The 55,010-nt window shown below is 67.2% G+C and carries 55 protein-coding genes (1 of these 55 running past the window's edge); 37 read left to right on the plus strand and 18 right to left on the minus strand.

The features are described from left to right. The first annotated feature begins 170 nt into the window (after window positions 1-170). Complete coding sequence (locus ACQ3DC_RS05380; RefSeq protein WP_430751745.1) at window positions 171-833, plus strand: SRPBCC family protein; 663 nt, start codon at window positions 171-173, stop codon at window positions 831-833. A gap of 179 nt (window positions 834-1,012) precedes the next feature. After that, on the plus strand, window positions 1,013-1,954 hold the full coding sequence (locus ACQ3DC_RS05385) for an SRPBCC family protein (protein WP_323057469.1): 942 nt from the start codon (window positions 1,013-1,015) through the stop codon (window positions 1,952-1,954). A gap of 83 nt (window positions 1,955-2,037) precedes the next feature. On the opposite strand, the gene ACQ3DC_RS05390 is transcribed toward ACQ3DC_RS05385, so the two are convergent. Together ACQ3DC_RS05390 and ACQ3DC_RS05395 are read right to left on the minus strand one after the other, a co-directional pair. After that, window positions 2,038-4,035 carry a rhamnogalacturonan lyase gene (locus ACQ3DC_RS05390; RefSeq protein WP_323057470.1) on the minus strand — a complete coding sequence of 666 codons (1,998 nt, stop codon included), beginning with the start codon at window positions 4,033-4,035 and terminating at the stop codon, window positions 2,038-2,040. A 208-nt stretch (window positions 4,036-4,243) separates the two neighbouring features. Beyond that, entirely contained in the window at window positions 4,244-4,747 is a 504-nt protein-coding gene (locus ACQ3DC_RS05395) for an Lrp/AsnC family transcriptional regulator (RefSeq protein WP_323057471.1), read from the minus strand. A gap of 92 nt (window positions 4,748-4,839) precedes the next feature. On the opposite strand from ACQ3DC_RS05395, the gene hisC reads away from it, so the two are divergent. From hisC to ACQ3DC_RS05410, 3 genes are all read left to right on the plus strand, one after another. After that, window positions 4,840-5,934 (plus strand): histidinol-phosphate transaminase, encoded by a 1,095-nt coding sequence (gene hisC / locus ACQ3DC_RS05400; RefSeq protein WP_323057472.1) that lies wholly within the window; start codon window positions 4,840-4,842, stop codon window positions 5,932-5,934. After that, on the plus strand, window positions 5,931-6,614 hold the full coding sequence (locus ACQ3DC_RS05405) for a YitT family protein (protein ID WP_416235552.1): 684 nt from the start codon (window positions 5,931-5,933) through the stop codon (window positions 6,612-6,614). Before hisC ends, ACQ3DC_RS05405 begins: the two co-directional genes overlap by 4 nt. A 70-nt stretch (window positions 6,615-6,684) precedes the next feature. After that, window positions 6,685-7,323, plus strand: a complete 639-nt coding sequence (locus ACQ3DC_RS05410; RefSeq protein ID WP_323057473.1) for an NADPH-dependent F420 reductase — start codon at window positions 6,685-6,687, stop codon at window positions 7,321-7,323. A gap of 84 nt (window positions 7,324-7,407) precedes the next feature. Here ACQ3DC_RS05410 and ACQ3DC_RS05415 read toward each other — a convergent pair whose 3' ends face one another. After that, window positions 7,408-8,352 carry a hypothetical protein gene (locus tag ACQ3DC_RS05415; protein WP_323057474.1) on the minus strand — a complete coding sequence of 315 codons (945 nt, stop codon included), beginning with the start codon at window positions 8,350-8,352 and terminating at the stop codon, window positions 7,408-7,410. 154 nt (window positions 8,353-8,506) lie between these two features. Here ACQ3DC_RS05415 and ACQ3DC_RS05420 point away from each other — a divergent pair, with 154 nt between their 5' ends. After that, the gene (locus tag ACQ3DC_RS05420; protein ID WP_157240708.1) at window positions 8,507-8,845 is read left to right on the plus strand and encodes a hypothetical protein; all 339 of its coding nucleotides are present in this window, start codon (window positions 8,507-8,509) and stop codon (window positions 8,843-8,845) included. Between the two features lie 49 nt (window positions 8,846-8,894). Here the strand turns inward: ACQ3DC_RS05420 and ACQ3DC_RS05425 are convergent, their stop codons facing one another. Continuing rightward, complete coding sequence (locus ACQ3DC_RS05425; RefSeq protein WP_323057475.1) at window positions 8,895-9,830, minus strand: threonine/serine dehydratase; 936 nt, start codon at window positions 9,828-9,830, stop codon at window positions 8,895-8,897. Between the two features lie 8 nt (window positions 9,831-9,838). Beyond that, complete coding sequence (locus tag ACQ3DC_RS05430; RefSeq protein WP_157240704.1) at window positions 9,839-10,108, minus strand: hypothetical protein; 270 nt, start codon at window positions 10,106-10,108, stop codon at window positions 9,839-9,841. Between the two features lie 185 nt (window positions 10,109-10,293). Here ACQ3DC_RS05430 and ACQ3DC_RS05435 point away from each other — a divergent pair, with 185 nt between their 5' ends. Continuing rightward, a complete protein-coding gene (locus ACQ3DC_RS05435) occupies window positions 10,294-10,902 on the plus strand; it encodes a thymidylate kinase (protein WP_323057476.1) in 609 nt (202 codons plus the stop codon). A 93-nt stretch (window positions 10,903-10,995) separates the two neighbouring features. On the opposite strand, the gene ACQ3DC_RS05440 is transcribed toward ACQ3DC_RS05435, so the two are convergent. Then, window positions 10,996-11,853 (minus strand): hypothetical protein, encoded by an 858-nt coding sequence (locus tag ACQ3DC_RS05440; RefSeq protein WP_323057477.1) that lies wholly within the window; start codon window positions 11,851-11,853, stop codon window positions 10,996-10,998. A 194-nt stretch (window positions 11,854-12,047) separates the two neighbouring features. Between ACQ3DC_RS05440 and ACQ3DC_RS05445 the strand changes: the two genes are divergently transcribed. Then, window positions 12,048-12,806, plus strand: coding sequence for a GntR family transcriptional regulator (locus ACQ3DC_RS05445; protein WP_323057478.1), 759 nt, complete (start codon window positions 12,048-12,050; stop codon window positions 12,804-12,806). A gap of 39 nt (window positions 12,807-12,845) precedes the next feature. Here ACQ3DC_RS05445 and ACQ3DC_RS05450 read toward each other — a convergent pair whose 3' ends face one another. Both ACQ3DC_RS05450 and ACQ3DC_RS05455 read right to left on the minus strand, forming a co-directional pair. Then, window positions 12,846-13,301, minus strand: a complete 456-nt coding sequence (locus ACQ3DC_RS05450; protein WP_157240701.1) for a PTS sugar transporter subunit IIA — start codon at window positions 13,299-13,301, stop codon at window positions 12,846-12,848. Beyond that, window positions 13,301-13,531: a glucose PTS transporter subunit EIIB gene (locus ACQ3DC_RS05455; protein ID WP_157240699.1), complete on the minus strand. Its 231-nt coding sequence runs from the start codon at window positions 13,529-13,531 to the stop codon at window positions 13,301-13,303. Before ACQ3DC_RS05455 ends, ACQ3DC_RS05450 begins: the two co-directional genes overlap by 1 nt. A gap of 228 nt (window positions 13,532-13,759) precedes the next feature. Between ACQ3DC_RS05455 and ACQ3DC_RS05460 the strand changes: the two genes are divergently transcribed. From ACQ3DC_RS05460 to ACQ3DC_RS05480, 5 genes are read left to right on the plus strand one after another with little or no spacing between them, the layout of a single operon-like run. Then, a complete protein-coding gene (locus tag ACQ3DC_RS05460) occupies window positions 13,760-15,010 on the plus strand; it encodes a PTS transporter subunit EIIC (RefSeq protein ID WP_157240697.1) in 1,251 nt (416 codons plus the stop codon). Window positions 15,011-15,057: 47 nt separating this feature from the next. Further along, window positions 15,058-15,837: a glucosamine-6-phosphate deaminase gene (nagB, locus tag ACQ3DC_RS05465; protein WP_321214578.1), complete on the plus strand. Its 780-nt coding sequence runs from the start codon at window positions 15,058-15,060 to the stop codon at window positions 15,835-15,837. A 2-nt stretch (window positions 15,838-15,839) separates the two neighbouring features. After that, on the plus strand, window positions 15,840-16,592 hold the full coding sequence (locus tag ACQ3DC_RS05470) for a copper homeostasis protein CutC (RefSeq protein WP_321214579.1): 753 nt from the start codon (window positions 15,840-15,842) through the stop codon (window positions 16,590-16,592). Continuing rightward, window positions 16,592-17,794 carry an N-acetylglucosamine-6-phosphate deacetylase gene (locus ACQ3DC_RS05475; protein WP_323057479.1) on the plus strand — a complete coding sequence of 401 codons (1,203 nt, stop codon included), beginning with the start codon at window positions 16,592-16,594 and terminating at the stop codon, window positions 17,792-17,794. Before ACQ3DC_RS05470 ends, ACQ3DC_RS05475 begins: the two co-directional genes overlap by 1 nt. 54 nt (window positions 17,795-17,848) lie before the next feature. Further along, window positions 17,849-19,558 (plus strand): DUF222 domain-containing protein, encoded by a 1,710-nt coding sequence (locus ACQ3DC_RS05480; protein ID WP_430751746.1) that lies wholly within the window; start codon window positions 17,849-17,851, stop codon window positions 19,556-19,558. A gap of 134 nt (window positions 19,559-19,692) precedes the next feature. Here the strand turns inward: ACQ3DC_RS05480 and ACQ3DC_RS05485 are convergent, their stop codons facing one another. From ACQ3DC_RS05485 to ACQ3DC_RS05495, 3 genes are all read right to left on the minus strand, one after another. Further along, window positions 19,693-20,622 carry a Rieske 2Fe-2S domain-containing protein gene (locus ACQ3DC_RS05485; RefSeq protein WP_323057481.1) on the minus strand — a complete coding sequence of 310 codons (930 nt, stop codon included), beginning with the start codon at window positions 20,620-20,622 and terminating at the stop codon, window positions 19,693-19,695. A gap of 93 nt (window positions 20,623-20,715) precedes the next feature. Further along, window positions 20,716-21,015 carry a putative quinol monooxygenase gene (locus ACQ3DC_RS05490; RefSeq protein ID WP_157240688.1) on the minus strand — a complete coding sequence of 100 codons (300 nt, stop codon included), beginning with the start codon at window positions 21,013-21,015 and terminating at the stop codon, window positions 20,716-20,718. Between the two features lie 38 nt (window positions 21,016-21,053). After that, on the minus strand, window positions 21,054-22,511 hold the full coding sequence (locus ACQ3DC_RS05495) for a cation:dicarboxylate symporter family transporter (RefSeq protein WP_323057482.1): 1,458 nt from the start codon (window positions 22,509-22,511) through the stop codon (window positions 21,054-21,056). A gap of 240 nt (window positions 22,512-22,751) precedes the next feature. Here ACQ3DC_RS05495 and ACQ3DC_RS05500 point away from each other — a divergent pair, with 240 nt between their 5' ends. Continuing rightward, complete coding sequence (locus ACQ3DC_RS05500) at window positions 22,752-23,057, plus strand: hypothetical protein (protein WP_323057483.1); 306 nt, start codon at window positions 22,752-22,754, stop codon at window positions 23,055-23,057. Beyond that, window positions 23,054-24,751 carry an amidase gene (locus tag ACQ3DC_RS05505; RefSeq protein ID WP_323057484.1) on the plus strand — a complete coding sequence of 566 codons (1,698 nt, stop codon included), beginning with the start codon at window positions 23,054-23,056 and terminating at the stop codon, window positions 24,749-24,751. Before ACQ3DC_RS05500 ends, ACQ3DC_RS05505 begins: the two co-directional genes overlap by 4 nt. A gap of 58 nt (window positions 24,752-24,809) precedes the next feature. On the opposite strand, the gene ACQ3DC_RS05510 is transcribed toward ACQ3DC_RS05505, so the two are convergent. Beyond that, on the minus strand, window positions 24,810-25,841 hold the full coding sequence (locus tag ACQ3DC_RS05510; RefSeq protein WP_323057485.1) for an Lrp/AsnC family transcriptional regulator: 1,032 nt from the start codon (window positions 25,839-25,841) through the stop codon (window positions 24,810-24,812). A gap of 138 nt (window positions 25,842-25,979) precedes the next feature. On the opposite strand from ACQ3DC_RS05510, the gene ACQ3DC_RS05515 reads away from it, so the two are divergent. Both ACQ3DC_RS05515 and ACQ3DC_RS05520 read left to right on the plus strand, forming a co-directional pair. Then, window positions 25,980-27,212 (plus strand): M20 metallopeptidase family protein, encoded by a 1,233-nt coding sequence (locus ACQ3DC_RS05515; protein ID WP_323057486.1) that lies wholly within the window; start codon window positions 25,980-25,982, stop codon window positions 27,210-27,212. 60 nt (window positions 27,213-27,272) lie between these two features. Further along, window positions 27,273-28,562: an MFS transporter gene (locus ACQ3DC_RS05520; protein WP_157240682.1), complete on the plus strand. Its 1,290-nt coding sequence runs from the start codon at window positions 27,273-27,275 to the stop codon at window positions 28,560-28,562. Window positions 28,563-28,641: 79 nt separating this feature from the next. Here ACQ3DC_RS05520 and ACQ3DC_RS05525 read toward each other — a convergent pair whose 3' ends face one another. Then, a complete protein-coding gene (locus tag ACQ3DC_RS05525; protein WP_323057487.1) occupies window positions 28,642-29,040 on the minus strand; it encodes a cupin domain-containing protein in 399 nt (132 codons plus the stop codon). A 345-nt stretch (window positions 29,041-29,385) separates the two neighbouring features. On the opposite strand from ACQ3DC_RS05525, the gene ACQ3DC_RS05530 reads away from it, so the two are divergent. The 7 genes from ACQ3DC_RS05530 (at window position 29,386) to bcp (ending at window position 36,900) form a co-directional block, all read left to right on the plus strand. Next, window positions 29,386-30,186 carry a hydroxypyruvate isomerase family protein gene (locus tag ACQ3DC_RS05530; protein ID WP_157240678.1) on the plus strand — a complete coding sequence of 267 codons (801 nt, stop codon included), beginning with the start codon at window positions 29,386-29,388 and terminating at the stop codon, window positions 30,184-30,186. An 85-nt stretch (window positions 30,187-30,271) separates the two neighbouring features. After that, window positions 30,272-31,201: a 2-hydroxy-3-oxopropionate reductase gene (locus ACQ3DC_RS05535; protein WP_430751822.1), complete on the plus strand. Its 930-nt coding sequence runs from the start codon at window positions 30,272-30,274 to the stop codon at window positions 31,199-31,201. Window positions 31,202-31,321: 120 nt separating this feature from the next. Next, window positions 31,322-33,112 carry a glyoxylate carboligase gene (gene gcl / locus ACQ3DC_RS05540; RefSeq protein WP_430751747.1) on the plus strand — a complete coding sequence of 597 codons (1,791 nt, stop codon included), beginning with the start codon at window positions 31,322-31,324 and terminating at the stop codon, window positions 33,110-33,112. A gap of 22 nt (window positions 33,113-33,134) precedes the next feature. Then, entirely contained in the window at window positions 33,135-34,334 is a 1,200-nt protein-coding gene (locus ACQ3DC_RS05545; protein WP_430751748.1) for a glycerate kinase, read from the plus strand. Next, on the plus strand, window positions 34,327-35,670 hold the full coding sequence (gene allB / locus ACQ3DC_RS05550; RefSeq protein ID WP_157240670.1) for an allantoinase AllB: 1,344 nt from the start codon (window positions 34,327-34,329) through the stop codon (window positions 35,668-35,670). The genes ACQ3DC_RS05545 and allB overlap by 8 nt, the downstream gene beginning before the upstream one ends. Before the next feature lie 8 nt (window positions 35,671-35,678). Next, complete coding sequence (locus ACQ3DC_RS05555; protein WP_157240668.1) at window positions 35,679-36,341, plus strand: winged helix-turn-helix domain-containing protein; 663 nt, start codon at window positions 35,679-35,681, stop codon at window positions 36,339-36,341. 79 nt (window positions 36,342-36,420) lie between these two features. Next, a complete protein-coding gene (gene bcp / locus ACQ3DC_RS05560; protein ID WP_157240666.1) occupies window positions 36,421-36,900 on the plus strand; it encodes a thioredoxin-dependent thiol peroxidase in 480 nt (159 codons plus the stop codon). Window positions 36,901-37,065: 165 nt separating this feature from the next. Here the strand turns inward: bcp and ACQ3DC_RS05565 are convergent, their stop codons facing one another. Together ACQ3DC_RS05565 and ACQ3DC_RS05570 are read right to left on the minus strand one after the other, a co-directional pair. Continuing rightward, a complete protein-coding gene (locus ACQ3DC_RS05565; protein ID WP_430751749.1) occupies window positions 37,066-38,562 on the minus strand; it encodes an MFS transporter in 1,497 nt (498 codons plus the stop codon). A 57-nt stretch (window positions 38,563-38,619) separates the two neighbouring features. After that, complete coding sequence (locus ACQ3DC_RS05570) at window positions 38,620-38,823, minus strand: hypothetical protein (protein WP_157240662.1); 204 nt, start codon at window positions 38,821-38,823, stop codon at window positions 38,620-38,622. 146 nt (window positions 38,824-38,969) lie between these two features. Between ACQ3DC_RS05570 and ACQ3DC_RS05575 the strand changes: the two genes are divergently transcribed. Further along, window positions 38,970-39,548, plus strand: coding sequence for a GNAT family N-acetyltransferase (locus ACQ3DC_RS05575; RefSeq protein WP_430751750.1), 579 nt, complete (start codon window positions 38,970-38,972; stop codon window positions 39,546-39,548). A gap of 191 nt (window positions 39,549-39,739) precedes the next feature. Here the strand turns inward: ACQ3DC_RS05575 and ACQ3DC_RS05580 are convergent, their stop codons facing one another. Beyond that, entirely contained in the window at window positions 39,740-40,066 is a 327-nt protein-coding gene (locus tag ACQ3DC_RS05580; protein WP_231754849.1) for a hypothetical protein, read from the minus strand. A gap of 324 nt (window positions 40,067-40,390) precedes the next feature. On the opposite strand from ACQ3DC_RS05580, the gene uraD reads away from it, so the two are divergent. The 11 genes from uraD to ACQ3DC_RS05635 all read left to right on the plus strand — a co-directional run bounded on the left by uraD (window position 40,391) and on the right by ACQ3DC_RS05635 (window position 51,554). Then, window positions 40,391-40,888 carry a 2-oxo-4-hydroxy-4-carboxy-5-ureidoimidazoline decarboxylase gene (uraD, locus tag ACQ3DC_RS05585; RefSeq protein WP_430751751.1) on the plus strand — a complete coding sequence of 166 codons (498 nt, stop codon included), beginning with the start codon at window positions 40,391-40,393 and terminating at the stop codon, window positions 40,886-40,888. Then, window positions 40,885-41,223 (plus strand): hydroxyisourate hydrolase, encoded by a 339-nt coding sequence (gene uraH / locus ACQ3DC_RS05590; RefSeq protein WP_321214594.1) that lies wholly within the window; start codon window positions 40,885-40,887, stop codon window positions 41,221-41,223. The genes uraD and uraH overlap by 4 nt, the downstream gene beginning before the upstream one ends. 27 nt (window positions 41,224-41,250) lie before the next feature. Next, window positions 41,251-41,565, plus strand: coding sequence for a hypothetical protein (locus ACQ3DC_RS05595; RefSeq protein WP_157240655.1), 315 nt, complete (start codon window positions 41,251-41,253; stop codon window positions 41,563-41,565). 74 nt (window positions 41,566-41,639) lie between these two features. Then, window positions 41,640-43,319 carry an amidophosphoribosyltransferase gene (purF, locus tag ACQ3DC_RS05600; protein WP_321214596.1) on the plus strand — a complete coding sequence of 560 codons (1,680 nt, stop codon included), beginning with the start codon at window positions 41,640-41,642 and terminating at the stop codon, window positions 43,317-43,319. Beyond that, window positions 43,316-44,476 carry a phosphoribosylformylglycinamidine cyclo-ligase gene (gene purM, locus ACQ3DC_RS05605; protein WP_157240653.1) on the plus strand — a complete coding sequence of 387 codons (1,161 nt, stop codon included), beginning with the start codon at window positions 43,316-43,318 and terminating at the stop codon, window positions 44,474-44,476. Before purF ends, purM begins: the two co-directional genes overlap by 4 nt. Window positions 44,477-44,890: 414 nt before the next feature. Beyond that, window positions 44,891-45,196, plus strand: coding sequence for a hypothetical protein (locus tag ACQ3DC_RS05610; protein ID WP_430751752.1), 306 nt, complete (start codon window positions 44,891-44,893; stop codon window positions 45,194-45,196). Window positions 45,197-45,407: 211 nt separating this feature from the next. Further along, on the plus strand, window positions 45,408-46,139 hold the full coding sequence (locus tag ACQ3DC_RS05615) for an ATP-binding cassette domain-containing protein (RefSeq protein ID WP_430751753.1): 732 nt from the start codon (window positions 45,408-45,410) through the stop codon (window positions 46,137-46,139). Beyond that, a complete protein-coding gene (locus tag ACQ3DC_RS05620; protein WP_430751754.1) occupies window positions 46,136-46,939 on the plus strand; it encodes an ABC transporter ATP-binding protein in 804 nt (267 codons plus the stop codon). Before ACQ3DC_RS05615 ends, ACQ3DC_RS05620 begins: the two co-directional genes overlap by 4 nt. A gap of 17 nt (window positions 46,940-46,956) precedes the next feature. Further along, entirely contained in the window at window positions 46,957-48,222 is a 1,266-nt protein-coding gene (locus ACQ3DC_RS05625) for an MFS transporter (RefSeq protein ID WP_430751755.1), read from the plus strand. A gap of 63 nt (window positions 48,223-48,285) precedes the next feature. Then, window positions 48,286-49,815, plus strand: coding sequence for an ABC transporter substrate-binding protein (locus ACQ3DC_RS05630; protein ID WP_430751756.1), 1,530 nt, complete (start codon window positions 48,286-48,288; stop codon window positions 49,813-49,815). Window positions 49,816-49,823: 8 nt separating this feature from the next. Further along, window positions 49,824-51,554: an ABC transporter permease subunit gene (locus ACQ3DC_RS05635; protein WP_430751757.1), complete on the plus strand. Its 1,731-nt coding sequence runs from the start codon at window positions 49,824-49,826 to the stop codon at window positions 51,552-51,554. A 167-nt stretch (window positions 51,555-51,721) separates the two neighbouring features. Here ACQ3DC_RS05635 and ACQ3DC_RS05640 read toward each other — a convergent pair whose 3' ends face one another. Beyond that, window positions 51,722-51,955: a DUF3073 domain-containing protein gene (locus tag ACQ3DC_RS05640; protein ID WP_009359485.1), complete on the minus strand. Its 234-nt coding sequence runs from the start codon at window positions 51,953-51,955 to the stop codon at window positions 51,722-51,724. Window positions 51,956-52,229: 274 nt separating this feature from the next. Between ACQ3DC_RS05640 and ACQ3DC_RS05645 the strand changes: the two genes are divergently transcribed. Next, the gene (locus ACQ3DC_RS05645) at window positions 52,230-52,895 is read left to right on the plus strand and encodes a septum formation family protein (RefSeq protein WP_430751758.1); all 666 of its coding nucleotides are present in this window, start codon (window positions 52,230-52,232) and stop codon (window positions 52,893-52,895) included. Between the two features lie 47 nt (window positions 52,896-52,942). Here the strand turns inward: ACQ3DC_RS05645 and clpB are convergent, their stop codons facing one another. Then, window positions 52,943-55,010: the 3' portion of an ATP-dependent chaperone ClpB gene (clpB, locus tag ACQ3DC_RS05650; RefSeq protein ID WP_430751759.1), read on the minus strand. Its footprint extends 578 nt past the window's final position; the window shows 2,068 of its 2,646 coding nt (coding positions 579-2,646); the start codon falls outside the window, past its right edge; its stop codon occupies window positions 52,943-52,945.

The raw sequence follows: 55,010 nt of genomic DNA on the forward strand, positions 1-55,010 counted from the left end.
CCCACCCACCTTGTTAGCCCAATGTTTGTTTTTTAACAAAAAAACCCACACTGGCCGCTACCTAGTTGGGGGTCTGGGAGGGGTGGTGGGGAGCCTGCAGGCGGAGCAGACTTATAGCTACTGATGACCTCAGTTACTTCATGGAATTCGGTTCAGTCGAAGGAGACGTGATGAGCACGAAAGTGGAGAAACGGATTGTGGTCGATGTACCGGTCAGCACCGCCTACAACCAGTGGACCCAGTTCGAGGAGTTTCCCCGCTTCATGGGTGGCGTGGACAGCGTGACCCGCCTCGGCAATGACCGACTCAAGTGGGTGGCCCACATCGGCGGGGTACGGCGGCACTGGGAAGCCAAGATCCTTGAGCAACTTCCCGGCCGGCGGGTGGCCTGGGCTGCGACTGAAGGCGTCACCAACTCCGGCGCCGTCGATTTCAGGGACGCCGGCAATAACCGGACCGAGCTCAGGCTGACCCTGGAGTACAAGCCGGCCGGGGTAGTGGAAAGGGTGGGTAGCCTGCTGCATGTGGTGGGCCGCCAGGCGGAACACGACCTGAAGGATTTCAAGGAATACATCGAACACCGGGACCGTGCCGCCCAGACCGGAACCACCGCGCCGGCCGGAACGACCACGCAGGCCGATGCCAAGGCGGCGGCCGAGCAGCCGCCCTACAACCGCTTCGCCCACCCGTTCGACCAGACCGGCGGCCTGGTGGACCTTGAGGGCGAGTCGGATGAGACGGCCGAGGGTGAAAGCCACAGTTCCGCTGAACGCCGGGCCCGCCGCAGCGGGGGTAACCTCCCGCCGATCGATGGGAGCATGGGCCAGCACTGAACCCGTCCCTTCCCAACTAAGTAGCGCCAAGTGTCGTTTTGGAGCCTCAAAACGACACTTAGCGCTACCTAGTTGGGGGAGTTGCTCTGGAAACCGGGCCACCCAAAAGGTATGTTGGTAAGCATGCTGATGATTTTTACCGACTTGTCAGCTTCCGGTGACACAGCGAAGGAGACGTTATGAGCACGAAGGTGGAAAAACGCATTCTGGTGAACGTACCGGTAAGCACTGCTTACAACCAGTGGACCCAGTTCGAGGAGTTCCCGCACTTCATGGGCGGCGTCAAGAGCGTGAAGCAGCTCAGTGACGACCGGCTCGAGTGGGTGGCCGAGATCGCCGGCATCCGCCGGCAGTGGGAAGCCAGGATCCTGGAGCAGGTCCCGGACCGCAAGGTGGCCTGGGCAGCTACCGACGGTGCCACGAACGCCGGGGCAGTCGAGTTCGAGGACGTCGGCGGCGGCCAGACCTCCCTGCAGCTGACGCTCGAATATGAGCCCGAAGGAATCATCGAAAAGGTGGGCGACAAGCTCAACGTTGTGGACCGCCAGGCCGAGGCGGACCTCAAGCGGTTCAAGGAATTCATCGAGGATGAGGGCTACGCCAGCGGAGCCTGGCGCGGCCGTGTGAGCTCCGGGGCGCCAGTCGGCACGCCCGGCGTGGAAGACGCCGCGGGATCGCTGGGCGATTCCGGCAAGGCCGGAGTGTCCGGCAAGGTGGCCGCGGGCGTGGGCGTCGCAGCGGCAGCGGGCGCAGCAGCCGCAATGGCCGGTTCAAAGAAGGACACGGCCGAGGGTGCGGACGTAACGGTCACCCCGGTGGACTCCGGGGAGCCTGTCACGGTCACGCCGATTCCAACGGACACAACAACCACGGAGGCGCCAACCGCTGCCGGCACGGTTTCGGGCACGACGGCGGCCGCAGGCTCCACCGGTTCGGTCGCCGACCTGGGCGATGACAGGATCGGCCACGCCTTCGACCAGACCAACGGCCTCGTGGACACCACCGGGGAGTCGGACGAGACGGTTGAGGGCGAGAACCTGAGCGCGGGCGAACGGCGCGGGGATGAGCGCCGGCCCGACGGCGGCCTGCCGCCCGTTGGCGGCAACCTCGGCCAGCACTAACACGGTGTAGCCGCAGCGCAACAGTGAGCGCCGCCCGCCTCCTTCCGGAGGCGGGCGGCGTTTTGCCCTGCCGGTGCCGGGTACTACTTCTCCGTGCCCGCGTACATCACGGCGGGCGCTGCCGGAGCCTCCATACCCTCGCCGATGAAGAAGCTCGGGTGCGGCGGCTGGTTGTAGCCGACCGTCTCGCGGGCCACCCCGGTCCGGTACATCGGATCGTGCATCAGGGTGCGGAGCCGGACCCCGGTGGGCGAGGTGGTGGTGTAGATCCGCAGCTCAGTGCTGTCCGACGACGGGAAGGCCAGTTCCTCGCGCCAGTCACCCAGGAGGTCCGCCTGGAGCGACGGGTTGCCCTTCGTGTGGTTGTTGGTCCGGGCGCCGGTGGCCGTGAGCAGCCTGTCGCTGGACCCGGCCTCCCAGTTCCACTTCGAAATGGTGGGCACGCCCATGCCGGCAGTGGCGTCGAAGTCGTGGTCCACGATCTCGCGGAGGAGGTCCCCGTCCCACCAGGCCATGAAGTTGGCTGCCGGGATCTTCTCGGCGATCAGTTCGCCCTTCGCTGACATGAGCTGGCCGCGCGGCGAGTTCCAGGACGCATCGCCGCCAACGGCCCAGCTTTCCGAGCCGGGGAACCGGGGGTCGATGTCGCCGGTGGCGCCGCGGCCGGTGTCCTTGACGGCGGGAATGCTCCAGAGCACTTCACCGGTGCCCGCGTCGCGGAAGGTGGCGCCGCGGTTACCGCTGGCTGACATGCTCTCGTGCACGGCGAACGTTTCCAACCCCGGCCGCGAGGGGTCAAGGTCCCCCGTGTGGATGGCGTCGCCATGGCCCAGTCTGGAGTTGTAAAGGGGCGTGCCGTCGTCGTCAATGGTCATGGAGCCGAAGACGAATTCGTCCTTGCCATCCTGGTCCACGTCAGCCACGGAGAGGTTGTGGTTACCCTGGCCCCCGTACTGGGCTCCGGCAATGTCCGAGTCGAAGGTCCAGCGCTTGACCAGCTTGCCGTCCACGAGGTCGTAGGTGACCAGGACCGTGCGCGTGTAGTAGCCGCGGCTGAACATCAGGGACGGCTTTTCGCCGTCGAGGTAGGCGACGCCGGCCAGGAAGCGGTCCACGCGGTTGCCGTAGCCGTCGCCCCAGGCGGAGACGCTGCCGCGCGGCGGATCGTAGGCAACGGTGTCCATGATGGTGCCGGTGGCGCCGTTGAACACGGTGAGGAATTCCGGCCCGGACAGGACATAGCCGGCGCTGTTCCGGTGGTCCGCTGCGGGGTCCCCGATCACGGTTCCGGCCGCGTCCGTGGTGCCGTCCGCAGTCTTGAAGGCCACTTCGCCTTTGCCGTCGCCGTCGAAGTCGTAGGCCAGCATCTGGGTGTAGTGGGCGCCGGCACGGATGTTGCGTCCCAGGTCGATGCGCCACATCCTGGTGCCGTCCATCTTGTAGGCGTCCACGTACACATTCCCGGTGAAGCCGGACTTGGAGTTGTCCTGGGCGTTGGACGGGTTCCAGAGCTGGATGATTTCGTAGGTGCCGTCGCCGTCCAGGTCCGCCACACTCGAGTCATTGGCGGAGTAGGTGTACGGCTTGCCGTCCTTGCTGACGCCGTCGGCGGGCTTGTCCAGCTTGATGGCCAGGTAGTTTTCGGCCAGCGGCGTGACTTCGGCGCTGAGCTTGTCCTGCCCGCTGCCGTTGCCCACCGTCATGATGACGTACCTGGAAGCCGCCGTGCCGGCCGGATCAACATAGGTGGTGGTGTTGCGGATGGGCTCGTCGGTGAGCTGGACGCCGTCGCGGATCACATGGAAGCCCACACTGTCCTGGTCCAGGCCAAGCATGCGCCAGCCCAGCGTGACGCCCTGGTCCGTGAGCACGGCGACGGGCGCCCGGTCCAGGTTCTCCACCTGGCGCTTCAGTTCAGTCTTGCCGGACTGACCGGGTGCGGTATTGGGGTTGGCCTGCGCCAGCGGCACGCCGGTGAGCGCCAGGGCGGCGGCCGTGAGCGATGCCGCCGCGGCTTGGGGGGCCGCTTTCCAGGCGCGGCCCGCACGGGTTGAAGGGGAACGTTTCGAGGGATAAGCCAAAAGTACATCTCCTTTGATGCGGCGGCAGCTGAGTCTGCCGCACGACAGTTTGGAACGTTTCATTGCAGGCCAAAATCCACCATTCACGAAGGGAGGGCGAGGTTTGTGAGCTGGTAGAAAGCGTTTTCTGCCCTTAACTTCTATCAGCGCTTTACAAGCCCGGTCAAGGCCTCGACGGGAGCAAATGGGAGATATTGTTCCGTTGAGTTCAGTTCGCGCCGGCCTCGCCGCGCGGCCGGCCCGCTGCCGCCTGCAGGAGCGGCAGCGTCCTGGCGGGCATGACCTCCACCAGGGACATGGCCGTGCTTGTGCGTACGACGCCGGCAATCGCCAGCATGCTGCGGGTGACCCTATGGAGGTCGGCCGGGTCCTTCGCGGCAACTTTCGCGAGCAGGTCGGCATCGCCGGTGGTGGCGTGCATCTCGATGATTTCCGGGATGGTGCGCAGTGCCGCCATGGCCTCATCGCTGGCGGACTGGCTGATGGAGATCGAGATGAAGGCGATCAGCGGCAGCCCGAGGGCGCCGGTGCGGACGCGCTGGCTGAACGGGGCCAGGCTGCCGTCGTTGACCAGGCGCCGGAGCCGCGCGTGCACGGTGTTGCGGGCCACGCCCAACGTCCGCGACAGGGACAGGACCGTCGCCTGCGGGTCTGCGTCCATGGCCAGGAGGATTTCGGCGTCCAAGGCATCGATGAGGTGCATGGTGAGCATTTTGTCATATTGCCCCTCCTTCAGCGCCCGTTTCTGTCCTGCCTGGTTAGCCTGTGTTGCGCAAATGCCCCGCGCTGCCCCACGATGCCTTCATGGCCACCATCCTTCCCCAGGCACCGGCACCAGAGGTGCGTTCCGCCGTCGCAAACCTCCCCGCGTACGTTGCCGGGAGGAGTGCAGAAACGGCCCTGACTGCCGCCCTCGCTTCGAACGAGAGCCACTTCGATCCCCTGCCCTCGGTCGTCGAGGTGATCTCTGCCGAGGCGGGCAGGATCCACCGGTACCCCAGCATGGGCGCCGTGGACGTCCGTGACGCGATCGCGCGCCACCTCTCCGTGTCCGCGGATGAGGTTGCTGCCGGGCCGGGAAGTTCCGGGGTGCTGCAGCAGATCATTTCCGCGCTATGTGGCCACGGCGACGAGGTGGTTTTCGCGTGGCGTTCCTTTGAGGCCTACCCCATCCTGGTGACGGTGGCCGGCGCCGTGCCTGTCCCCGTCCCACTCCGCGACGACGAGCACCACGACCTTCCCGCCATGGCCGCTGCCGTCACCGCGCGGACGCGTCTGGTCATCCTCTGTTCCCCCAACAACCCCACCGGCGTGTCCATCCCGGCGGACGCGCTGGAGGAATTCCTCGGAGCCGTGCCGCCGCACGTCCTGGTGGTGCTGGACGAGGCCTACATCGAATTCCAACGGGGCCCCGGCTTGGATTCCCTGGAACTCTACCGCCGGCACCCGAACCTGTGTGTCCTGCGGACCTTCTCGAAAGCCTACGGACTGGCCGGGCTGCGGATTGGCTACGCCATCGCCCGCCCGGCCGTGGCTGAGGGGCTGCGGCGCACCGCCATTCCATTCGGCGTCAACCGCATGGCGCAGGCCGCCGCGGTGGCGTCGCTGGAGGCGCAGGTTGAGATCCGGGAAAGGACCGATGCGGTGGCGGAGGAGCGCACCCGGGTTGTTTCCTCCTTGCGCCAGTCCGGCTGGACTGTCCCGGACAGCCAGGCCAATTTCTACTGGCTGCGGGCATCTGACGGGCTGCGGGAACAGATCCTTGCAGCGCTTTCCGACGCCGACATCCTTGCGCGGGGATACGCGGGCGACGGCGTCCGGGTCACCTTGGCGGACAGGGAAACGAACAACCGGGTGCTCGCCGTGCTCGCGGACCGCGGGCGGTTTGCCGTCCAGTGAGCACGCCAACCGCGACACCCGAAACCACCACCGCCCCAACCACACCGGACGCGGGGACGGCGGCACCCAGCCCCGTGCCGCCGTCGGCCGTCCGCCATTCCGCCGTCGAAGATGTCCTGGGCATCCTCACGGGTGCCTTCGCCGCCTCGCTGGGACTGTTCCTGCTCAAGTCCAGCGAGGCCGTCACGGGCGGCACGGCGGGCCTGGCCCTGCTGCTCAGCTACTCCCTCCCGGCTTCTTTCGGCGTCATCTTCATGGCGGTGAACGCGCCGTTCTTTGCCCTGGCGGTCTGGAAGAAGGGCTGGAACTTTGCCCTCCGGACCGGGGCCGCCATTGGGCTGGTCTCGGCCATGTCCGGCCTGCACCCGCGGGCCCTCGGTGCCCTGCACATCGACCCGGTGTACGGGGTGCTGGGCGGCAATCTGCTCGCCGGCGTCGGCCTGCTGATCCTGTTCCGGCACCAGTCCAGCCTGGGCGGCTTCAGCATCCTGGCCCTGCTGCTGCAGGAGAAGCTGAAGTGGCGCGCCGGGTACGTCCAAATGGTGCTGGACGTGGCAATCGTCCTGGCCGCGCTGGCCGTGGTGGCTCCCCTGATGGTGCTGCTCTCCGCCGCCGGAGCCGTCCTCCTGAACTTCATCCTCGCCCTGAACCACCGCCCGGGACGCTACCTGGGAAAGTGACCGCCGGTCCGCCGATTTATTCCCGGACCAGCCCTGAAATATCTTCGCGCAAGCCGCTGTTGCCCGGGACATGACAACAATCGGAATCATCGGTGCAGGACTTATTGGAAGCCAGATTGCCCGGAAGGCGGTGGAGCTGGGCTACGACGTAGTCATCAGCAACTCCCGCGGCCCTGAAACGCTGGCCGGACTGGTGGCGGAACTCGGCCCGAACGCCCGGGCCGCAACGCCTGCGGAGGCGGCGGCCGGCGATTTCGCCGTCGTCGCCGTTCCGCTGAAGAACTACAGGGACGTCCCGGCTGAACCGCTGGCCGGCAAGATCGTGATCGACGCCAACAACTACTACTGGGAACGGGACGGACGCATCCCGGCCCTGGACAACGGCGAGGCCACCACGTCCGGGCTGCTCCAGGAACACCTGCGCGACTCGAAGGTGGCCAAGGGCTTCAACCACATTATGGCCGCCGAGATCACCACGGACGGGAAGCCTTCCGCAGCCGGGGACCGGCGCGCCCTGGCAACGGCCAGCGACCATCCGGAGGCCGCCGAACTGGTCACCCGCCTTTATGACGAGTTCGGCTTCGATACCGTGAACATCGGCCTCCTGGAGGACAGCTGGCGCGTGGAGCGGGACCGCCCCGCGTACGTTGTCCGGCAGGACGCCGCCGAGCTGAAGGAAAACCTGGGCAAGGCGACCCGGACCCCCTGACGGCACGCAAGACCCGCAAACTGGCTGGCAGCAAACGTCGCGAAATCGTGTTTTGGCGACGCTAACTGCCAGCCAGTCGGGAAGCTAGTCCCGCGCGGGGACGAGGACTACCTCGAACTCGGTTGCGGGCTGGCCGAACTTCGCGTTCACGGCTGCGAGGGTGTTGCCGAACTTGGCAATCGTGGTGGGGACGTTGAAGGCGGGGCTGGTGATGACGTCCCCTACAACCCCGGACGAAAGGTCACTGGCGAGCTTGATCCTGCTGATCCGGTTCTTCTGGTTCTGGACTGCCCACAGCTGGCGGCCTTGGACCAGGATGCCGTCCACGTTGGGCACATCAAAGCCCCCAATCCGGGCTGTAGCGGCGGTCCCTGAATCCACGCCGTCAGGGTCCACGGTGAACAGCGCCCCAAATGCCGAGTGCGCCAGGATCAGGGTCTTGCCGCCGTTGACGGCGGCGATGCCGTTGGGTCCGAAGCCGGTCCAAGGGTCCGCCGCAGGTCCCGTCAAGGTGACCGTTTCCACCTCCCCCAGCCCGCCGTCCTTGTCCACCGGCAGGAAGTACAGCTCCGCCGCGAACGAGTTGGTGAACCATGCGCCGTCCTTGGTCAGGGTGACGTCGTTGATGAACGCGTCCTGCCCGGCAGCCAGGTGGACCACGCCGACCGTGTCGCCTGTGTCCGTGCTGTAAACGTAGGCGTCACCGGTACCGCCGCCGGCAACAAAGAGGAGGTCGTGCGTGACGTCCGCCTTCATGCCGATTGCCGCCCTGCCGTCCGGCGCGTCGATAAACAGTCCGGCAGTGTCGTCGCGGATGTCGCCGCGGTAGATGTCTCCGTTGAGGCGGTCACCGGCATAGAAGGTGGTGCCCTCACCGGCTGCTATGCCTTCGGTGCCTGTCGCCCCCTCCAACACAATTACGCCGTCCCCGGAGGGCGGTGAGGCAGTTGCCGGTACTGCGGCGGGAACGATCAGGGCTACCAATGCAAAAACTCCGACGGCGGCACGGCGTTGTACGGTTCGGCGCATGATGCTTCCTTGGTTTTGGGCTCTTGCGCGGGGCCGATCTGCGGCAGCTCCGCACGATGGTGTTGCCAGTCTAGGCACCTGCAGGGAACCCGCCAAGACATCGGGGCCCCCGTTCTGCTTACAATCGAAACCTCAATCAACTACTGAGGGACCGATGAAGAAACTCGCCACAGCCCTGATCGCCGCCGGCCTCGTTGTCTCCGCAACGGCCTGCACCGCCTCGAACCAGCTCACCACCGCGGAAACCTGCGAGCGGATCCAGTCCGTTGTGTCGAACCCGGCCAACAACGCCGGCAAGACCGGCATGAACCGCCTGGCCAACCAGATCCGTCCGATCCACGCCGTCGCCTCGGACGACCTCAAGGGTGCCCTTGCATCCATCCTCGCGTACACGGATGAGCAGGCCAAGGAAACGCCGGACGAGGCAAAGCTTGGCGAGCTCCAGTCCGGCTACGAGGAAGCCGGCGCCACCTACAGCCAGTTCTGCAGCTGATTCCCGGCCGATTCCGGATGGCTTGCCGCGCGCTTTCCGCCGGGTCCGGTCACGTGAGGGTGGCCGGATCCGTGTTGGCGCCGCACAGGATGACCGCCACGCGTTCGCCCACGCCCGGGAGGTAGGCGCCGGACGTCAGCGCGGCATAAGCGGCAGCGGCGCCGTGTTCCACGATGATCCGGTAGTCCTCCCACAGCTTTTGGCGGGCTTCGATGATGTCGGCGTCGGACACCAGGACGCTTTCGACGCCGGCGCGGACCGCCACGGAGAAGCCGATGTCGCCGATGCGGCGGGCACCGAGGGAATCCGCCGCCACGCCTGATACCGGGACGTCAACAGGCGCTCCGGCGGCCAACGCTGAGTGCAGCGTCGGTGCCGTCTCCGGCTCCACCGCCACCACTTTGGCCCGGCCCTCGACTGCCGCCGCGATTCCCGCCATCAGGCCGCCGCCGCCCACGGCAACCAGGACGGTATCCAGCCCGCCCACCTGGTCCAGGAGCTCGAGCCCTACCGTTCCGGCTCCGGCGGCTATTTCGGGCTGGTCATAGGCGTGGCAGTAAACCGCCCCGGTTTCCCTGGCGTGCTTGACGGCCGCCTGGTACGCCTCCGCGTACTCCGCCCCGCCCTGCACCACTGCCGCGCCGATGGCCTTGAGTTTGCGGACCTTCACTGCGGGCGCGGCGGCGGGGACGAACACGGCAGCGGGGACGCCCAGCTGTGCGGCTGCGTAGGCGTTGGCCAGTCCGGCGTTGCCGCCGGAGGCCACCACGATGCCGACATCCGGCTTAAGCTCGCCGCGTTCCCTGGCAGCCAAGACCCTGTTGAGGGCGCCACGGGCCTTGAACGTTCCGGTGTGCTGCATATATTCGCATTTGAACCACACCGGGCCGGGGAAGACTTTAGGGTCGCTTTCGAGGACAGGCGTTATGCGGGTGAGGCCGGAGATCCTTCGTGCTGCCTGTTCCACGTCGGCACGGGTAATCATTGCTGCGCTTAGACCTCGTCGTCCCAGGTTCCCGGCTCCTGCAGGGCATCCTCGGGCTTGTGTTCCCGGGGCGGTTCGCCGCTGCCCGTGTAGGACGCCGGCACGGTTCCTGCAGCATGTGCCTGCTGCTCTTCCCGGATGTTGCCGGCACCGGGCAGTTCCGGGTGCTGGCCGCCCTGCGGGGCCTGCTTGGCTGCGCTGGCTTCCCCGGCTTCGTCCGGATCTCCCGGGCCCCGAAGGTCTGCGGTGTTCTGCGGCTCGTCGTTGCTAGCAGTCATGGTTCTGCCTTTCGCTTGGGAACTGCGGTGTTTGGCGGGGATATACCCGTACCGCTCTCCACCCTACGGGCTGGCCTCTTCGGGCCGCCGGAAGCTGTGAGATGGCGCCCATAACCTGTGAATTGCGACTCCGCCGGGACTTCCGGAGCGTACCCTGCGTTAACACGATGGCGAAAGGAGGCCACATGATCATTGTCCTGACCGGGATTGACGGTTCGGGAAAGTCCACGGCCGCCCAAGCCCTGGTGTCAGCCGTTGCGGCTGAAGGCGGCCGCGTACTGCTGCTCAACAACCACGCAGGCCGGCGCAGCATGTCCGTCCTGGCCGCGAAGCTTGGGATCCGCCCGCCCAGCCGTGTGGCGGACGCCGTGGAAACCACGTTCAGGGTGTGGAACGTGTTGGTGAACCACCTGCGTGCCAGCCGCTTTGACGGCCTGGTGGTGATGGACCGGCACCTGTATTGCCAGCTGGCCCTCCGGGAAACGAAAGGACTGGGACGCGGCCGCCTACTCCCCTGGCTGCTGGATAAGCTTCCCGCTCCCGAGGCTGTCGTGCATCTTGAGGTGGACCCGCTCCTGGCGCACCACCGTATCGTCTCCCGCGGTACCGACTCCGAGACGCTGGACGACCTGGTTGCCTTCGACCGCGGGTACCGCCAGCTGCCGGAATTCACCGGCTTCCTGAAGGTTGACGCGTCGGTGCCCGCCCCGGAGCTGGCGCAGCGCCTGGCGGGCGTCATCCGCCAACTGACGCCCTCGACGGCGGCAGCCCAGCCGGCGCTCCACGGTGACTAGCGCTCCACGGTGACTGGCGCCGCACGGACAAAGGGCGGGCGGACCCACAGTCCGCCCGCCCTCCCCAAAAGGCAGCCCTGGCGCGACAACGCCTTAGCGCGATGAAGTCGGCGACGCCGAGGACGTCGCGCTGCCCGTCGACTCGCTCTTCGTTGCCGTAGGTGAGGCCGAACCGCCCGGCGAGGACGTACTGGTGGAACGGGACGTGCTGGTGGACGTCGGGCTGGAAGTCCCGCTGCCGCCGTCGGCCTTCTTCAGCACCTGGTTGATGAGGTCCTCCAGCTCCTTCCGGTCCGGGTCGCCGAGGTTGGCGCCGCTCTTGGTGGCAACCACCAGCAGCCGCCCCTGGGCAGCGGAGACCTGCATCAGCTTCTGCTGGTTTTCGCCGCTGCGGGTGCTCATCGTGGCGAAGGTCTTCTCGGCGTCAGTCTCTGCCTTCACCTCCTCGCTGGTGACCTCGTACTTTTGTCCCAGCGCCTCTACGGAGAACTTGGCACACTTGTCCATCTTGCCGCTGATGTCACTGAGCACCTTCACGGCGTCCGGCCCCTCGCTGCCTGACTGGGCGGACAGGCTGCGGGGCTGGTCCCCCTCAGAAAGCGCCACGGCCACGTCGCCGCTTTCCACCTTGTCCAGCAGCCCGGCCGTGGCGATGTCCTTGCAGTCTGCAGGATCCACGTTTGCGGTGCTCAGGAGCAGGCTGGCGATGTTTCCGCCCTGGTCCACCTGTTCCTTGGAATACAGCTTCAGCTCATTGCCGTCGTCATCAGTCAAGCCGGAGATCAGGTCGCGGAGCTCATCCTCGCTGTAAACCTTCGCCTCAGCCGTAGCGGACGCCGAAGCCGTCTCCGAAGCCGATGGGCTGGCAGCACCACCACCGCCGCCGCCCGTACAACCGGCCAACGCAATCATCGCTGCTGTCAACACTCCAAGCGCAGGTACTTTTCGCATCAGGTACAACCCCTTACAAGAAATAGAAAGCATGCTTAGTGTTCCTAGCCTAAGGGATTCAAACCTCCGCGGGAAATATCCGGCACAAGTCCGGCGGGTCGCCGGGCCAAAGGATCCGCCGGCCAGGCGTCCATATGGAATAATCCGTTTCAGTGGTCCTTACCGGACCGCTCCACGGATCGGAGGGGGCACACGTGCCAGCCACAGCACCACCAGCGGGCAGCGCTGCGCCAGCCGGCCCGGGCATCAACAACTCCCAGGTCCCCAAGCATGAGCAGCTGCGCCTGATCATCCTGAAGCTGGCCAAGGACGAACTGGAACCGGGCGCCCGCCTGCCCAGCGAGCGTACCCTCATGGACACCTACGGCGTCAGCAGGATTACCGTCCGGGCCGCCATCGGCCGCCTGGTCAACGAAGGGCACCTGGTCCGGGTCCCGGCGAAGGGCACCTATGTGGCGGACTCTCCCGTGCAGTCCACCCTGCACCTGGCCTCCTTCACACAGGAGATGGAAGCCATGGGCCACGTTCCCAGCACCGTCGTGCTTGTGGCCGAGGCCGCCGCAGCCCCGGATGACACCGCGGAAGCGCTGAGCCTGGAGCCAGGGTCGGAAGCGATCCACCTCCGGCGCCTCCGGTTGGCGGATGGCCGGCCAGTAAGCGTTGATGACGCCTGGTACAACCCGGAGCACGCGGCGGGGCTGCTGGATATCGACCTGACGGGGTCCGTCTACAAGGCGCTGGCAGCGCAGTTCGGCCACCAAATCGACAGGGCACGGCAAAGCGTGCGGTCCGAGGGCGCGCCGGCGGACGTCGGGGCGCTCCTCGGCACGGGAACCGGGGCGCCGGTACTGGCATTCGACCGCGTCTCGTATTCAGGCCACTTGGCTATTGAGCATTCGCGGTCCTGGTACCGTTCCGACCGCTACTCCCTCACCATGGAAGTTCGGCTCTAGCCGCCGTCCGGCCCGGGCCAATAGACACTTCGGGCGCTGTTAGTCCATCCGGAACAGGCCGGAACCGGCGGCCACCCCGCCGGACACGACGAGGGTTGCGGTGTCCGGCTTGGAGTCAAGCACGACGACGGGACTCACCAGCGAATACCCCGCAGCAAGGGCGGCGGCGGGGTCCACATGCATGACAGGGTCACCGGCGCCGACGGTGTCCCCCTGGGCTATGAGCAGCTTGAAGCCTTCGCCCTTGAGCTTGACGGTATCGATGCCCACGTGGGTCAGCACGCCGCGCCCTGACGACTCAACCACCACAAAGGCGTGGGGCAGGAGCTTTACCACCTTCCCCGACACCGGGGACACGACGTCGAACGCTTCCCCGGCCGGCGGCTCGACCGCCGCACCCGCGCCCACCATCTGGCCCGCGAAGACCGGATCCGGAACCTCGGCCAGGGGAACAACCGTGCCGCCAATGGGCGCGTGGACAACAAGCGACGGCATCAGAGCAGGTCCTCGATGTCTTCGGCAAGCATGTCGGCCTCGGGTCCCACAATGACCTGGACGGCCGTGCCGGCGGTCAGCACCCCGTGCGCTCCGGCAGCCTTCAAGGATGCCTCATTGACCAGGGAGGAATCCTTGACTTCCGTGCGGAGGCGCGTGATGCACGCCTCGACCTCCACGATGTTGCCGGCTCCGCCCAGGCCTTCAATGATTTGTTGTGCTTTGGACATGGCTGCCCTTTCTGACGGTGCCCACGGGGGCACTTCTTCAGCACCGGGCCGGCGGCCCAGGTGCGACCAGTCACGGCTTGTCCCGCCGGACATTTGGATAACCGCGGGGTTTTCCTCATGCCTTGACAGGGTCCGTGGGATGAATCACACTGAACTGGTCATAACCAGACAGTACCGGCTGTGACCCCCACTCCACAAGCCCCCATCCGAACCCGCAGAGGTGCAATCATGCCAACATCCGAGACCGCCGCACTGGCTCCAGAGAAAAAGCCGAACAGGGCTTTTGCCACCCTTCAGCGGCTGGGCCGCTGCCTGATGCTGCCCATCGCCGTCCTCCCCGCCGCCGGCCTCCTCCTGCGCATCGGCCAGGCCGACCTGCTCGGCGCCATTCCCGGATTCGAAGGCGGCGCCGCCGTCATTTCGGCCGCCGGCAACGCCGTCTTCACGTGGCTGCCGCTCATCTTCGCTGTGGGCATCGCCATCGGCTGGGCCAAGAAGGCGGACGGATCCACCGCGCTGGCAGCAGTGGTGGGCTACATGGTGATCGACGGCGTCTTCAAGGCAATGTCGCCGCTGGTCCTGGCCGGCCAGGTTGATCCTTCCGGCAAGCAATCGGTGATCAACTACGGTGTGCTGGCCGGCATTGTGGTGGGCCTGTTTTCCGCCACCTTGTGGCAGCGGTTCTACCGCACCAAACTGCCCGACTTCCTGGGCTTCTTCAGCGGCCGCCGCCTGGTGCCCATCCTGACATCCGTCGCCAGCCTGGTTGCCGGCGTCTGCCTCGCGCTGGTGTACCCCATCTTCAACTCCGGCCTGTCAGCGGCAGGGCAGGCTGTCGCCGGAAACCCCGAGCTCGGCGGCGGCATCTATGGCTTCGCCAACCGCATGCTCCTCCCGGCAGGCCTGCACCACATCCTCAACTCCGGGCTTTGGTTCCTTATTGGCGACTACACCGACGCCTCCGGTCAGCTGGTCCGCGGCGACCTGAACCGCTTCTTCGCGGGCGACCCCGCCGCCGGCGCCTTCATGGCCGGGTTCTTCCCCATCATGATGTTCGGCCTGCCGGCAGCCGCCCTGGCCATCTGGCGCCACGCAAAGCCCAGCCAGAAGAAGGTGGTGGGCGGCATCATGCTCTCCACAGCCCTGACCGCGTTCTTCACCGGCATCACCGAACCGCTTGAGTACTCCTTCATGTTCGTCGCCTTCCCGCTCTACATCGTGCACGCGGCCCTGACCGGCACGTCCATGGCCTTGGTGAATGCGCTGGACATCCACCATGGCTTCACCTTCTCGGCAGGCCTGATCGACTTCGTCCTCAACTTCGGCAAGGCGCAAAACGGGTGGCTGCTTATCCCCATCGGCCTGGGCTACGCGGCGATCTACTATTTCCTCTTCTCCTTCGTGATCAAACGCTGGAACCTCCGCACCCCGGGCCGCGAGGACGACGAGATCACCATAGAAACCGACGCCGCCAAGTAGGCCGGCATCCTGTCCTTGGCACCAGCAACCGAAAGCACCCTAACCGCATGGAAATCGTTATCCTCCGCACCCCCGCCGACGTGGCCCGCACGGCCGCGGACGCCATCGAGCAGCAGGTCCTCAGCGGCCCGTCAGTGCTCGGCCTGGCCACCGGGTCAACGCCCCTCGGCACGTACCGCGAGCTCACCCGTCGGCACCGGAACGGCGGGCTGAGCTTTGCCGGGGCGCAAGCCTTCCTCCTTGATGAGTATGTTGGCCTGCCCGGCACGCACCCGCAGTCCTACCACTCGGTGATCCGGCGGGAGTTCGTGGACAGTGTGGACTTCCCGGCAGGGACGGTGCACGGCCTGGATGGCGTGGCGGAGGATCTCGACGCCGAGGCCGCACGGTATGAGGCGGCCATTGCAGCATCGGGTGGAGTGGACATCCAAATCCTGGGCATCGGCTCGGACGGCCATGTGGGCTTCAACGAACCGATGTCCTCGCTGGCCTCCCGGACCAGGATCAAGACCCTCACCCAGCAGACCCGGCAGGACAACGCCCGCTTCTTTACGGATCCCGCGGCGGTTCCGGACCATGTGCTGACCCAGGGCCTGGGCACCATCCTGGAGGCGCGGCACCTGCTGCTTCTTGCGATGGGTGAAGCCAAGGCCGGGGCCGTCGCGGCAGCAGTGGAAGGTCCCGTGGCGGCGCTATGCCCTGCGTCCGCGCTCCAGCTCCATCCGCACGTCACGGTCCTGGTGGACGAGGCTGCTGCGTCCATGCTGGCGCACCGGGCGTACTACCAGGACACCTTTGGGCGGAAGCCCGCCTGGCAGGGTCTCTGAGAATGGCACGGTCCCTGAGCCGGGCGGGACTGCCGCTACTTGAGCTGGCGGTGGAAGACGCCGCGGGGGTGCGGCTCGCAGCGTCTGTGGGCGCCGCGCGGGTTGAGCTCTGCGCCGCACTCGCGGAAACGGACGGCATCACGCCAAGCATCGGCACCGTGACGCAGGCGTGCCTGGTGGGCCTTCCGGTCCATGTGCTCGTCCGGCCGCGGCCCGGCGGCTTCGTGTACACGGCTGAGGAGCTTGACGTACTTGAGCGCGATGTGGCGGCGGTGCTGGACGCCGGTGCCGCGGGCGTCGTCGTAGGAGTGTTGGCGGCCGACGGCGGCCCGGACGTTCCGGCATTTCAGCGCCTTGCCGGGGTGGCCCGCCGCCGCCACCCCGCTGCAGAGATGACCTTCCACCGGGCATTCGATACTGCCCTCGCTGCGGGCCTGGACCCTGCTGATGCATTGGCCCGTCTGGAACGGGCCGGCGCCAACCGGGTCCTCACCAGCGGCGGAAGCCCTGACTGCGCCACCGGGCTGCCCATGCTGGCGCATTTGGTTCAGCTGGGACGGGACCATGCCCCGTCGGTACAGATCATGGCCGGGGGCGGAGTACGGCTGGAACACATGTCCGGGCTGGTCCACAGCGGTGTCCACGCCATCCACACCTCGGCGCGGGGGGTAGACCCCTCCACAGGGTCAAGGGCCCGTGCCGCGGATCCCTCACTTGCTGCCGGGATGGCAGCTGCTCTTCGAAAGGCTGCATGATGGGCAGTGAACTGATTCTTCGCGGCCGCCTCGTCTCCGCAACCATGGACATCGCGGACGGCTTGGTAGCGGTCGACGGCGGACGGGTCACCTATGCCGGGCCGGCGTCGCAATTTCCCGGGCAAGGCTGGCCGGGCGAACCACAGCCCCGCCGCATCCTGCTGCCCGGGCTGGTGGACCTGCACTGCCACGGGGCCCACGGCTCGGACTTCTCCGAAGGTTCGGCGGCGGGTGCCCGTTCAGCAGCCCGCTACCTGCACAGCCGCGGAACCACCACGCTGCTGGCCAGCCTGGTCACCGCTGCCCCTGCTGATCTGCTCCGGAACGTGAAGGTGCTGCGGGCCTTGGCCGAAGAGGGGCTGGTTGCGGGCACGCACCTGGAAGGTCCCTTCCTCTCGGCCGGGCAGTGCGGCGCGCACGATCCTGGGCTGCTGTTGGAACCCGATGCAGCGTTGATGGCCCGGCTGTTGGAGGCGGCGGGCGCTTCCCTGGTTTCCATGACGCTGGCGGCCGAACTGCCGGGCGCCTCCACGCTGGTCGACCTGCTGACGGCGCGTGGAATCATCCCCTCCCTGGGCCACACCGCCGCGGACAGCCAGACGGCCTCCGCATTCCTGGAACGGGCGGCTGAAGGGCTCGCGGTGCCGGCCAATACCACCGGCCGGATCCGGCCCACCGTCACGCACCTCTTCAATGCAATGCCCAGCCTGCACCACCGCTCCCCCGGTCCGGTGTCCGCCAGCCTGGGTGCGGCCCATGCCGGCAACGCCGTCGTGGAACTGATTGCCGACGACGTCCACCTGGCTCCGGAGACGGTCAAAATGGTGTTCGAACTGGTGGGCGCGGCAAACATCGCGCTGGTCACGGACTCCATGGCGGCAACGGGCCTGCACGATGGCCAGTACCGGCTGGGCACCCTTGCGGTGACGGTTGACGGAGGCGTGGCCCGGACGGATGGCAATGGCGCGATCGCCGGTGGTACGGCAACGATGCTCGACGTTCTGCGGTCCACCGTGGCGGCTGGCGTCACCCTGCAGGAAGCAACGACGGCGGCCACCGCAGTTCCTGCGTCCGTCCTGGGATTCTCAGCACAGGCAGGCGACCTCCGCGAAGGCATGCCGGCCGACGTCGTTGTCGTTGACCGGGACCTGCGTCTTGAGGGAGTGCTGCGGCGGGGCGAGTGGGTCACACCGCCGGGGTAGCGCTGTTCGGTTGTCCGGCCGTTGAATGTCAGACCCCACTGCCAAGATGGATTCATGGAAAGCAACCCGGTGGCGGAGGCGGAGGCGGCAGTAGACGCATCTGTGGCTGCTTTTGCGGCGGTGCTTAATGGCAGCGGTACCGCTGTTTCCGGTACGCCTGGTTCCGGTCTTGCTGGCGGGGCTGATGACGATCCGTTGCAGCGGGTTGCTGATGCGGCGTTGGATGTCCTGGGTGGGGTGGCGCGGTCGGAAGCGAAGTTGGCGGCGGTGAAGGCAGTGGCCGCGACGGCCCTTGCCGGGGCGACGAAGGCGATGAATCCTCCGCCCGGGTCCCCTCACGAGGCCACGGCGCAGGACCGGAGCCTGGTGGCGGAGGTCGGGTGTGCGCTGGCCATCGGTGACCGGGCCGCCGGTGCTTTGCTGGCTGAAGCCCATGCCTTGACCGCGTCGCTGCCCCGGACCCTGGCAGCCCTGCAGGGCGGGACGATTTCCTGGGCGCATGCCCGGACCATGGTGGACCAGACCGTCGGCCTTGGCCCGGCCGGGGCGGCGGCCCTGGAGGCCCATTTCCTGGACCCGGACGCCCCGGGGGCGGTCCGCGGGTGCCCGGTGGGGGAGATGCCCGCGTACCGGTTCAGGGCCAAGGCCCGGGGGTGGCGGGAGCGGCACCATCCGGAGAGCCTGGCGAAGCGGCACGCCAAGTCCCTGGCGGATAGACGCGTGGAGTACTGGCCGGATAACGATGCGATGGCCTGGGTGGCCGCCTACCTGCCCGCGGACCAGGCGTCCGCAATCTGGAACCGGCTGACCGCCATTTCCCGGGGACTGCAGGGCCCGGACGAGGCCCGCACCCTGACCCAGCTCAGGGCCGACAATCTCGCCGAGGCGCTCCTGAGCAGCGGGAACATCTCCCCGGTTACCGGACACAGCGAGGCAACCAGTGCCGGGCACGGTGAGGCGGGCAGGTCCTGCGGCGGGGAGGTGGCAGGTCCCGGCCCGTCGTCGTCGATTCGGCCGCAGGTGCTGGTCACCGTGCCAGTGTTCGCCCTGCTCGGCCTGACGGACGAGCCGGCGGTGCTGGACGGGTACGGCCCCATCCCGCCCTCCATGGCCCGGGACCTCGTCGCCGACGGGGCGGATTCGTTCCACCGGGTGCTGGTGGACCCGCGGGACGGCGCGCCGCTGGAAATCGGCCGCACCAGCTACCGGGTGACCAAAGCCATGCGGAACTGGCTCAGGCTGCGGGACGGAAAATGCCCCTTCCCCGGCTGCAGCAACCCCTCCCTCGACAACGAAGCCGACCACCTCCTCGCCTGGCACAACGGCGGCACCACAGGAGTCTCGAACCTCGGACAGCCCTGCCCGAAACACCACAAACTCCGCCACACCAGCGGCTGGAAACCCACCCCCGCCACCACAACCGCACCACCCGGCTGGACCTCACCCACCGGCCGCCACTACACAAGCGAACACCAGGACTGGGAACCACCCCACTGGCCGGACGTGCCGGCGCGGCCAAAACCGAAGGAGCAGCACACCGGGCAAACGCCTGGCCTGCAGCCGTATCCATCCATGACCACTACTTATGGCTGCCCTGCCGGAGACCTCCCTTACGTGGAACCTCCTCCCGAGGAACCTGTGGGTGACAACCTGCTGGACCCGGACGATCTGCCGGCGGACGACCCCTTATGGGAGGACTTCTATGCCTTGCCGGCCGTTTGGGCCCGCGACCCTTTAAGGGCCGGCTACCCGGCGCTGACCTAGCCGGCACCACATGCCCGCCGCAGACCCGGCCAAATACAGACCCGGCCAAATAGACGGTGCCAAGTACGCGGGCGGGACACCGCCCTGCCCCTGCGGCCGGGCGCATGCCCGGCTAAGGCCTCAGGCGAGCGCGCCTACTCAGCCCCCGGCAGGCACACTTCCACGAGGCCGTCGCTCACACGGGTCTCGAACAGTGGCTGCCGTGCCGTTGCGGGGCCAGCCTGGACTTCTCCCGTACGGAGCGAGAAGGTGCTTCCGTGCCAGGGGCAGACGACGCACGGGTCGCCGCTGCCATCACCACCGCCAGAAGCCCCGCCAGCCTGAACCGCCCCGGCCTGAAGCCTGCCGCCCTTCAGCTTGCCTTCGTGAAGCGGCCCGGAAAGGTGGCTGCAGACATCGGACAGAACGCGCACATCTTCTGCCTCCCGGTAGACAAGCAACGGGATTTCGGCAACAACAACCTTGTGGAGCTTGCCGTCCGGCAGTTCCGCCAGCGGTGCCAGGGGCTGCCAGCCGCTCGGGAAGCGGTGCGGGATCTCCTCGCTGTGGTTAACGCCGGCCGCCTGCCGGTAGGTCAGGTGGCCACCCAGGAAACCGCCCGCACCCACCACGGCAAGGCCCAGGTAAGCGAGCACCTTGCCGCTTCCCCGGCCGCCCCGGGCACGTGCAACCAACGAGGCAAGGTATAGGCCCGTTGCGGTGATGTTGGCGGCAGCGTGAACCAGCCCTACCCGCTGCTGCTGGGGGTGCAGCTGGCTCCAATCGGTAAAACCTGCGACGGCGGAGGGCACAGCGGTGCCGGTTCCCATTCCGATCAGGACTGCGGCAGCCCGATCATTACCGGGGAAAGCATCCAGTACAGCGGCCGATATCCAGGCCCCGAGCGGCACCTGGACCGCCAGCGGATGCACGGGGTGCCCTATGGGAACGCCATGGAGGACGTCGCGTGCCCACTTCGGGCGGATAACCCGCTTCACCACCTTTCGGACCTTCTTGGCCACAGGATCCAGCCACTCGGCATCCTCCAGGCGGGTAACAAGTTCCAATGCAGGCAGCGGTCTCATGCGTCTCCCTTACCCCTTTGCTCCGTGTCCAGCCGTTGCCCGGAAGCTTACTTGCTGGGGCGGGCGGGGCACAGGGCAATGGGGCGCGGAAGGCTAACGGAGTGGAGAACCAAGCACCGTGAACTGGTGGCCGCCCATTTCGCCGGACAGCAGGGGCATGGCCTCGGTTATGGCAGCCTGCACGCTGTCCAGTTCCAGCGAAGCCCGGTGGGCCTCCGGCGATTCCCACAGTTCACATACGAACACCGTGTCCGGCGCGGCATCGTTGATGCCGACCTCATACAGCAGGCAGCCTGCCTCCTTCAGCCCGGCCATGGGCCGGACCAGGATGGAAACGACGGCGTCACGCTGGCCGGGTTTGGTCTCGAGGGTTCCCACATTCGCAAAGGTCATAGGGACAGTGTGCAGGACGGGCACGACAGAACGCGGCGCTACCGCGCCCTCGCAGGGGACGTCTCCACGGGCAGGGTTTCCGCCGGCCGGGACGGTTCTGCTTCGGGCGCCACTGCGGGGCCACCCGGCACTTTGCTGCTGGCTGGCTCCGTCGCTGCCTCCGCCGTCGTAATGCCACCGGCAAAGGCGATGTCACCGGCAAAGGCGCGAAGCATGGCGGCACGGTCGAACTGGCCCTCCCACTTTGCCACCACAAAAGTGGCAACGCAGTTCCCCAGCAGGTTCACCACTACGCGCATGGAGTCCATCAACCGGTCCGCGCCAAGGAGCAGCGCGACGCCGGCCACCGGGAAGATCCCCAGCGCACCCGCGGTGGCGGAGAGCGCCAGGAACGCCGAACCGGGTACGCCGGCCATTCCTTTGGACGTAAGCATGAGGACCCCAAGGGCGGCAAGTTGCTGGCCCAGGTCCAGGTTGTAGCCAAAGGCCTGCGCCAGGAACAGCAGCGAGATGGAAAGGTAAAGCGCGGCGCCGTCCAGGTTGAAGGAGTAGCCGGTGGGGACCACCAGGCCGGTGGTGGCGCGGGAACAGCCGGCGTTGGTCAGCTTGGTCATGATGCGTGGCATCACGGACTCGGTGGACGCGGTGCCCAGCGCCAGGAGGAATTCCTCCCGGGTGTACTTCATGAACTGCCACAGCGGCACCCGCGGATACGCCCACGCCACCACGAACAGCAGCCCGATGAACACGATTGCCGCGCCATAGCAGGCTGCGATCAGCAGCGCATAGGTGCCCAGCGAGCCCAGGCCGTATTGTCCGATGATGAAGGCCATGGCGCCGAAGGCTCCCACGGGAGCCACCCGCATCACCCAGCCCATGATCTTGAAGAACAGTTCCAGCACCGTTTCCATCAGGGTGATGACCGGCAGGCAGCGTTCACGGCCGACGACGACGATCGCCGCACCGAAGAACACCGCGAAGCACAGGACCTGCAGCAGGCTGTTGCCGGCAAAGGCGCCCACCACGCTCGTGGGAATGATTCCCAGGATAAAGGCGCCGGCGTCCTTGGGCGGGGCGGTGGCGGTTTTCGCGTTGAGGGCGTCCTGGGAGAGCGACGCCGGATCGATGTTCAGGCCCGCGCCGGGCTGGACAAGGTTCCCCACAACGAGGCCGAAGACCAGGGCGAACAGCGTGGCTGCCGTGAAATAGGCCAGCGCCTTCACCCCGACGCGGCCTACGGCCTTGACGTCGCTGACTGCCGCGATGCCGGTGACGATCACCAGGAAGATCAGCGGCGCGATGATCATCTTGATCAACTGGATGAAGCCGTCACCCAGGGGGCGAAGCGCCGCGCCGGTGTCAGGCCAGAAGTGGCCGATCAGGACGCCGGCGACGACGGCAACCAGGATCTGGAAGAAGAGGGACTTGTAGAGCGGCTGCCTGGGCGCCCCGGTTGGCGGTTGCAGGGAGGGTGCTGCGTCGGCGGTGAAGTTCATGCCAGTGCCTGTTCGTTGAAGGACGGACGGCACACGGGATGCCGCAGGGTCACGAGCAACGCTAGGGAATGCATGTTTCCGGAAAGATAAATCCGTAATGCGGAATTATTAAACCGACGGGGTCCGTCGGGGCGAAATGAGCCGGCAACTTATGTGACATGACAGCGCCACGGGGGAGTGAAAGTATCCCCTTGTCTCAGCTGCACGGGCTGCACCCCAGCCCCGAAGAAACGGAGCATCATGCCACTCACTCCCCCCACCGACGCCGAACTGGACACCATGATCCGGGCCCGCCTCGCCTCGCTCGGCATCGACCTGAACCAGCTCCCCGCCGGAACCGCCAGCGACCCGGAGACGGGAAGCCCGGGACAGGCGTCGGTCCTGGCCAGCCTGCGCTCCTTCATGCGCACCACAGTCGCTGAACTCGGCGCCTACCAGGTGCCTTTCGCCGGCCCGGCAGGCAATGCGGACCCTGCACTCTTGTCCCAGCAGGCGGCCCCTCCGGCCCTGTACCCCTCGATTGACACTGCACGGAGGACGGCATGAACCCGGTGGAAAGCTCGACCAGCCAGCCCATGGACCGCACCATCGACCGCCGGTCATTCGTCAACAGGTTTGCCGTGCTGGCTGCGGCCACCTCGTTGGGCGCGGCGGCGCTTCCCGCTGTTGCCCATGCGGCGCCCTCGGCAACAGTGCCCGCAGGCATCAACCCGGACGCCTACGGCGACGTCCGGCCCGAGGCCCTCACCGACATCACCGAACTGACCATCGCGGAAGCAGCAAGCCTCATCCGGCAGGGCCGGCTCAGTGCGGAACTCCTGGTGGAGGCCTACCTCGACCGGATCGGCGCCTTTGATGCGGGCTACCAGGCTTTCAACCTCGTGGCCGCCGACGACGCCCTTGCCAGCGCCCGCGCCCTGGCCGGCGCGGCGTACAAGGGTCCCCTGCACGGTATTCCCCTGGCCATCAAGGACAACTACTACACCCGCGCTTATCCCACGACGGCGAACTCCTACATCTTCAAGGACTTTGTTCCCCCTTTTGACGCAACGGCGGTCTCCAGGCTGGCGAATGCCGGCGGCATCGTCCTTGGCAAGACCCAGATGGGGCCGCTCGCCACCACCAGGGCCACCACGCCGGACGGCCGCATCACCACCGTCAATGCGTGGACGCCGGGGAATCCGCAGACGAATCCCGGCGGGTCCTCGTCCGGCTCAGCCACGGCTGTGGCCGCACGGATGGCGGCGTCCAGCGTCGGAACCCAAACCGGCGGTTCCATCACCGCGCCCTCCAACGCCCAGAACCTCACCGGGCTCAAACCCACCATGGGCCGGGTCTCGCTGTACGGCATCATCCCCCTGAGCTATACCCGCGACCACCCTGGCCCCCTCGCCAGGGATGCCAAGGACGCGGCAATCATGTTGAGCACCATGGCCGGCGAGGATCCCAACGATCCGCGGACACTGGGGCTTCCACCGGTTCCGGACCTGATCCAGGCCGCCACCCCGGTGAAGCGCGGCAACAAGGTGGCCATGCGCTGGGGGACCCGCGTGGGCGTCATCCCGGACTTCACCGCAGGCTCATCGGAAACAGCGGCCGCACGCCGGGCCTTCCTGGACAAGCTCGCCGGCATTGAAGGCATCCAGGTGGTCGACGTGCGGTTGCCGGAGGACTGGGACACCCTCACCAGCACGGCCTTCAACAACGTCCGGCTGCCGGAACGCAGCGAGCCCTTCCTGCCGGTGCTGCGCAAGGACCTGCGCAGCTTCGGGGTGTCGGTAACCGGCTGGCTGCAGGGCTCCATGCTCGGCGCGAACGAGTATGTGCTGGGCCAGCGTGCCAAGGTCCTGCTGCTGGAACGCGTGCTGGACAACCTGTTCGAGCAGTGCGACGTGGTGCTGCAGACCAGCCCCAACCCGTTCGATGCCATCGGCCTGCCGGAACTCGCCCTGCCCATCGGCTTCGACTCCGCGGGCGTTCCCATCGGCACCATCCTCGGCGGCCAGCCCTTCGCCGAGGACCGGCTCCTTGCCGTGGCTGCGGCGTACCAGGCCGTGACGGACTGGCACCTGCGGCGCCCGGCGAACCCTGCCGGGGACTCCCCCGAGCCGATCTCCGTTGATCCGTCCAAGTCCCGGAAGCCCTTCAGCAAGAGCGCCCGCGGCAAGGTTGCGGCCGCGCCCGTTCCACCGGGCCGGGGCCGTCTCGAGGCGCACGAGGTGGCCGAGCTGTCCCAGTAGCAGCCCCGGAAGCCCCCGGTCCGCCCCCTTCCAGGAGGCGGGCCGGGACGTCCACGGCTCAGTCCGCAGCCGGCAGTCCTCCGGCCTCCACCACCACCGCGCCGCTCGACGTCGTATCCTCCTTCAGCATCCAGCCGACCCGTTTGACGGTCCGCAGCATCACCACGCTCTCCACCAGTTCGATGTCCGGGACCTTCTGCTGCAGTGCCAGTTCGGCGTTCATCACGTCCGCCAGGGACTGCAGCCACATGATGATCACGAAATTGGTGGGGCCTGTGGTGGAGGCGCTGAGCCGGACGTTGCTGATGGTACGGATTTCGGCGGCGGCAGCCTCATGGCGGCCGGCCGGAACGTTCGCGAACCATTGGCAGGTCACCGGGTAGGAAGAGTAGGCCTGCGCAATTTCGCACCGGAACAGCAGGATGCCGCTGGCCAGCACGCGGTTCAGCTGCCGCTGCACTGTGGCCGGGTGGCGCCCCAGCCCCCGCGCGATGTCAGCCGCCGTGGCGCGTCCGTCCCGCGCGAGGTACGGCAACAGGTCCAGGTGGCTCGCCGGCAGTTCACCCTGCGGGTCCGGCCGCCGCGTCCCCGCACCGGCCGAAGCACCCAGCGTCCTCAGGGTAGCCAGCTGGGTCCGGTCCAGGACGTTCAGGCGCCACTCGTCCGCGCTGGTGTGAAGCCGTGTACAAAGCGCCGTCTGGTACTTGGTGAGCCCCTCAACGGTCTTCAGCCGGGCAACAACCCGGCTGCTGAACTCGTCCAACGATTTCGTGATGACGGTCAGCATCAGGTCCCGGTTGCTGGCCGCCTCCTCGACGGTGACGATCTCCGGCACGGCCGCCAGTTGCGCCGTGACACTGTCACGCAGATGCATCTCGCAGTCCACCGCAACGAACGCCAGGAGCATCTGCTGCGGATCCCCCACCAGGTGGGCGGTGACCCACGCTGCCCCGCTTGATGCCAGCCGCTCCCACCGGGCAGCAAGCGTGGTGGCGTGGACGCCCAGCACCTTTGACGCATCCGCCCAGCCGAGCCGCGGGGAGGACTGCAGTACCTGGATGAGCGCCAGGTCGTCTTCGCTGAGTTCCACAGATCACCCCTTGTTTCTTCTGCACGAATCCTGCAGAGAGGCCGTACTTGCAGCATATTTCCAGCGGTTTCGGAGGATGTGAACTGCGCCACTCCAGAATAGTCCACAGACCCGGAACGCCAATGCGAGGAGTGACAAGTGCCCGTAACCGAAGATGCGCAGGAACTGCAGGGGGACCTCATCCGCCTCCGCCAGGACCTGCACAGGCACCCGGAAATCGGGCTGCACCTTCCCCGGACCCAGGACAAGGTCCTCCAGGCCCTGGACGGACTTCCCTTCGAGATCACCCTGGGCAAGGACACCACCTCCGTCACCGCGGTGCTTCGCGGCGGCGGCATCGCTGCAGCGGAAAGCACCACGACGCACCGGCCCGCGGTCCTCCTCCGCGCGGACATGGACGGCCTCCCGGTGCAGGAAAAGACCGGCGTCGAATTCTCATCCCGGACGGACGGCGCCATGCACGCCTGCGGCCACGACCTGCACACCTCGATGCTCGCCGGGGCCGCAACGCTCCTCGCCGAGAGGCAGCACCAGCTGCAGGGCGACGTCGTCCTCATGTTCCAGCCCGGCGAAGAAGGCTGCGACGGAGCCAGCTACATGATCCGCGAAGGCGTCCTGGACGCCGCCGGCACCCGGGTCCAGGCGGCCTACGGGATGCACGTGTTTTCCTCCCTCGAGCCCCACGGCACGTTTTGCACAAAGTCCGGCGTGATGCTCAGCTCCTCGGACGGGCTTGAGGTCACGGTACTCGGCGCCGGCGGCCACGGCTCGGCCCCGCACTCCGCGAAGGATCCCGTCACCGTGGCGGCCGAAATGGTCACGGCCCTCCAGGTCATGGTGACCCGGCAGTTCAACATGTTCGATCCCGTGGTGCTCTCGGTGGGCGTGCTCCATGCCGGCACCAAGCGGAACGTCATTCCCGAAACGGCGCGCATCGAGGCGACGGTCCGGACCTTCTCCGAGGAATCCCGCCTGAAGATGAAGGAGGCCGTGCCGCGCCTGCTGCAAGGAATCGCTGCCGCGCACGGGGTGGAAGTCCACGTCGACTACCAGGAGGAATACCCCCTCACCATCACCAACGAGGACGAAACCCACACGGCGGAAAAAGTCATCGCAGGGCTCTTCGGCGAGCGCCGCCTCTCCCGCTGGGCCACTCCGCTGAGCGGCTCCGAGGACTTCTCCCGCGTGCTGGCCGAGGTGCCGGGCACCTTCGTCGGCCTCAGCGCCGTCGCCCCCGGCGGCGATCCGGCCACCTCACCGTTCAACCACTCGCCTTACGCAACGTTCGACGACGGCGTGCTGGCTGACGGGGCAGCGCTTTACACCGAACTCGCCACCTCGCGCCTGGCGACGCTGGCAGCGGCGTCCTAGCCGCCGTCGGCCTCCCCCATCCCTATCCCCGCCATCCTCCCCAATCCTCAGGAAGTAACCATGTCCATCGCAGTAAGCAAGCAGCAGACTGGACGCGTGTCCACCGCTAAAACCATCGTCGGGACCGGCATCGGCAATGCCGTGGAATGGTACGACTGGGCCATTTACGCCACGTTCACGCCCTTCATCGCCAGCCAGCTCTTCAGCAAAGCCGATCCCGCGTCGGCCGTGCTGTCCACGCTGGCGATCTTCGCCGTCGGCTTCGTCGCACGGCCCTTCGGCGGCTTCCTCTTCGGCTGGATTGGCGACAGGGTGGGCCGAAAGACGTCCATGACGCTCGCCGTCGGACTCGCTTCACTGGGCAGCCTGATGATCGGCATCGCGCCGACGTTCGCCAGCGTCGGCGCCTGGGCCTCGCTCATGCTGCTGGTGGCCCGCCTGGTCCAGGGCCTGGCGCACGGCGGCGAGCTGCCGTCGTCGCAAACCTACCTCTCGGAAATGGCACCCAAGGAGCACCGCGGGTTCTGGGCAACCCTGATCTACACCTCCGGAACCGTGGGCATTCTGTTCGGCACCCTGCTGGGCGCCGTCCTGAACATGACGCTGACCACCGAGGCCATGAACGCCTGGGGCTGGCGGATTCCGTTCCTCCTGGGCGCGGCGATGGGCCTGTACGCGCTGATCATGCGGTCACGGCTGCACGAGACCGATGCCTTCGAAGGCGAGTCCGTCGCCGAAAAGCGCGCTCCGATCTGGCCCCAGATCGTCCGCCACCGCAAGCAGGCGCTGCAGGTCATCGGCCTCACCGTGGGCCTCACGGTGATCTACTACATCTGGGGCGTCGTGGCGCCGAGCTACGCCACCACCGCCCTGAAAATCGACCGCGGCGAGGCGCTGTGGGCCGGCGTGGTCGCCAACATCGTGTTCATCGCCGCACTTCCCTTCTGGGGCAAGCTGTCCGACCGCATCGGACGCAAGAAGGTCCTGTGGTCCGGCGCGATCGGCGGCGGGGTACTCCACTTCCCCATGACCTGGCTGCTGAAGGACTCTGCGTGGCAGCTGGCGGTGAGCATGTCCGTGATGCTGATCTTCATCGCCGCGAGCGCCGCCATTGTCCCGGCCGTCTACGCCGAGCTGTTCCCGACGTCGATCCGCACCGTGGGCGTCGGCGTCCCGTACTCCATCTGCGTGGCAGCCTTCGGCGGAACGGCCCCGTACCTGCAGCAGTGGCTGGGAACCACCTTGGGCGTCCCGCAGGTGTTCAACGTGTACGCGGTGGTCCTGCTGGCCATCAGCGCCGCGTTCGTCTTCACGATTCCCGAGACGAAGGGCAAGGACCTGACCCACTAGGAAGCTGGGGCCGCCCGCCCCGGCGCACCACCAGTCCCCTGCCGCTCGCAAGAGCGGCAGGGGACTTTTTGGTGCCGTGCTAGATCCTGGCGTGCATCCCGAAGCTGCGGGGGCGGCCGAACGAGGCCGCACCCAGGAATTCGACGGCGACGAACGGCTCGTCGCCCACCACCCATTCATCGTGTCCGGGAGGCAGCGCATAGGTGTCATGGGCGTGAATCGTTGACCGTCCGCCGTCGGCCGTTTCCACCTCCAGTTGCCCCGATACGCAATAGCCGAGGTGGTGGTGCTCGCAGTAGGGGGTCAACTCGGAGGGCCTTGCAGAGTCGGACCACCGCCAGCCCGGCGCGAGGATCAGGCGCGCCACCGAGTAGTCGTCAACGGTGACAAGGTCGAATTCCGCCTTGTCCGGGCAACGCTTCGAGTCCGGTGAATCCAAGGACTTGACTGCCAGTTCCCTGATGAAATTTGCCGTCATGAGGTCACAGCCTATGAGTGGTGTGGAAAACGCCCGGCGCGGACCAGGCATGGAATGGATACCGACGAGCGGCGAAGTTGTATTGAGACCATGTAGCGGCGTGCGCCCCTGCCCCGGCGCCCACCCCTCCACCGGACCGTGCCGATGTATCTCTAACCGTAGCCCTGCAGCACCTGAAGTCAATGGGAAATTTCCTTCCCCCTCCCAAACCGGTCCGCCTTGACTCCGGCGCCCATCCTTCCCTAGACTTTTCATAAAGCAGAATCTAAATTCCACAAAGCGAAAACTTGAAGCAAGCCCGCCGCAAAGGAAGATAGATCAAAGCCCTCCCTGGAAGGACCTACGATGACGTACACAGTGAACTGCTCCATCCTCCTTACTGAACTGCCCCTGCTTGAGCGCCCCGCGGCAGCCAAGGCAGCCGGCTTTGACGCTGTCGAGTTCTGGTGGCCCTTCGAGTCCTCAGTTCCCTCCGACACCCAGGTCACCGAATTCGAGAACGCCATCAAGGACGCCGGCGTCCAGCTCACGGGCCTGAACTTCAACGCCGGCAACATGCCGGGCGGGGACCGCGGCCTGGTGTCCTGGACGGGACGCGAGTCAGAGTTCAAGGACAACATCGAGGTTGTTGCCGGCATCGGCGGGCGCCTGGGCTGCAAGGCCTTCAACGCCCTCTACGGGAACCGGCAGGACGGCTCCACCCCCAAGGAGCAGGACGAACTCGCGGTCAGGAACCTGGCGGCAGCGGCAGAAGGCGTCGCCCACATCGGCGGCACCGTCCTCCTGGAACCCGTCAGCGGCGCACCCAAATACCCGCTCCTCACCGCTGATGACGCACTCAAGGTCATCGCCCGCGTGAAGGCGGAGGCCGGCGTCGAAAACATCAAGCTCCTCGCCGACTTCTACCACCTCGCAGTCAACGGGGACGACGTCGAGTCCGTCATCGAAAACCACGCCAAGGACTTCGGCCACATCCAGATCGCCGACAACCCCGGCCGCGGCGCCCCGGGAACGGGCACGCTCCCGCTGGGCCAATGGATCGCCCGCAGCCGCGAACTCGGCTACACGGGCTACATCGGACTCGAATACAAGGAACCGCAGGAAACAGCCTTCAGCTGGGCCATCCGCGAACACGCCTCCCGCTAGTCCACCCGCCCCGCCCAACTGAGTAGCGCCAAGTGTCGTTTTGAGCCCTCATAACGACACTTAGCGCTACCTAGTTGGGCCGGGCATCCCCACCGGCACCTCCGGCACCACACAGACTTCAGGAAAGAGAACCATCATGAGCAACGTTGCAGTCATCGGACTCGGAATCATGGGCCTGCCCATGGCCATCAACCTGGTCAAGGCCGGCCACACCGTCACCGGCTTCAACCGCAGCCAGGACAAGATCGACAAACTGGTTTCAGAAGGCGGCAAGGGCGCCACCAGCATCGCTGACGCCGTCAAGGATGCCGACGTCGTCATCACCATGGTGCCGGACTCCCCCGATGTCGAGGGCGTGGTCAACGGCAAGGACGGCGTCTTCGCCAACGCCAAGCAGGGCGCACTGTGGATCGACGCCTCCAGCATCCGCCCGGACGTGGCCAAGCGCCTCGCCGATGAAGCCCGCGAGGCCGGCATCCGCCCCCTCGACGCCCCCGTTTCCGGCGGCGAACAGGGCGCCATCGACGCCGTCCTCTCCATCATGGTGGGCGGCGACAAGGAAGACTTCGACGACGCCCAGGACGTCCTGAACGCCGTCGGCAAAACCATCGTGCACGTGGGCCCCTCCGGCTCCGGCCAGACCGTCAAGGCTGCAAACCAGCTGATCGTCGCGGTCAACATCGAGGTCCTGGGCGAGGCCATCGCCTTCCTGGAGGCCTACGGCGTGGACACCGACGCCGCCCTCAAGGTCCTCGGCGGCGGCCTGGCCGGCTCCAAGGTCCTGGACCAGAAGGGCCAGAAGATGCTGGACCGCAACTTCGACCCCGGCTTCCGCCTCGCCCTGCACCACAAGGACCTCGGCATCGTCACCTCCGCCGCCCGCGAAGCCAACGTCGCCATCCCCCTCGGCGCCGTCGTCGCCCAGCTCGTCGCCGCCACCGTCAACCAGGGCGACGGGAGCCTCGACCACTCCGGACTCTTCAAGCAGGTCCTGCAACTCAGCGGCAGGAAATAAGCACCAGCGCCACAGGCGCCTAAGAAACACCAGCAGGGGACCCGCCGTCGTCCATGAAAACGACGGCGGCTCCCTCAGCACACCCAAAAACAGACTTTTCAAGCTTTCAAGGAGCACCCCATGAGCAAGATGCGTACCGTTGATGCAGCGGTGGCCATCCTGGAAAAGGAAGGCGCCATCGAGGCGTTCGGCCTGCCAGGCGCCGCAATCAACCCCTTCTATTCCGCAATGCGCGCCCACGGCGGGATCCGCCACACCCTGGCCCGCCACGTCGAAGGCGCAAGCCACATGGCGGACGGTTACAGCCGCGCCAAGGACGGCAACATCGGCATCTGCATCGGCACCTCCGGCCCCGCCGGCACCGACATGATCACCGGCCTGTACGCCGCCTGGGCCGACTCCATCCCGATGCTCTGCATCACCGGCCAGGCCCCCGTGGCCAAGCTGCACAAGGAAGACTTCCAGGCCGTGGACATCGAGTCCATCGCCAAACCCGTCACCAAGATGGCCATGACCATCCTGGAGCCCGGCCAGGTTCCCGGCGCCTTCCAGAAGGCCTTCCAGCTGATGCGCTCCGGCCGCCCCGGCCCGGTGCTGCTGGACCTGCCGATCGACGTGCAGATGGCCGAGATCGAGTTCGACATCGACACCTACGAGCCCCTGCCCGTCGAAAAGCCCAAGGCCTCCCGCAAGCAGCTCGAAAAGGCCCTGGACATGCTGACCGCGGCCAAGCACCCGCTGATCGTCGCCGGCGGCGGCATCATCAACGCCGGCGCCTCCGCCCAGCTGGTTGAGCTGGCCGAGATCCTGGACGTCCCCGTCATCCCCACGCTGATGGGCTGGGGCACCATCCCGGACGACCACCGGCTTATGGCCGGCATGGTGGGCCTGCAGACCTCCCACCGCTACGGCAACGAGAACTACCTGCAGAGCGACTTCGTGATCGGCATCGGCAACCGCTGGGCCAACCGCCACACCGGCGGACTGGACACCTACACGGCCGGCCGCAAGTTCGTGCACATCGACATCGAGCCCACGCAGATCGGCCGCGTGTTCTCCCCGGACCTGGGCATCGCGTCCGACGCCGGCGCCGCGCTGGCAGGGCTGGTCGAGCTCGCCAGGGAGCGCAAGGCGGCAGGGTCCCTGCCGGACTACAGCGGCTGGGTTGCCGAGTGCCAGGACCGCAAGGCCTCCCTGCACCGCAAGACGCACTTCGAGAACATCCCCATCAAGCCGCAGCGCGTGTACGAGGAGATGAACAAGTCCTTCGGCCGCGACACCATCTACGTGTCCACCATCGGCCTGTCCCAGATCGCCGGCGCGCAGATGCTGCACGTGTTCGGACCGCGCAAGTGGATCAACGCCGGCCAGGCGGGCCCCCTGGGCTGGACCGCCCCGGCAGCCCTCGGCGTGGTCCGCGGCAAGCCGGACGAGACCGTGGTGGCCTTGTCCGGAGACTACGACTTCCAGTTCATGATCGAGGAACTGGCTGTGGGTGCGCAGTTCAACCTGCCGTACATCCACGTGGTGGTGAACAACTCCTACCTGGGCCTGATCCGCCAGTCGCAGCGCGGCTTCAGCATGGAGCAGAACGTGTCCCTGGCCTTCGAGAACATCAACAGCACCCACCTGTCCGAGGAAACCCGCGGCTACGGCGTGGACCACCTCAAGGTGGCCGAGGGCCTGGGCTGCAAGGCCGTGCGCGTGGAGGACCCCAACGACCTCGCCGCCGCGTTCGACAAGGCCAAGGCCCTCATGGGCGAGTTCCAGGTTCCTGTCGTGGTGGAAGTGATCCTGGAAAAGGTCACCAACATCTCCATGGGGCTGGAAATCAACGCCATCAACGAGTTCGAGGAACTGGCAGAATCGGCAGCAGACGCCCCCACCGCCATCCTGGCTCTGCAGGGCTAGAACGAGAAAGACAGACACTGCCATGCGCATCGTCATTGCCCCGGATAAATTCAAGGGCTCCCTGTCCGCCCCGGAAGTCTGCAGCCACCTGGAAAAGGGGCTGCAGGCCGCGGCCGGCGGGAACCTTGAGGTGGCCCGGATTCCAGTCGCCGATGGCGGCGAAGGGACCCTGGACGCCGCGGTCGGCTCAGGCTTCACCCGCCGCAGCGCCGTGGTGGCCGGGCCCTCCGGCGAACCGGTCACGGCCGAGTTCGCGGTCCGGGGCAATGAGGCAGTCATCGAGATGGCGGCCGCCTCGGGCCTGGCACTGCTCCCCGCCCAGGCATTGGTTGGCGGAAGGCCAGGCTCGACGGCGGCACGCACCGCCACGAGCCTGGGCACCGGCCAGCTCATCGCCGCCGCCCTGGACGCCGGCTGCAACCGCATCATCCTTGGGGTGGGCGGCAGCGCCAACACCGACGGCGGCGCCGGAGTCCTGCAGGGGCTCGGTGCCCGGTTCCTCGACAGCGAGGGCAACGAACTTCCGCCCGGCGGCGCCGCCCTGGCCCGCCTGGACCGGATCGACTTCAGCGGCTTCGAACCCCGCCTGAAGGACACACGCTTTGTGCTGGCATCCGACGTCGACAATCCCCTGCTGGGCGCCCAGGGCGCCGCGGCGATTTTCGGCCCGCAAAAGGGTGCCACGCAACAGGACGTCGACGTGCTCGACGCCGCCCTGGCCAGGTTTGTCGAAGTCCTGGCCAGGGAAATCGGTCACCGCGCAATTAAAGCGGCGGAAGCCCCGGGCGCCGGAGCGGCAGGAGGCGTTGGCTACGCAGCCATCGCCGTCCTCGCCGCGACCCGCCGCCCGGGCATCGACGTCGTCCTCGAATTCACGGGGCTGGTGGAGCGGCTGGCCGGCGCCGACCTCGTGATCACCGGCGAGGGCAGCCTGGACGAACAAAGCCTGTTGGGCAAGACACCCATGGGCGTTGCCCGCGCAGCCGCCGCCCAAGGCGTCCCGGTGATCGCTGTGTGCGGCCGGACCACCCTTGAAACCGGCCAGGCAAGCGCCGCCGGATTCGAGGACGTCTACGCTTTGACCGAGCTTGAAAGCAATATAAACAGGTGCATGACAGAGGCAGCGCAGCTTCTCGAGCAACTGGGAACACAGATCGGCGGAAGGCTGGCCGGCGATACGCTGGCCCGTTCCGCCACCACCAAGGAGGACCTCCATGTCTGAAGAACGTTTTGACCTGGTCATCCGCGGCCAGCGCATCCTCACCACGGCCGGGCTGGCACCCCGCGAAGTGGGGGTCCGCGGCGGGAAGATCGTGGCCCTCGAACCGCTGGGCAACGGCCTGGCCGGTGCGGAGGTCATTGAGCTGGCCGACGACGAAACCCTGATCCCCGGCCTCGTGGACACCCATGTCCACGTCAACGAGCCCGGCCGCACCGAGTGGGAGGGCTTCGCCTCCGCCACCCGCGCGGCGGCAGCCGGCGGCGTGACCACCATCATCGACATGCCGCTGAACTCCGTCCCGCCCACCACCACCGTGGAGAACCTCAAGCTCAAGCGCGAGGTGGCCGAGGACCAGGCGTTCATCGACGTCGGGTTCTGGGGCGGCGCCATCCCCGGCAACAAGGCCGACCTTCGCCCCCTGCATGACGAGGGCGTCTTCGGCTTCAAATGCTTCCTCCTGCACTCGGGCGTGGACGAGTTCCCGCACCTGGACGCGGACGAGATGGAGGAGGACATGGCCGAGCTCAAGTCCTTCGACTCCCTCATGATCGTCCACGCCGAGGACTCGCACGCCATCGACCGCGCACCCCACCCCGGCGGCGACCACTACTCCACGTTCCTGGCCTCCCGCCCCCGTGGCGCCGAGAACAAGGCCATCGCCGAGGTCATTGAACGCGCGCGCTGGACCGGTGCGCGTGCCCACATCCTGCACCTCTCGTCGTCGGACGCCCTGCCCATGATCGCCAGCGCAAAGCGCGACGGCGTGAAGCTCACCGTGGAGACGTGTCCGCACTACCTGACGCTGATGGCCGAGGAAATCCCGGACGGCGCCACTGCCTACAAGTGCTGCCCGCCCATCCGTGAGGCCTCCAACCGGGAACTGCTGTGGCAGGGCCTGCAGGACGGCACCATCGACTGCATCGTCTCGGACCACTCCCCCTCCACCCTTGACCTGAAGGACCTGGAAAACGGCGACTTCGCGGTGGCCTGGGGCGGCGTCTCGTCGCTGCAGCTGGGCCTGTCCCTGATCTGGACCGAGGCACGGCACCGCGGCATCCCGCTGGAGCAGGTGGTCAGCTGGATGGGTGAGAAGCCGGCAGCCCTGGCCCGCCTGTCCAACAAGGGCCAGCTGGCGCTCGGCTATGACGCGGATTTCGCCATCTTTGCCCCGGACGAGGCGTTCGTTGTGGACGTGTCCAAGCTCAAGCACAAGAACCCCATCACCCCCTACGACGGCAAGGCTCTTTCCGGCGTGGTCCGCAAGACCTTCCTGCGCGGCGCCGTGGTGGACGGCCAGACCCCCACGGGCAAGCTGATCCGCCGCGGCGGAGTCTAGGACGCGCCATGGCAGTGGAAGCACACCAGCCCGGGGTGCCCCGGCACCTGGTTCAGGCCAAGCGCGCTGCTGCCCGCGGGCTGGCCGTGTGGGTGGTTCCCGGGGAAGGCACAAGCCCCGAGCTCCTGGCCCGCGCCGCCCGGCTTGTCCTTGCCAAGGCCCTCGAAACTGCTCCGGAGGCGGAAGTCCATTGGCCTGCCGCCGGAGCCACCACGTCCGGGGTCTCCGCCACGGAAGGAGCCGCAGACCACTCCTCCCGCACTCCTTCCGCGGCGGAGGACCCCGGCGATACCCCGGCGCCCAACGAGGCCGACGCCGGCACCTGCCTGCCGCCGTCGGCCGGCCCTGTGAGCCGGGTCGCCGTGGACCTCGCCGCGGACACCGTCCTGCTGGACGGCAGCCCCGTGCCGTTGACCGGCGTCGAATTCAAGGTGCTCAGGTACCTGGTGACCCACCTGTCCCGGGCTGTCAGCAGGGAGGAACTACAAGAGTTCCTGGAGTCGCTGCAGTTCCCCGGCGCCTCAGCCCGGGCCATCGATGTCTATGTGGGCCGGGTCCGCCGGAAACTCGGGAACGCCCGCCATGCCGTGGCCACCGTCCGGGGCGGCGGATACCAGTTTGTGCCCGGTTCCTGCGCCACCGTCCGAGGCCCGGCGGAATACAGCATATGACGCCGGAGTTGTATGACTAAGCGCGAACCCGCTTCACTTGATGTTTGCCCGTAACTGACGAGTCTTCCGAAGGAACGCCATGAGCCCCACCCTGACCACCAAGCTTCAGCCCGGAACCCAGGCCCCTGATTTCACCCTCCAGGACGCCCAGGGCCGCGAGACTTCCCTGGCCGATTACCGTGGCAAGAACGTCATTGTGTACTTCTACCCCAAGGCCGCCACCCCCGGCTGCACCACCGAGGCCTGCGACTTCCGCGACAGCCTGGCCTCCCTGCAGGGCAAGGGCTACGAGGTCATCGGCATCTCCCCCGATGCCCCGGAGGCGCTGGCCGGCTTCACGGGCGACTTCTCCCTGACCTTCCCGCTCCTCTCCGATCCCGACCACGCCGTTGCCCTGGCCTACGGCGCCTGGGGCGAGAAGCTCGTCAACGGCGAAATCGTCGAGGGCCTCGTCCGCTCCACCGTGGTGGTGGACCCCGAAGGCAACGTCACCCTTGCCCAGTACCAGGTGACGGCCGACGGCCACGTCGCGGCCCTGAAGGAAGCCCTGGGGATCTAACGCTCCCGCACTTAATGTCGGGTTTCCCCGGACGCTCCCGCACTTAACGCGGGCTTTCCCCGGACGCTCCCGCACTTAACGCGGGCTTTCCCCGGACGCTCCCGCACTTAACGCGGGCTTTCCCCGGACGCTCCTGCAGTTCAAGAACTGCGGGAGCGTCCGGCGTTAAGAGCCGTTGGCCGCCGCTTTCGCCTCGGCCGCTGCCGCCTGCGCATAGGATGCAGAGATCCGACGATAGACCGGCGTGAGGAAGGCCAGCAGCGCGGCCACAACCATGATGGTTCCGGCAACCAGGAACACCAGGGCGATGCCGCGGGAGGTGCCCTCGCCCAGGAGCGGGGCCAGCCGGGCGGCGCCGTCCGCGGACCGGGCGTAGGGGATGATCCAGAACTGGGCGATCGGCGCAATGAGGAATGCCGTGACCGGCGAAGCAGCGGACTCGAACGCCATGGCGAACCCGAACACCCGGCCCTGCCGCTGCAAAGGGACCACCTGCTGGATGACCGTCTGCTCCGCCGCCTCCACAAAAGGCACCAGGACCAGGTACGCCCAGATGCCGGCGATGTAGAGCCAGGCCCACTCCCGCAGCGTGAACACCGCGCCGAGGACGCCCATCAGCACCACGGCGGCGAGGAGGGTGCGCAGCGGATTGGCCCCGAGCCCGAACTTTCCGATCAGCGCCCCGCCCACCAGGATCCCGGTGAAGCCGACAGCGGAGAAGATCCCCCACAGTTCAACGGGGAACATCTCCAGGCCGTACGGGTCCATCAACGCCATGTAGACGCCGCCGATGAAGTTGTTGAATGTGGAGAAGAGGATCAGCGCGAACAGCCCCGAAATGGCCAGTACCGCGGAGAGGGAGCCGCGCAGGTCGAAGCCGCCGTGCGCATCCGTTGCCGCCGCCCGCACCTCCTCGGGCATGCGCAGGGTGAGCAGGTGCGCGAATGCAAGCGCGGTAAGCACCAGGGCGGCTCCGATGGTCCAGCCCATGCCCAGCAGCCCCACCGAGAGCCCGGAGAGCACCGAAGTGACAATGAACATCAGTCCCTGCACCATGCCCACCAGCCCGTTGGCGTTTGCCCGCCGGTCCGGCTCGATGAGGATGGTGACAGTGGTGGAGAGGGCGATGTTCCGCATGTTCTCCACCACGGCGCCGATCAGGATGACCATGACGAAAACCCAGAACCACGGCCGGGCCAGGTCCAGCAGCAACGACGAGGGGGTCAGCAGGAACATGACCCCGGACAGCACGAACATCACCAGGGTGAAGGCCGCGGCGAAGCGCATCACGGCCAGCTTGCGGTAGCGGTCCACGAAGGTGCCGAAGCTGATGCTGGAAAGGGCGATCAGCAGCATGTAGGCACCGCCCACCACACCGGTTGCTATGACGTTGCGCGTTTCCAGGTACAGCCAGAACGTCAGTGCAAACCAGAGGTAGCTGGTGGTGACGTTGGCGAGGGCGGTGTTCACCAGGATCCCGGTGAAGGTGCGGGAGCGCTGGGCCGGAGTGCGCAGGGAAGTGTCGACGGCGTCCGGATCAGTGAGGTGCAGGGCCTCCCCTACCCCTACCGGGACGGACGTGTCCGCTAGGTCCCCGCCGGGTCTCTTACCGCCGTCGGAAGCTGATGCGGCGCGCGGCCGGACCGGTTCCTGCTCGGTCATGCGTCCCAGTGTAGTGACGTCCTGCACTCATGGACATGGCCGGGGACGGGTCAGAGGTCAGCGTTTGTCGCGGTCGTTGAACTCAACGTCCAGTTCATAGTGGCGGAACTCGGTTTCACGGTCCGATTCGCCATCAACGACCATTTCGTGGTCGAGCTGGCGCTGGATGCGGCTGTCCAGGACCTGCAATTCGTTATCCGATACCTTTTCCAGGTCCTCGGGGAACTGGTCGTCCGGAGTGAGATGCAGCTTATCGTTCATTGTGCCCGCCATGTCTTCTGCCGTTACCTGGCTGCCCAGTCTATCGCTGCCCGGTCGGAGTGTCCCCCTTCTGCGGCACGGCAATGCCCCAGGGAAGCCCCGAGAGTGCTGTTGCCGGACTCCCTGCCCGGTGACAGGATGGCCGCATGGACATCCAGGTCCGACCCGCAACACAATTCGAGGACGTCAAAACCATAGTTGGGCCCAAGCGGCCGGACGCCAACGTGTGCTGGTGCCTGAGCTACCGCATCCCGTCCAAACTGAACCAGGCGCTGCGCGGGACCGAGCGCGGGGACCTGGTGCGGCAGTTGGTGGCGGAGGATCCCCCGCCGGGGATATTGGCGTACGACGGCGGCGAGCCGGTTGGGTGGGCAGCGGTCCACCCCCGCGCGGACACCAGTTTCGCCGGCAACCGGAAGATCCCGCATGTGGACGGCGCGGATGTCTGGTCGGTCTGGTGCATCAGGGTGCGGCCCGGGTACCGCGGCAGGGGCATCTCGCACCAGTTGCTGGCAGGCGCCGTGGACCTGGCCCGGAGCTATGGTGCCCCGGCCATCGAGGGCTATCCGGTGGACAACGGCGGCAGGAAAGTGGACCTCACCATGGCCTACGTGGGCACCCGGAAACTGTTTGAGGACGCGGGTTTCACCAAGGCGGCAGACACCGGGTCCGTTCTTAACGGCTTCCGGCGGGTGCTGATGCGCCTGGAGTTGCAGTCGAGCTAGACACGCCCCGGCACGTCAGGGTTTCTTCCACCAGCTCCCGGGCCAGCCCTCGTCGATCGCCCAGAGCGCCAGGAGCAGGGCGTCCGCTGTCATGAGTCCCGCAATTAGGTATGCCCACCCTGTAAACCAACTCATAGCAATCTCCTGACCCGGTAAACCCCCAGCCACTCGATTGCTCATAAGTGTGGCACTTAAAACGCCAGTACGGAACGGCCCCCGTCCGCAGTCCTGAAAAGCGCTTCCAGCCTGTGGTGCGCTTCGGTTTCCAACTTGAGCCGGCGGGTCAGCTTCTCCACCTGCTGGGACATCTCGGCGCCTACCGGAAGCCTGTCCCCCGGCCAGCTCCAGACTTCCCTCGATTCGGCCAGGGCTTCGGCCAGCGCGCTGGCCGCTGCGCGCACCTTCCGCCTGTGAAAGTAGACGCGCAACAAAGCGCGGCCCTTATCCAGGCCCTTGTCCAGGGCCGCGCCGGCGGCCGAACCGACTCCCGCCTGGTCTGTGATCTTGACTTGTCCCATGGCTGCACCTTCTCCGAGCCGTTCAGCCTCCCCGGCGGGTCGTCTTTGACCCTCGTCCGGTGGAAACTGCTGCCTGTCTTCGAGTGTCCCGCCCGCACCTCAACGTCCGGGCAAGCCGGTCCAAGGTTTTCCGCAAGATCGGGCAGCCCGGACGTTGTAGTCTCTTGACACCACAGCCCGGCTGCTCTTCAATATTACGTATGCTGAAATAACAGTTCCATGATGCGGAAGCCGTGCGACAGCCAGTTGCCGGCGCCGGGAAGTCCGGCCTCCGCATAGCCGTCACCATGGATGCCAGCAGATTTACCCAAGGAACGAGCCAGCATGAAGCTTGCCGAATTCAACAGCGCGGACCCGGCCCGGGCCGCCCAAACCCTGAGGCCCTGCATCGACGTCAACCGATGGGTGGATGCCATCACCGCGGGCCGCCCGTTCGCCAGCAAGGATGCCCTGCTGGCCTGGGCGTCGCAGGCTGCCAGCCCCTTCACCCCCGCCGAGGTGGAGTCCGCCATGGCGCACCATCCGCGCATCGGGGAACGTCCGACGGCGGCCACCACCGAAGCGTCCATGTCCCGTTCCGAGCAGGCCGGGGTGGATCCTGCGGACACGGCCCTTGCGGAAGCCCTGGCCCGCGGCAACAGGGACTACGAGGAAAAGTTCGGGAGGGTCTTCCTGATCCGCGCCGCCGGCCGAACCGCCCCGCAAATCCTGCAGGCCCTGAACGAACGGCTCACAAACTCCCATGCTGAAGAAGACACCATCGTGGCCCAGCAGCTGCGCGAAATCGCCGTACTCCGGCTTGAAGGACTGATCACCGAATGAGCGTCTCCCACATCACTACGCACATCCTGGACACCGGTGCCGGACGCCCGGCGGCGGGAGTCGCCGTCGTCCTTTACCGGAACGACGGCGGCACCTGGCGCCACGTGGCAGACTCCATCACCGACGCCGACGGCCGCGCCAAGGACCTCGGTCCGGAGCGACTGGAGGCCGGGCACTACAAGCTCAACTTCGCCACCGGCGACTACTACGCAGGCCTGCAGACTGCCACGTTCTTCCCTGAAGTGGACCTGGTGTTCGAGGTAACCGGCCCGGAGCACTACCACGTCCCGCTCCTCCTGAGCCCGTTCGCCTACTCCACCTACCGCGGCAGCTGAAGCCCTCGAAAAATGTAGGCTTGGTGCATGCCTACTGAACAACCCCCTGCCGAGCGGCGCGAAGTTACCGTCCGCCGCGCGCCCAAGTATGTGCCGTTCCTCATCCTCGGCGCACTGGTGGGCATCGCGGCGGCAGCGGTGGCGGCGTATGCAGTTCCTGAGAACCCCAGCTTCGACGCCGGCGCCGTCTTTGGGTTCTTCATGGTGCTGTTCGCGGGCGGCGGCGCCATCCTCGGGGCCGTGCTGGCGCTGATCCTGGACCGCCGCAGTGTCAGGCGGCAGCAGCGGGCCGTGGTGGAAGCCGTGCCGGACTCCGAGCCGGACACGGATCCCCAGCCGTAGGCCTGTTGCAGCGGGCCCGGGTCACAAACGGGCGGCCGGAAAAGTCCTACCCCATGTCGTGAGATAATCGACCAGTGGCACGCGGCGATGGAAAACTTTCCCATGATCTTCTCCCTGGCGAAAAAGGCCCGCAGGACGCTTGTGGCGTCTTCGGAGTCTGGGCACCAGGTGAAGAAGTAGCAAAACTTACCTATTACGGGCTGTATGCACTGCAGCACCGCGGTCAGGAGTCGGCTGGTATTGCCACCAGCGACGGCAAGCGGATCAACGTCTACAAGGACATGGGACTCGTCTCCCAGGTCTTCGACGAGACCACGCTGAACACCCTGACCGGGCACCTGGCGGTGGGACACTGCCGCTACTCCACCACCGGCGCAAGCCACTGGGCCAACGCGCAGCCCACCCTCGGCGCCACCAGCACCGGAACCGTCGCCCTGGCACACAACGGCAACCTGACCAACACCGCCGAGCTCAACGCCATGATCCAGGAACGGAACGGCGGCCAGCTCACCGGCGAAATGAAGCAGGGCAACACCTCTGACACCGCCCTGGTCACCGCCCTGCTGGAAGGCGAGCCGGGCAAGAGCCTCGAGGAAACCGCCACCGAGCTGCTGCCCAAGATCAAGGGCGGCTTCTGTTTCGTGTTCATGGACGAAGGCACCCTCTACGCGGCGCGCGACACCTACGGCATCCGCCCGCTGGTGCTGGGCCGCCTGGAGCGCGGCTGGGTGGTGGCGTCCGAGCAGTCCGCCCTCGCCACCGTGGGCGCCAGCTTCATCCGCGAGATCGAGCCCGGCGAGTTCATCGCCATTGACGAGCAGGGCGTGCGTTCCCAGCGTTTCGCGGAGCCGACGCCGGCCGGTTGCGTTTTCGAGTACGTCTACCTGGCGCGTCCGGACGCCGCCATTGCCGGCCGCTCCGTCTATGAATCCCGCGTGGAGATGGGCCGCCAGCTGGCCCGCGAGAACACGCAGGTGGCGGACATCGTCATCCCGGTCCCCGAGTCCGGCACGCCGGCCGCCGTGGGCTACGCCGAGGAATCCGGCATTCCCTTTGCACACGGCTTCGTCAAGAACTCCTACGTGGGCCGTACGTTCATCCAGCCGTCGCAGACCCTCCGCCAGCTGGGCATCCGGCTCAAGCTCAACGCCCTCGAGTCCGTGATCCGCGGCAAGCGCGTTGTGGTGGTGGACGATTCCATCGTCCGCGGCAACACCCAGCGGGCCATCGTCCGCATGCTCCGCGAGGCCGGGGCAGCCGCCGTCCACGTCAAGATTTCCTCCCCGCCCGTGCAGTGGCCGTGCTTCTACGGCATCGACTTCGCCTCCCGGGCCGAGCTGATTGCCAACGGCGCCACCATCGACGAGATCTCGCAGGCCATCGGGGCGGACTCGCTGGCCTACATCTCCGAAGACGGGATGATCGGCGCCACCCGGCAGCCGCGGGAGCGGCTCTGCACTGCCTGCTTCACCGGCAAGTACCCCATCGAACTTCCGGGTGCGGACAAGCTGGGCAAGAACCTGCTGGAGCGGACGGACCTCGGCGGGCTCAAGCCCTCGCCGTCAGCCCTTCCGGGCGCAACAGCGGCCCTCTCTGTTGATTCCCAGGAAGATCCCGCGGAGAAGTCCGGCGCCACCGGTTGCGATCCCGGACCGGACTCCGAGTTTGAAAACCTGCTCACCGACGCCGACCTCGTGCCGGAGATTCATCACGCGGTCACCACCCCCGACGCTGACAAGAAAGAGTCCGTATGACTTCCGCTGCCCCCGCCCCTGGCAACACCCCCGCTAACGCAGCCGGCATCACCTACGCCTCCGCCGGCGTTGACGTTGAAGCCGGGGACCGCGCCGTCGAGCTGATGAAGGACGCCGTCAAGGCTACCCACAACTCCTCGGTGATCGGCGGGGTGGGCGGTTTCGCCGGACTCTACGACGTCTCCAGGCTCCTGACTTTCAAGAAGCCGCTGCTGGCCACGTCCACCGACGGCGTGGGCACCAAGGTTGCCATCGCCCAGGCCATGGACATCCACGACACCATCGGGTTCGACCTCGTCGGCATGGTGGTGGACGACATCGTCGTGGTTGGCGCTGAGCCGCTGTACATGACCGATTACATCGCCTGCGGCAAAGTGGTACCGGAGCGCATCGCCGACATTGTCCGCGGCATCGCAGCAGCCTGCTCGGTCGCCGGCACGGCACTGGTGGGCGGCGAAACCGCCGAACACCCCGGCCTGCTGGGCGAGCACGAGTACGACGTCGCAGGCGCGGCCACCGGCGTGGTTGAAGCCGACCAACTCCTGGGACCGGACCGCGTGCGCGCCGGTGACGTGGTAATCGGCATGGCCTCCTCCGGCCTGCACTCCAACGGTTATTCCCTGGTCCGCCGCGTGATCAACCACGCCGGCTGGGCACTGGACCGCCAGGTCTCCGAACTGGGCCGCACCCTTGGCGAGGAACTCCTTGAGCCCACCCGCGTCTACGCCGCGGACTGCCTGGACCTGGCCCGCGCCTTCCCCGTCACCGGCACGGCCGCCGTGCACGGCTTCAGCCACGTCACCGGCGGCGGCCTCGCCGCCAACCTGGCCCGCGTGCTCCCCCAGGGCCTCGTGGCCACCGTTGACCGCAGCACCTGGGAACTGCCCGCCATCTTCAAGCTGGTGTCCGAACTGGGCAACGTGCCGCTGGCGGACCTGGAACGCACCCTGAACCTGGGTGTGGGCATGGTGGCCATCGTGTCCCCCGAAGCCGCGGACGCTGCAGTGACTCGCCTCAACGACCGCGGCCTGCCGTCCTGGGTCATGGGCACCGTCACCGAGGATTCGGACGCAATCCTCAAGTCCGGTCCGGACTACGTGCAGGGCGCCAAGGGCGTGGACGGCGGCGCGGTTCGCTTGGTCAACGCCTACGCCTAATAACCCCATCGAGTGCTCCGTACCGGCCCTTTTGACCCGTCAAAACGGCCGGTACGGAGCACTCGATTGCTTTAACCAGCGCCGGGAAAGGCCGCAGGAACCGGAAATCTGAAGTAAAACACTCACTTCCCTTGACTGCTAAGCATACTTAGCTTTAGGCTTGTAAGTGGAAGTGCAGCACAGAAGGTCACCGCGGGGTTTTCGAGAGCGTCATGCCCGCCCCGCACGAGTCCGGCGATAATTACCCGCTCGGTTGGACCGCCTTCCCCCGCCGATCCGGCGGATACCAAAAGAAGCAACCACAAAGACGTCCGGTACCTGCGCCGTGCAGCAGCACGGCATCAGGCAGTCCACACGCTTAATTGCGGACTGCCCGACAGGGGCACCAGGGCAGTTATCAAGGGAGCGAAAATCATGTCAGTTCTGAAAAAAGCCACTGCCGCAGCCGCTGGAAGCCTGTTTTTGCTGGGCGCCATTGCCGGACCTTCGCAGGCAGCGGACAACAACACGTTGAATGACGGCCTTGTAAACGTCACGATCGGTGACATCACCGTAGAAGATGCCGTTGACATCAACGTGGCAGCCAGTGTCGCAGCAAACCTTTGCGACGTCGCCGACATCGGATCGGTAGCAGTTCTTGGCGAAGCAGCAGACGCCACCGGCACCGAGCAGACGGTCTGCGATAGCGCCACCGGACCGGTCCGCATCGTCAATAACTAACAGCGCAGCGGACCGGATAAGAGGGCAAGCCTCAGCGCCTTCAGCGCACCGTCCTCCCTCCGGGTTTTCACTCGAGGAGCCCCAGCCATCGGCTGGGGCTCCTTTGTGTGCGCAGCCAGTCCCCGAACTTCTCACAAGACCTTAAATGCGAATGATTCTTGATAGCATGTGGCTTGACCCTTTGAAAGTCCTGCCATGAAATGACGCATCCATGCCTGCACCAGCCCTGTCCGTGACAGATCTTGCCCTCTCGCTCGGCACGCGGAGATTGGTGCATCCCCTGACCTTTTCAGTAGAGGCCGGTGAATGCGTCGCCCTGCTGGGAGCCTCGGGATCGGGCAAGTCCCTCACGGCATCGGCGCTGGCCGGCTCGCTTCCGGACGGGATCACCGCCACCGGGACGATCACTTTTGCGCCGGGGACGCCAGGGCCAACCAGGGCAGCCTTCATCAGCCAGGACCCGGCGACGGCCCTCAACCCCCTCGTTCCGGTCGGCAGGCAGCTCGCCATTCCGCTGCTCGCCGCAGGGTCCACCCGGGCAGAAGCAAGGACGGAAGCGGCCCGCCTGTTGTCACAGGCAGGCATAGGGGAACCCGCCCGGATCCTTCCGTGCTATACCGGCCAGCTCTCCGGCGGACAACTGCAGCGCGTCTGCATCGCCCTCGCCCTGGCCTGCGGCAGTCCCGTCCTGGTGGCGGACGAACCCACCACCGCCCTCGACGCCGTCACGCAACTGAAAGTACTTGAAACCCTTCGCGGCTGGGGAGCCGACGGCCGCAGCCTGCTCTTCATTACCCACGACCTCACCGCGGCCGCCGCGCTCTGCACGCGCGCCATCGTGATGGAAGCCGGCCGCATCGTGGAGCAGGCACCCATGTCCGAGTTGCTCCAAGACCCGCAACACCCCTACACGCGCCGCCTGGTAACGGCGGCCGCAGCATGATGGGGCCGCTCACTGCCGACAACATTTCCTTCACCTACCCCAGGCCCGGCTTCCGCAAGAAAAGGCCGGCAGGGACACTCCACAACATCAGCCTGCGCCTTTCACCGGGCACCAGCACGGCCCTGGTGGGGAGCTCCGGCTCCGGGAAGTCCACCTTGGTGCGGATCCTGCTGGCCCTGGCAAAGCCCGACGCCGGCACGGTCACCTTCGGTGCCCGTGCGGTCAGGCCCGGACCTGTCCGGTCCCTGCGCTGGTACCGGCAGACGGTGCAGTACATCCCGCAGAACCCGGCCGGTAGCCTCGACCCCCGGATGTCTGTTGCGCAGCTGCTGCGGGAACCACTAAGGCAGCTAAGGGTGGAAGGGAACCACCGGAGCCTCGTGGCCGACGCACTGGAACGGGTCGAGCTCCCTGCCGGCCTAATGGAGAGCCGCCCCGGCGAGTTGTCCGGCGGCCAGAACCAGAGGGTGGCCATTGCCCGGGCCATGGCAGTGCGGCCGGCCTACCTGCTGGCCGATGAACCCGTCAGCGGCCTGGATCTCCCCCTGCGGGATAACGTCCTGTCGCTGTTGGGCCGGCTGGTCCGCGAGGAAGGCCTGGGCCTGCTCCTGGTCACCCATGACCTCGGCACTGCTGCCAGGTTGTGCGCCACCACCGCCGTCCTTTCGCAGGGCCGCATCGTGGAGCACGCTCCCACGCACCAGGTGCTGGAAAACCCAGGCAGCCCCGAAGCCGCTGCACTGGTGCGCGCTTCATCAGCCCTGCAGTTCCCCTGCCATGCCCCGGCCGGTGTCCTGTGACGGCACTAGGGACTGCGGTGCCGACGGACACAGCGCCTCGCCCGTCCCCCGGCCTGCTCCTGGCAAGCCAGCTTGTTTTCAATATCGGCTTCTACGCCGTGGTGCCGTTCCTGGCCCTGGTTTTGACCCGGGACTTCGGCATGACCGCCACGGCCGTGGGAGTGGTCCTCGGCGCCAGGGTCTTCTGCCAGCAGGGGCTTTTCCTGGTGGGCGGAATGGTCACAGACAGGTGGGGCCCGCGGCGGGCCATGCTGGCGGGCTGCCTCGTGCGCATTTCCGGCTACCTCACCCTGGCCATGGCCGGCAGCTTTGCGCTGTTCCTCCTGGGGGCAGTCCTCACCGGGATGGGCGGCGCGCTGTTCTCGCCGGCGCTGGAGTCCCTGCTGGGGAAGGCGGAAGAACGACGACGGAACACCGGCGGGAAGGCGGCGGGACTTTTTGCGCTCCTCGCCATCTGCGGAGAAATCGGAGCGGTGGCCGGGCCCCTGCTGGGGGCCCTGCTGCTGGGCATTTCCTTCAGCTGGGCAGCGCTGGCGGGGGCGGCGGTGTTTGCCGTAATGACCATGGTCCTGTGGCGCAGCATGCCCGCTGAAGATTCACGACCGGCGCCGGACATGCTCAGGGCCGCGGTCCCCCTGCGGGAAGCCGTCCCGCGCGCAGATGGAATCACCGGGATGCTGCGGGAGAGGCGCTTTGTGGCTTTCGCGGCCCTGTACAGCGTCAGCCTCCTGGCCTACAACCAGCTGTATTTCGGCCTCCCCGTCGAACTGGCCAGGACCGGGGCGGGAGCCGGCGCGCTGGCCGGCCTGTTCGCCGCCGCCTCGGTCCTGACCATTGCGCTGCAGCTGCCCATCTCCCGGTTGACCGTCCGGATGGGTCCGGGACGCGCGCTCACCACCGGCTTCACCCTCAAGGGCCTGGCCTTCGCCGGAATGGCCCTGCTGGCCCAGTCCCCTGCCGTCGGCACACTGCAGCTCCTGCCGGCACTGCTGCTGGTGGCGGGGCTCTGCCTTGGGCACATGTGCGCCGGTCCGGTGGCCATGCCGCTGGTCCTCGACTTCGCCCGCGGCCGCCGCTCCGGCATCTATTACGGATTCCTGGCGAGCATGGGCGGGTGCGCTGTCCTGCTGGGCAACCTCGTCCTGGGGCCGCTCTACTCAGCGGCCACCCACCCGGGCGCCGCCGCCGCCTTGCCATGGGCGGTAATGGCGGCACTCATGGTGATTCCCGCCGTCGGACTTCCCGGGCTCCTGCCACCCACACGGTCAACCCCTGGCACCTAACACGGTCCCGGCCCCGGCCAGTTCCCTCCACCACTCATCGAAACAGGTATCAACGTGCCCATAATGCGACTGGAAACCCACCTCATGACGCTTACCGCCGTCCTCCTCACGGTCAGCCTCACCGGATGCTTCGCCGGCGGCGGGCATGCCGCAGGCAGCGGAAACGGCGAGCGCCGCATCAAACTGGCGATGCTCCAGCCGCCGCGTTCGGGACTGTCGCCCCTCAGCGATGACGCCTTCAAGCTTTCACGCTGGAAGACAGCGGAGACCCTGGTGGAACTGGACAGGCTGGGCGAGGCGCAACCTGCCCTGGCAACGGAGTGGCTGCAGGTGGACCGGACTTCCTGGCGTTTTGTCCTGCGGGACAGCGTGGAGTTCCACGATGGAACCGCCATGACCCCGGTGGAAGTCGCTGCCTCGCTGACTGCCGCGGCGCAGGGCAGCCCCAAGCCCAGGATCCTGGACGGCGTGGAACTCACCGCCCGGGCGGAGGGCTCAAACGCGGTCATCATTACGACGGCGGCACCGGATCCGCTCCTGCCCCAGCGGCTGTCCAGCCCGCAACTGGCCATCCTCGCGGCCTCGGCATATAAGGACGGCGGTGTGGTCAGTCCCGTGAATGCGGGCACCGGGCCTTACCGGCTGGTTTCCGTGGAGGGCACATCCTCGGCCCGGCTGGACCGCTTCGACGCGTACTGGGGCGCGCAGGCGGAGGCCGACGGCGTGGACGTCCAGTTCGTCCCGGACGGCACCGCCCGGGCAGCAGCCCTCCGGACCGGCGACGCGGATGTTGTGGAAGCCATCCCGGTGGGCCAGGTGGCCCGGATCGAACCCGGGCTGGTGCACGAGGTGCCCATGCCGCGGACCAACACGCTGTACCTCAACACGGCGTCGGGCCCCTTCGCGGACCCGGCCGTCCGCGCCGCAGCCCGCGCCGCAATTGACGCCGGCACCATCGTGGACCGGGTCTATGAAGGGCGGGCAGACAAAGCCGCCGGGTTGCTGGGCCCGGCACTCCCGTGGGCAGCCGGGCAGCGGGAAAGCGATGAGTACGCAGCAGCCCTGGCCACCCGGGCGGCCGCCACCGCGGTCAGGGGGACCGCCATCCGGCTCGGCACCTTCACGGACCGCGCCGAGCTGCCCGAGGTCGCCGTCCAGCTTGAGCAGCAGCTGGAAGCCGCAGGATTTTCCGTGGAGCAGGATGTCCGGGAGTACCAGCACATCGAGGCTGACGCGCTGGCAGGGAAGTTCGATGCCTTCATCCTCTCGCGTGCCACAGTGCTGGATTCGGGCGACCCGGTTGCCTACCTTTACAGCGATTTCTCCTGCACCGGATCCTTCAACATCTCCCAGTTCTGCGACCCCCGGGTAGACGCAGCCCTGGCCACGGCCGCGGGCATGCCTGCCGGTCCGGACCGCCGCGCCGCCATTGCCGCCGCCGAAAGCCTCATCCTTGCCCGGGACGCCGCCATCCCGCTGCTCCACGAACGCGTCATCCAGGGTGAATCGGCACGGGTGGCCGGGGTGGAGCGGGATCCGCGGGAACGGGCCCTGATTACCAGCCGGACCGGGATCACGGGCGGCGCGCAGTGAGGTCCGGGATGTCCGCTGCAGTCAAAGTCACCGTGTCCCGGGTCCTCGCCCTGCTTGGCCTGGTGGTGCTGATCGGGATGATGCCCTGGCTCTCGGGCCGCGGCGCCGAATACACCGTCCTGCGGGCCAGGTACGCGGACCGGGAGCCCACGCCCGAGGCACTCGCCGCAATCCGCGCCGAGCTCGGCCTGGAGCAGGGCCCGGCGGCCATGCTCCTGTCCTGGGTACAGGGGATCTTGGCCGGCGACCTGGGCACGTCCTGGATCAGCAGCACACCCGTGGGACCCGGCATCGCGGCGGCGCTGGGCGTCTCGGTGACCCTGATGGCGTTCGCCATCGCGTCCGCGGCACTCGTGGCGCTGCTGGCCTGCGCGCCGGCGGTAGTGGACGGGCTGCGGGGGCGGCGCAGGCCGGCGTCGGGCGCCCTGTCCGCTGCGCTGACATCCCTGCCCGAGTTCCTGCTGGCCGCCGTGCTGCTGGTGGCGGGTGCCATCTGGCTGCGGTGGTTTCCGCCCTTCGGCTGGCAGGGCCCGGAGCATGCGGTCCTGCCCGCCCTTTCGCTCGGAATCCCGGCCGGCGGTCTGATCGGGCTGCTGGTCTCCGACGCCGTACGGGCAGCGTTTGCCGAACAGTGGGTGGCCACGTGGCGGATGGCCGGGGCCGGGCCTGCGCTGCTGGCCGCAGCGGTGCTCCGCCGGGCGCTTCCCGCCGTGCTCCCGCAGGCCGGCCTGGTCCTGGTGGGGCTGACCGGCGGTGCAGTGGCAGTGGAAAAGGTATTCGCCATTCCAGGGCTCGGCCGGGCGCTGCTGGGCGCGGCCAGCGCGCAGGACGTCCCCACCCTGCAGGCCGGCATGCTGGCACTGATGGGGTTCGCCCTGCTGGTGGGAACGCTGACGACGGCGGTGCGGCACCTGCTGATCGGGCCCGCGGTCCGCTTCGGAACGCTTCCGCTTCCCGAGCCCCCGCGGTCAGCGAACCGCCGGCATCTGGCCGCGCCGGCAGTGGCCGGCCTGGCCCTGCTCCTGGTTGCCGGGGCCGGGCTGCTGCGCGACCCCCTCGCCTCGGGGCATGCCAGGCTGGCGCCGCCCGCCTGGACACTCCCCTTCGGCGCCGACGCCAGCGGCCGGGACCTGCTGGCACGGGTGGGGCACGGGGCCGTGGGAACGCTGGGGACAGCGCTGGCAGTGGTGCTTGCCTGCCTGGCTGTGGGAATCGCCGTCGGACTCTTTCCTCTTGCCGCCACGGGACCCCTGGAGGTAACGAACGCGGCCCCGCCCATCCTGGCCGGCCTTGTTGTTGCTGCGCTCACCGGCCCTTCGGCACACGGCGCGGCCCTCGCCGTGGCCGCCGTGAGCTGGGCGCCCCTGGCGGCGCACACTGCGGCTTTGGCCCAGGAAGCAAGGGCGCAGCCGTATGTGCGCATCCTTCCCGTCCTCGGGGTGGGCAAGGCACGCATCATGCTCCGCTACATCCTCCCGGCGGTGGCCGCCCCGCTCCTGCGCCATGCGATGCTCCGGCTGCCCGGAACGGCACTCGCGCTGGCGGCTCTCGGGTTCCTGGGGCTGGGCCCGCAGCAGCCCTCGCCGGAGTGGGGACTCATTCTGGCCGAGGGCATGGGCTATGTTGAGCGTGCCCCGTGGGCAGTCCTGGCACCCGCCTCCGCACTGGTCCTGGCGTCCGTAGTGGCAGTGGGACTGGCTGGCGGAGGGCAGCAGAAAGCCCGCCGCCTGCACCGTTGAGGTGCGGGCAGCGGGCCCAATAACTGAAGTCGGCACCTTGGGACACCAGGTTCCAAAGGGCCGAAAAAGAAGCGCCGCACTGGTCCTGGGACCAGGATCCATAGCTGATCCGTTAGTGCTGCGGCGTCACAGGGCTGCCCGGTAACGGCAACAGCACCTTGCGACAACTAGCCGATCCGACGGGTGTCTACCTCGTCGTCGTCTTCTTCCAAATCATCCGCGTACTTATCCACATAAGCCGAATAGTCCGGTTCAACCGGCTCATTCGCGTAATGGCTCGTGGCACGACTGCTTGGGCCCGTCAGCTCACGCTGAAGTGCCGAGTAGTCAGTGTTCGGGGAGTAGTACTTGATATCCCGAGCCTGCTTGGTAGCTTTTGCCTTTTGACGGCCGCGCCCCATGGCGTGACCCCCTTTTGTACTTGGACCGGAGGTGGTCACCTTGGCTATCGGTGAGGCCCCGGAATGTTTGGTCAATTTGTCGTACACCTAGATTACATGCTTTCGACTGCCCCCGCTTGCCACGAACGGCCCCCGCAGGTGGTTTGCGTTACCATTCACGGCCCCGAGCCGCAGGTTTCCGGCTTTTTTCTTCGGTAGAGTCTCTTGGACAACTGCTGATACAGGCCGCAGACCGGCTGCCCGCCGCGGAGAGAACGCAGGAGGACCCATCCCCGTGAACCACCAGGACGTCCCGCCGAAGCCCTCCTCGCCGCCCACGGCCGGGCTGCCCCGCGTGCCTGCCCCTGCTGCCCGGCCGGTCCTGCACCCGCACATGCAACCGCAGGACGGTGCGGCGCCGAGGTCCAGGCGGGTGAGGCGGCGGACCCTGTGGATAGCGTTCTTTGTGGCCGTCCTACTGGCCGTAATCGGCTCGCTGGTATGGCTTGCCCTGTGGCTGAACTCCAACCCGGACAGCAGCACTTCCCGGGGCCAGGTTCCGGGGGTGCTGGAAACCACGGTCACGCCACCCGCAACGCCGCTGCCGCTGCCCCGCGAGGGGGTCCAGCCGGCCGACTATGCGCTGGGCGACTGCTTCAAGGACTTCGACCCCGAGTCGCTGTCCTCCACCGTGGTGCCCTGCGATACCGGGCACTCAGCCCAGCTCGTGGCATTGTTCCGCTACCCGGAGCGCGGCTCCTATCCCGGCGCCGAGGCACTGAAGGCCAAGGCCCTGGAAGCGTGCCAGGCAGCAAGGCTGGGCCCGGCCGCCAACGACTACGACTTGAACTTCGAGCGCAGCTTCCCCAGCACCACCAGCTGGGAATCCGGCGACCGCAGGGTCGACTGCTATGTGACTGCCCCGGGCGGCAATGTGATCAACGCAAGCGTGCTGCCCTAGCGGCCAAACCGCCCTGGCAGCACGCCTGCGTTTTGCCCCCGCTGGCCTCAGTCCTTGCGGCGGACGGACAGGCCGCTGCCGCCCAACGGCGCGGACGGGAGGCCCGTTCCGGCCGCAGTGAGTTCCTCAAGGTCCGCCGCCGTGTCCACCAGCACCGTATCGCCGTCGCTGATCTCACCGGCCAGGATGGCTTTCGCCAGCCTGTCGCCGATTTCCCGCTGCACCAGGCGGCGGAGCGGCCGGGCGCCGTAGGCGGGGTCGAACCCGGAGATGGCGAGCCAGGCCCGGGCGCCATCCGTGACTTCGAGGGTCAGGCGGCGCTCATGGAGCCGGCGTCCGAGTTCGTCCACCTGCAGCTCAACGATGCGCGCCAGCTCCTCCACGGTCAGGGCATCGAACAGCACAACCTCGTCCAGCCGGTTCAGGAACTCGGGCTTGAAGGATGCGTTGACGGTGGCCATGACGGCGTTCCGCTTGGCTTCGGCGTCCAGGGACTGGTCCACCAGGAACTGGCTGCCCAGGTTGGAGGTCAGCACCAGGATCACATTGCGGAAGTCCACCGTGCGGCCCTGCCCGTCGGTGAGGCGGCCGTCGTCGAGCACCTGCAGGAGGATGTCGAACACCTCCGGGTGCGCCTTCTCCACTTCGTCCAGCAGCACCACTGAGTAGGGACGACGGCGGACGGCCTCGGTCAGCTGCCCGCCTTCCTCGTAGCCCACGTATCCCGGAGGCGCCCCCACAAGGCGGGCCACGGAATGCTTCTCGCCGTACTCGGACATGTCGATCCGCACCATGGCGCGTTCGTCGTCGAAGAGGAAATCAGCCAGCGCCTTGGCCAGCTCGGTCTTGCCCACGCCGGTGGGTCCCAGGAAAAGGAACGAACCCGTGGGGCGGTTGGGATCGCTGATCCCGGCACGCGCGCGCCGGACGGCGTCGGAGACTGCCGCGACGGCCTTCGACTGGCCGATGAGCCGCTTCCCGAGCTCCGCCTCCATGTGCAGCAGCTTCTGGCTCTCGCCCTGCAGCATGCGGCCGGCGGGAATGCCGGTCCAGGCGGAGATGACCTCGGCGATGTCCTCAGCTGTCACTTCCTCGGCCACCATCTGGGCGGTCTTGTCCACCACGGCGGCTTCCGCTTCCGCAGCAGCGGTCAGCTCGCGTTCGAGCGCCGGGATTTCCCCGTAGAGAATCCGTGAAGCAGTCTCCAGGTCACCCTCGCGCTGGGCCTTGTCCGCAGCCGAGCGCAGCTCGTCGAGCTTGGCTTTCAGGTCGCCCACCCGGTTGAGTCCCGCCTTTTCAGCCTCCCACCGGGCGTTGAGGGCGGAGAGTTCCTCTTCCTTGTCAGCCTTGTCGGCGCGGAGCGCCGCCAGCCGCTCCACCGAGGCCGGGTCCGATTCCCCGGTCAGGGCCAGCTCCTCCATGGTGAGCCGGTCCACCTGGCGCCGCAGCTTGTCTATCTCCTCCGGGGCGGAATCGATCTCCATCCGGAGGCGGGACGCGGACTCGTCCACCAGGTCGATGGCCTTGTCCGGCAGCTGGCGCCCCGAAATGTACCGGTTCGACAACGTGGCTGCCGCCACGAGGGCGGAGTCGGCGATGGACACCTTGTGGTGGGCCTCGTAGCGCTCCTTGAGGCCGCGGAGGATGCCGATGGTGTCCTCTACGCTGGGTTCGCCGACGTACACCTGCTGGAAGCGGCGCTCAAGGGCGGCGTCCTTCTCGATGTTTTCGCGGTACTCGTCCAGGGTGGTCGCGCCGATCAGCCGCAGCTCGCCGCGGGCCAGCATGGGCTTGAGCATGTTGCCGGCATCCATCGAGGAATCACCGGTCGCCCCCGCCCCCACGACCGTGTGGATTTCATCGATGAAGGTCACGACCTGGCCCTCGGAGCCCTTGATCTCTTCAAGAACCGCCTTCAGCCGCTCCTCGAACTCCCCGCGGTACTTGGCGCCCGCCACCATGGAGCCCAGGTCCAGGGAGATGAGGGTCTTGCCGCGCAGGCTTTCGGGCACGTCGCCCGCCACCATCCGCTGCGCCAGCCCTTCCACCACGGCGGTCTTGCCCACTCCCGGTTCGCCGATGAGCACCGGATTGTTCTTGGTCCGCCGGGACAGG

It is taken from the genome of Paenarthrobacter sp. NEAU-H11, assembly GCF_050573415.1.
GTDB lineage: Bacteria > Actinomycetota > Actinomycetes > Actinomycetales > Micrococcaceae > Arthrobacter.

Excerpts from the sequence above, each read along its gene's own strand:
- ACQ3DC_RS05505 (WP_323057484.1), top strand. The coding sequence starts at position 23,054 with ATGAACCCGGTGGAAAGCTCGACCAGCCAGCCCATGGACCGCACCATC.
- ACQ3DC_RS05435 (WP_323057476.1), top strand. The coding sequence starts at position 10,294 with ATGATCATTGTCCTGACCGGGATTGACGGTTCGGGAAAGTCCACGGCC.
- ACQ3DC_RS05545 (WP_430751748.1), top strand. The coding sequence starts at position 33,135 with ATGCGCATCGTCATTGCCCCGGATAAATTCAAGGGCTCCCTGTCCGCC.
- ACQ3DC_RS05475 (WP_323057479.1), top strand. The coding sequence starts at position 16,592 with ATGGGCAGTGAACTGATTCTTCGCGGCCGCCTCGTCTCCGCAACCATG.
- ACQ3DC_RS05485 (WP_323057481.1), bottom strand. The coding sequence starts at position 20,622 with ATGAGACCGCTGCCTGCATTGGAACTTGTTACCCGCCTGGAGGATGCC.
- ACQ3DC_RS05570 (WP_157240662.1), bottom strand. The coding sequence starts at position 38,823 with ATGAACGATAAGCTGCATCTCACTCCGGACGACCAGTTCCCCGAGGAC.
- bcp (WP_157240666.1), top strand. The coding sequence starts at position 36,421 with ATGAGCCCCACCCTGACCACCAAGCTTCAGCCCGGAACCCAGGCCCCT.
- ACQ3DC_RS05500 (WP_323057483.1), top strand. The coding sequence starts at position 22,752 with ATGCCACTCACTCCCCCCACCGACGCCGAACTGGACACCATGATCCGG.
- ACQ3DC_RS05490 (WP_157240688.1), bottom strand. The coding sequence starts at position 21,015 with ATGACCTTTGCGAATGTGGGAACCCTCGAGACCAAACCCGGCCAGCGT.
- gcl (WP_430751747.1), top strand. The coding sequence starts at position 31,322 with ATGAGCAAGATGCGTACCGTTGATGCAGCGGTGGCCATCCTGGAAAAG.
- ACQ3DC_RS05440 (WP_323057477.1), bottom strand. The coding sequence starts at position 11,853 with ATGCGAAAAGTACCTGCGCTTGGAGTGTTGACAGCAGCGATGATTGCG.
- nagB (WP_321214578.1), top strand. The coding sequence starts at position 15,058 with ATGGAAATCGTTATCCTCCGCACCCCCGCCGACGTGGCCCGCACGGCC.
- uraD (WP_430751751.1), top strand. The coding sequence starts at position 40,391 with ATGAAGCTTGCCGAATTCAACAGCGCGGACCCGGCCCGGGCCGCCCAA.
- ACQ3DC_RS05425 (WP_323057475.1), bottom strand. The coding sequence starts at position 9,830 with ATGATTACCCGTGCCGACGTGGAACAGGCAGCACGAAGGATCTCCGGC.
- ACQ3DC_RS05610 (WP_430751752.1), top strand. The coding sequence starts at position 44,891 with ATGTCAGTTCTGAAAAAAGCCACTGCCGCAGCCGCTGGAAGCCTGTTT.
- ACQ3DC_RS05470 (WP_321214579.1), top strand. The coding sequence starts at position 15,840 with ATGGCACGGTCCCTGAGCCGGGCGGGACTGCCGCTACTTGAGCTGGCG.
- ACQ3DC_RS05495 (WP_323057482.1), bottom strand. The coding sequence starts at position 22,511 with ATGAACTTCACCGCCGACGCAGCACCCTCCCTGCAACCGCCAACCGGG.
- ACQ3DC_RS05450 (WP_157240701.1), bottom strand. The coding sequence starts at position 13,301 with ATGCCGTCGCTTGTTGTCCACGCGCCCATTGGCGGCACGGTTGTTCCC.
- ACQ3DC_RS05480 (WP_430751746.1), top strand. The coding sequence starts at position 17,849 with ATGGAAAGCAACCCGGTGGCGGAGGCGGAGGCGGCAGTAGACGCATCT.
- ACQ3DC_RS05630 (WP_430751756.1), top strand. The coding sequence starts at position 48,286 with ATGCGACTGGAAACCCACCTCATGACGCTTACCGCCGTCCTCCTCACG.
- hisC (WP_323057472.1), top strand. The coding sequence starts at position 4,840 with ATGGCCACCATCCTTCCCCAGGCACCGGCACCAGAGGTGCGTTCCGCC.
- ACQ3DC_RS05520 (WP_157240682.1), top strand. The coding sequence starts at position 27,273 with ATGTCCATCGCAGTAAGCAAGCAGCAGACTGGACGCGTGTCCACCGCT.
- ACQ3DC_RS05415 (WP_323057474.1), bottom strand. The coding sequence starts at position 8,352 with ATGCGCCGAACCGTACAACGCCGTGCCGCCGTCGGAGTTTTTGCATTG.
- ACQ3DC_RS05460 (WP_157240697.1), top strand. The coding sequence starts at position 13,760 with ATGCCAACATCCGAGACCGCCGCACTGGCTCCAGAGAAAAAGCCGAAC.
- ACQ3DC_RS05380 (WP_430751745.1), top strand. The coding sequence starts at position 171 with ATGAGCACGAAAGTGGAGAAACGGATTGTGGTCGATGTACCGGTCAGC.
- ACQ3DC_RS05555 (WP_157240668.1), top strand. The coding sequence starts at position 35,679 with ATGGCAGTGGAAGCACACCAGCCCGGGGTGCCCCGGCACCTGGTTCAG.
- ACQ3DC_RS05565 (WP_430751749.1), bottom strand. The coding sequence starts at position 38,562 with ATGACCGAGCAGGAACCGGTCCGGCCGCGCGCCGCATCAGCTTCCGAC.
- ACQ3DC_RS05430 (WP_157240704.1), bottom strand. The coding sequence starts at position 10,108 with ATGACTGCTAGCAACGACGAGCCGCAGAACACCGCAGACCTTCGGGGC.
- ACQ3DC_RS05640 (WP_009359485.1), bottom strand. The coding sequence starts at position 51,955 with ATGGGGCGCGGCCGTCAAAAGGCAAAAGCTACCAAGCAGGCTCGGGAT.
- ACQ3DC_RS05620 (WP_430751754.1), top strand. The coding sequence starts at position 46,136 with ATGATGGGGCCGCTCACTGCCGACAACATTTCCTTCACCTACCCCAGG.
- ACQ3DC_RS05530 (WP_157240678.1), top strand. The coding sequence starts at position 29,386 with ATGACGTACACAGTGAACTGCTCCATCCTCCTTACTGAACTGCCCCTG.
- uraH (WP_321214594.1), top strand. The coding sequence starts at position 40,885 with ATGAGCGTCTCCCACATCACTACGCACATCCTGGACACCGGTGCCGGA.
- allB (WP_157240670.1), top strand. The coding sequence starts at position 34,327 with ATGTCTGAAGAACGTTTTGACCTGGTCATCCGCGGCCAGCGCATCCTC.
- ACQ3DC_RS05525 (WP_323057487.1), bottom strand. The coding sequence starts at position 29,040 with ATGACGGCAAATTTCATCAGGGAACTGGCAGTCAAGTCCTTGGATTCA.
- ACQ3DC_RS05615 (WP_430751753.1), top strand. The coding sequence starts at position 45,408 with ATGCCTGCACCAGCCCTGTCCGTGACAGATCTTGCCCTCTCGCTCGGC.
- ACQ3DC_RS05385 (WP_323057469.1), top strand. The coding sequence starts at position 1,013 with ATGAGCACGAAGGTGGAAAAACGCATTCTGGTGAACGTACCGGTAAGC.
- ACQ3DC_RS05455 (WP_157240699.1), bottom strand. The coding sequence starts at position 13,531 with ATGTCCAAAGCACAACAAATCATTGAAGGCCTGGGCGGAGCCGGCAAC.
- ACQ3DC_RS05595 (WP_157240655.1), top strand. The coding sequence starts at position 41,251 with ATGCCTACTGAACAACCCCCTGCCGAGCGGCGCGAAGTTACCGTCCGC.
- ACQ3DC_RS05420 (WP_157240708.1), top strand. The coding sequence starts at position 8,507 with ATGAAGAAACTCGCCACAGCCCTGATCGCCGCCGGCCTCGTTGTCTCC.
- ACQ3DC_RS05395 (WP_323057471.1), bottom strand. The coding sequence starts at position 4,747 with ATGCTCACCATGCACCTCATCGATGCCTTGGACGCCGAAATCCTCCTG.
- ACQ3DC_RS05580 (WP_231754849.1), bottom strand. The coding sequence starts at position 40,066 with ATGGGACAAGTCAAGATCACAGACCAGGCGGGAGTCGGTTCGGCCGCC.
- ACQ3DC_RS05635 (WP_430751757.1), top strand. The coding sequence starts at position 49,824 with ATGTCCGCTGCAGTCAAAGTCACCGTGTCCCGGGTCCTCGCCCTGCTT.
- ACQ3DC_RS05410 (WP_323057473.1), top strand. The coding sequence starts at position 6,685 with ATGACAACAATCGGAATCATCGGTGCAGGACTTATTGGAAGCCAGATT.
- purM (WP_157240653.1), top strand. The coding sequence starts at position 43,316 with ATGACTTCCGCTGCCCCCGCCCCTGGCAACACCCCCGCTAACGCAGCC.
- ACQ3DC_RS05575 (WP_430751750.1), top strand. The coding sequence starts at position 38,970 with ATGGACATCCAGGTCCGACCCGCAACACAATTCGAGGACGTCAAAACC.